At 58.4% G+C, this 54,634-nt stretch carries 62 protein-coding genes (2 of these 62 running past the window's edge); 26 read left to right on the top strand and 36 right to left on the bottom strand.

The window, feature by feature from the left end:
• Positions 1-1,212, top strand: partial view of an RNA degradosome polyphosphate kinase gene (locus ALP8811_RS03355; RefSeq protein ID WP_108855760.1) — the 3' portion only. 987 nt of this gene lie to the left of the window's left edge; 1,212 of the gene's 2,199 nt are visible here — the last part of the coding sequence; its start codon lies off the left edge, out of view; its stop codon occupies positions 1,210-1,212.
• A 50-nt stretch (positions 1,213-1,262) separates the two neighbouring features.
• On the top strand, positions 1,263-2,804 hold the full coding sequence (locus ALP8811_RS03350; RefSeq protein ID WP_108855759.1) for a Ppx/GppA family phosphatase: 1,542 nt from the start codon (positions 1,263-1,265) through the stop codon (positions 2,802-2,804).
• Positions 2,805-2,810: 6 nt separating this feature from the next.
• On the opposite strand, the gene ALP8811_RS03345 is transcribed toward ALP8811_RS03350, so the two are convergent.
• From ALP8811_RS03345 to ALP8811_RS03285, 13 genes are all read right to left on the bottom strand, one after another.
• Positions 2,811-3,134: a hypothetical protein gene (locus ALP8811_RS03345; protein ID WP_108855758.1), complete on the bottom strand. Its 324-nt coding sequence runs from the start codon at positions 3,132-3,134 to the stop codon at positions 2,811-2,813.
• Between the two features lie 36 nt (positions 3,135-3,170).
• The gene (locus ALP8811_RS03340; protein ID WP_108855757.1) at positions 3,171-4,196 is read right to left on the bottom strand and encodes an endonuclease/exonuclease/phosphatase family protein; all 1,026 of its coding nucleotides are present in this window, start codon (positions 4,194-4,196) and stop codon (positions 3,171-3,173) included.
• Positions 4,196-4,876 (bottom strand): molecular chaperone DjiA, encoded by a 681-nt coding sequence (locus tag ALP8811_RS03335; RefSeq protein ID WP_108855756.1) that lies wholly within the window; start codon positions 4,874-4,876, stop codon positions 4,196-4,198. Before ALP8811_RS03335 ends, ALP8811_RS03340 begins: the two co-directional genes overlap by 1 nt.
• A 30-nt stretch (positions 4,877-4,906) precedes the next feature.
• Positions 4,907-5,362, bottom strand: coding sequence for a GNAT family N-acetyltransferase (locus ALP8811_RS03330; protein ID WP_108855755.1), 456 nt, complete (start codon positions 5,360-5,362; stop codon positions 4,907-4,909).
• Positions 5,363-5,379: 17 nt separating this feature from the next.
• Entirely contained in the window at positions 5,380-5,994 is a 615-nt protein-coding gene (locus ALP8811_RS03325) for a VOC family protein (RefSeq protein WP_108855754.1), read from the bottom strand.
• Positions 5,995-6,061: 67 nt separating this feature from the next.
• Positions 6,062-8,188 (bottom strand): methylmalonyl-CoA mutase, encoded by a 2,127-nt coding sequence (gene scpA, locus ALP8811_RS03320; protein WP_108855753.1) that lies wholly within the window; start codon positions 8,186-8,188, stop codon positions 6,062-6,064.
• 58 nt (positions 8,189-8,246) lie between these two features.
• A complete protein-coding gene (locus ALP8811_RS03315) occupies positions 8,247-8,762 on the bottom strand; it encodes a hypothetical protein (protein ID WP_108855752.1) in 516 nt (171 codons plus the stop codon).
• Positions 8,759-10,309 carry a DUF8728 domain-containing protein gene (locus ALP8811_RS03310; protein ID WP_108855751.1) on the bottom strand — a complete coding sequence of 517 codons (1,551 nt, stop codon included), beginning with the start codon at positions 10,307-10,309 and terminating at the stop codon, positions 8,759-8,761. Before ALP8811_RS03310 ends, ALP8811_RS03315 begins: the two co-directional genes overlap by 4 nt.
• A gap of 1 nt (position 10,310) precedes the next feature.
• Positions 10,311-12,356, bottom strand: coding sequence for an acetyl-CoA carboxylase biotin carboxylase subunit (locus tag ALP8811_RS03305; RefSeq protein WP_108855750.1), 2,046 nt, complete (start codon positions 12,354-12,356; stop codon positions 10,311-10,313).
• Positions 12,357-12,499: 143 nt separating this feature from the next.
• Positions 12,500-12,706 (bottom strand): YMGG-like glycine zipper-containing protein, encoded by a 207-nt coding sequence (locus ALP8811_RS03300; RefSeq protein WP_108855749.1) that lies wholly within the window; start codon positions 12,704-12,706, stop codon positions 12,500-12,502.
• A 352-nt stretch (positions 12,707-13,058) separates the two neighbouring features.
• Positions 13,059-13,409 (bottom strand): hypothetical protein, encoded by a 351-nt coding sequence (locus ALP8811_RS03295; RefSeq protein ID WP_108857411.1) that lies wholly within the window; start codon positions 13,407-13,409, stop codon positions 13,059-13,061.
• Between the two features lie 14 nt (positions 13,410-13,423).
• On the bottom strand, positions 13,424-13,894 hold the full coding sequence (locus tag ALP8811_RS03290) for a DUF6497 family protein (protein WP_108855748.1): 471 nt from the start codon (positions 13,892-13,894) through the stop codon (positions 13,424-13,426).
• 2 nt (positions 13,895-13,896) lie between these two features.
• Complete coding sequence (locus ALP8811_RS03285; protein WP_108855747.1) at positions 13,897-15,429, bottom strand: acyl-CoA carboxylase subunit beta; 1,533 nt, start codon at positions 15,427-15,429, stop codon at positions 13,897-13,899.
• A gap of 132 nt (positions 15,430-15,561) precedes the next feature.
• Between ALP8811_RS03285 and ALP8811_RS03280 the strand changes: the two genes are divergently transcribed.
• Both ALP8811_RS03280 and ALP8811_RS03275 read left to right on the top strand, forming a co-directional pair.
• The gene (locus ALP8811_RS03280) at positions 15,562-16,965 is read left to right on the top strand and encodes a helix-turn-helix domain-containing protein (protein ID WP_108855746.1); all 1,404 of its coding nucleotides are present in this window, start codon (positions 15,562-15,564) and stop codon (positions 16,963-16,965) included.
• Positions 16,962-17,792, top strand: a complete 831-nt coding sequence (locus ALP8811_RS03275) for an alpha/beta hydrolase (protein WP_108855745.1) — start codon at positions 16,962-16,964, stop codon at positions 17,790-17,792. Before ALP8811_RS03280 ends, ALP8811_RS03275 begins: the two co-directional genes overlap by 4 nt.
• A 47-nt stretch (positions 17,793-17,839) precedes the next feature.
• Here ALP8811_RS03275 and ALP8811_RS03270 read toward each other — a convergent pair whose 3' ends face one another.
• The 4 genes from ALP8811_RS03270 to betI form a co-directional block, all read right to left on the bottom strand.
• Positions 17,840-18,079, bottom strand: a complete 240-nt coding sequence (locus ALP8811_RS03270) for an HP1242/YdcH family protein (protein ID WP_108855744.1) — start codon at positions 18,077-18,079, stop codon at positions 17,840-17,842.
• A gap of 82 nt (positions 18,080-18,161) precedes the next feature.
• Entirely contained in the window at positions 18,162-19,817 is a 1,656-nt protein-coding gene (betA, locus tag ALP8811_RS03265) for a choline dehydrogenase (protein ID WP_108855743.1), read from the bottom strand.
• A gap of 22 nt (positions 19,818-19,839) precedes the next feature.
• Positions 19,840-21,348: a choline-sulfatase gene (betC, locus tag ALP8811_RS03260; RefSeq protein WP_108855742.1), complete on the bottom strand. Its 1,509-nt coding sequence runs from the start codon at positions 21,346-21,348 to the stop codon at positions 19,840-19,842.
• Positions 21,345-21,926, bottom strand: a complete 582-nt coding sequence (gene betI / locus ALP8811_RS03255) for a choline-binding transcriptional repressor BetI (protein WP_108855741.1) — start codon at positions 21,924-21,926, stop codon at positions 21,345-21,347. Before betI ends, betC begins: the two co-directional genes overlap by 4 nt.
• A 185-nt stretch (positions 21,927-22,111) precedes the next feature.
• Here betI and choX point away from each other — a divergent pair, with 185 nt between their 5' ends.
• From choX to choV, 4 genes are all read left to right on the top strand, one after another.
• A complete protein-coding gene (choX, locus tag ALP8811_RS03250; RefSeq protein WP_108855740.1) occupies positions 22,112-23,044 on the top strand; it encodes a choline ABC transporter substrate-binding protein in 933 nt (310 codons plus the stop codon).
• A 72-nt stretch (positions 23,045-23,116) separates the two neighbouring features.
• A complete protein-coding gene (locus ALP8811_RS03245) occupies positions 23,117-23,731 on the top strand; it encodes a LysE family translocator (RefSeq protein ID WP_108857410.1) in 615 nt (204 codons plus the stop codon).
• Between the two features lie 3 nt (positions 23,732-23,734).
• Positions 23,735-24,571 carry a choline ABC transporter permease subunit gene (choW, locus tag ALP8811_RS03240; RefSeq protein ID WP_245924538.1) on the top strand — a complete coding sequence of 279 codons (837 nt, stop codon included), beginning with the start codon at positions 23,735-23,737 and terminating at the stop codon, positions 24,569-24,571.
• Positions 24,568-25,587 (top strand): choline ABC transporter ATP-binding protein, encoded by a 1,020-nt coding sequence (gene choV / locus ALP8811_RS03235; protein WP_108855739.1) that lies wholly within the window; start codon positions 24,568-24,570, stop codon positions 25,585-25,587. The genes choW and choV overlap by 4 nt, the downstream gene beginning before the upstream one ends.
• A gap of 12 nt (positions 25,588-25,599) precedes the next feature.
• Here the strand turns inward: choV and ALP8811_RS03230 are convergent, their stop codons facing one another.
• Complete coding sequence (locus ALP8811_RS03230) at positions 25,600-26,067, bottom strand: hypothetical protein (protein WP_108855738.1); 468 nt, start codon at positions 26,065-26,067, stop codon at positions 25,600-25,602.
• 106 nt (positions 26,068-26,173) lie between these two features.
• On the opposite strand from ALP8811_RS03230, the gene ALP8811_RS03225 reads away from it, so the two are divergent.
• The 3 genes from ALP8811_RS03225 (at position 26,174) to ALP8811_RS03215 (ending at position 28,081) form a co-directional block, all read left to right on the top strand.
• A complete protein-coding gene (locus ALP8811_RS03225; RefSeq protein WP_108855737.1) occupies positions 26,174-26,932 on the top strand; it encodes a hydroxypyruvate isomerase family protein in 759 nt (252 codons plus the stop codon).
• 75 nt (positions 26,933-27,007) lie between these two features.
• The gene (locus ALP8811_RS03220; protein ID WP_108855736.1) at positions 27,008-27,373 is read left to right on the top strand and encodes a VOC family protein; all 366 of its coding nucleotides are present in this window, start codon (positions 27,008-27,010) and stop codon (positions 27,371-27,373) included.
• Between the two features lie 3 nt (positions 27,374-27,376).
• Positions 27,377-28,081, top strand: a complete 705-nt coding sequence (locus tag ALP8811_RS03215; protein ID WP_108855735.1) for a helix-turn-helix transcriptional regulator — start codon at positions 27,377-27,379, stop codon at positions 28,079-28,081.
• Here ALP8811_RS03215 and ALP8811_RS03210 read toward each other — a convergent pair.
• Positions 28,078-29,028 (bottom strand): cation diffusion facilitator family transporter, encoded by a 951-nt coding sequence (locus ALP8811_RS03210; protein WP_108855734.1) that lies wholly within the window; start codon positions 29,026-29,028, stop codon positions 28,078-28,080. The genes ALP8811_RS03215 and ALP8811_RS03210 overlap by 4 nt on opposite strands.
• A gap of 83 nt (positions 29,029-29,111) precedes the next feature.
• On the opposite strand from ALP8811_RS03210, the gene ALP8811_RS03205 reads away from it, so the two are divergent.
• A complete protein-coding gene (locus ALP8811_RS03205) occupies positions 29,112-29,510 on the top strand; it encodes a MerR family transcriptional regulator (RefSeq protein ID WP_108855733.1) in 399 nt (132 codons plus the stop codon).
• A 12-nt stretch (positions 29,511-29,522) separates the two neighbouring features.
• On the opposite strand, the gene polA is transcribed toward ALP8811_RS03205, so the two are convergent.
• From polA to ALP8811_RS03185, 4 genes are all read right to left on the bottom strand, one after another.
• Positions 29,523-32,315: a DNA polymerase I gene (gene polA, locus ALP8811_RS03200; RefSeq protein WP_108855732.1), complete on the bottom strand. Its 2,793-nt coding sequence runs from the start codon at positions 32,313-32,315 to the stop codon at positions 29,523-29,525.
• Between the two features lie 95 nt (positions 32,316-32,410).
• Positions 32,411-32,599 (bottom strand): zinc-finger domain-containing protein, encoded by a 189-nt coding sequence (locus tag ALP8811_RS03195; RefSeq protein ID WP_108857408.1) that lies wholly within the window; start codon positions 32,597-32,599, stop codon positions 32,411-32,413.
• Positions 32,600-32,669: 70 nt separating this feature from the next.
• Positions 32,670-33,053 carry an HIT domain-containing protein gene (locus tag ALP8811_RS03190; RefSeq protein ID WP_108855731.1) on the bottom strand — a complete coding sequence of 128 codons (384 nt, stop codon included), beginning with the start codon at positions 33,051-33,053 and terminating at the stop codon, positions 32,670-32,672.
• A 14-nt stretch (positions 33,054-33,067) separates the two neighbouring features.
• Complete coding sequence (locus ALP8811_RS03185) at positions 33,068-34,645, bottom strand: DUF5928 domain-containing protein (RefSeq protein ID WP_108855730.1); 1,578 nt, start codon at positions 34,643-34,645, stop codon at positions 33,068-33,070.
• A 149-nt stretch (positions 34,646-34,794) separates the two neighbouring features.
• Between ALP8811_RS03185 and ALP8811_RS03180 the strand changes: the two genes are divergently transcribed.
• Entirely contained in the window at positions 34,795-35,613 is an 819-nt protein-coding gene (locus ALP8811_RS03180) for a sulfotransferase family protein (protein ID WP_108855729.1), read from the top strand.
• Positions 35,614-35,640: 27 nt separating this feature from the next.
• On the top strand, positions 35,641-36,057 hold the full coding sequence (locus tag ALP8811_RS03175; RefSeq protein WP_108855728.1) for an OsmC family protein: 417 nt from the start codon (positions 35,641-35,643) through the stop codon (positions 36,055-36,057).
• Positions 36,058-36,121: 64 nt separating this feature from the next.
• Here ALP8811_RS03175 and ALP8811_RS03170 read toward each other — a convergent pair whose 3' ends face one another.
• Together ALP8811_RS03170 and nth are read right to left on the bottom strand one after the other, a co-directional pair.
• Positions 36,122-37,114, bottom strand: a complete 993-nt coding sequence (locus ALP8811_RS03170) for an adenosine kinase (protein WP_108855727.1) — start codon at positions 37,112-37,114, stop codon at positions 36,122-36,124.
• On the bottom strand, positions 37,111-37,755 hold the full coding sequence (gene nth / locus ALP8811_RS03165) for an endonuclease III (RefSeq protein WP_108855726.1): 645 nt from the start codon (positions 37,753-37,755) through the stop codon (positions 37,111-37,113). Before nth ends, ALP8811_RS03170 begins: the two co-directional genes overlap by 4 nt.
• Before the next feature lie 115 nt (positions 37,756-37,870).
• Here nth and ALP8811_RS03160 point away from each other — a divergent pair, with 115 nt between their 5' ends.
• From ALP8811_RS03160 to ALP8811_RS03150, 3 genes are all read left to right on the top strand, one after another.
• Positions 37,871-38,731, top strand: coding sequence for a methylated-DNA--[protein]-cysteine S-methyltransferase (locus ALP8811_RS03160; RefSeq protein ID WP_108855725.1), 861 nt, complete (start codon positions 37,871-37,873; stop codon positions 38,729-38,731).
• A gap of 101 nt (positions 38,732-38,832) precedes the next feature.
• Positions 38,833-39,498, top strand: coding sequence for a YiaD family glycine zipper/OmpA-like lipoprotein (locus ALP8811_RS03155; RefSeq protein WP_108855724.1), 666 nt, complete (start codon positions 38,833-38,835; stop codon positions 39,496-39,498).
• Between the two features lie 118 nt (positions 39,499-39,616).
• On the top strand, positions 39,617-40,372 hold the full coding sequence (locus tag ALP8811_RS03150; RefSeq protein WP_108855723.1) for an FCD domain-containing protein: 756 nt from the start codon (positions 39,617-39,619) through the stop codon (positions 40,370-40,372).
• A 69-nt stretch (positions 40,373-40,441) separates the two neighbouring features.
• Here the strand turns inward: ALP8811_RS03150 and ALP8811_RS03145 are convergent, their stop codons facing one another.
• From ALP8811_RS03145 to ALP8811_RS03125, 5 genes are all read right to left on the bottom strand, one after another.
• Positions 40,442-41,002 (bottom strand): F0F1 ATP synthase subunit B, encoded by a 561-nt coding sequence (locus ALP8811_RS03145; protein ID WP_108855722.1) that lies wholly within the window; start codon positions 41,000-41,002, stop codon positions 40,442-40,444.
• Positions 41,003-41,006: 4 nt separating this feature from the next.
• Positions 41,007-41,546 carry a F0F1 ATP synthase subunit B' gene (locus ALP8811_RS03140; protein ID WP_108855721.1) on the bottom strand — a complete coding sequence of 180 codons (540 nt, stop codon included), beginning with the start codon at positions 41,544-41,546 and terminating at the stop codon, positions 41,007-41,009.
• A gap of 76 nt (positions 41,547-41,622) precedes the next feature.
• Positions 41,623-41,859 carry a F0F1 ATP synthase subunit C gene (locus tag ALP8811_RS03135; RefSeq protein WP_055188564.1) on the bottom strand — a complete coding sequence of 79 codons (237 nt, stop codon included), beginning with the start codon at positions 41,857-41,859 and terminating at the stop codon, positions 41,623-41,625.
• Positions 41,860-41,918: 59 nt separating this feature from the next.
• Entirely contained in the window at positions 41,919-42,728 is an 810-nt protein-coding gene (locus ALP8811_RS03130) for a F0F1 ATP synthase subunit A (protein ID WP_108857407.1), read from the bottom strand.
• 40 nt (positions 42,729-42,768) lie between these two features.
• Entirely contained in the window at positions 42,769-43,107 is a 339-nt protein-coding gene (locus ALP8811_RS03125) for an AtpZ/AtpI family protein (RefSeq protein WP_108855720.1), read from the bottom strand.
• A gap of 228 nt (positions 43,108-43,335) precedes the next feature.
• Between ALP8811_RS03125 and ALP8811_RS03120 the strand changes: the two genes are divergently transcribed.
• Entirely contained in the window at positions 43,336-43,668 is a 333-nt protein-coding gene (locus tag ALP8811_RS03120) for an ArsR/SmtB family transcription factor (RefSeq protein ID WP_108855719.1), read from the top strand.
• Here ALP8811_RS03120 and ALP8811_RS03115 read toward each other — a convergent pair.
• On the bottom strand, positions 43,665-44,558 hold the full coding sequence (locus ALP8811_RS03115) for a LysR family transcriptional regulator (RefSeq protein WP_108855718.1): 894 nt from the start codon (positions 44,556-44,558) through the stop codon (positions 43,665-43,667). The genes ALP8811_RS03120 and ALP8811_RS03115 overlap by 4 nt on opposite strands.
• Before the next feature lie 122 nt (positions 44,559-44,680).
• On the opposite strand from ALP8811_RS03115, the gene ALP8811_RS03110 reads away from it, so the two are divergent.
• Together ALP8811_RS03110 and ALP8811_RS03105 are read left to right on the top strand one after the other, a co-directional pair.
• Positions 44,681-45,241: an FMN-dependent NADH-azoreductase gene (locus ALP8811_RS03110; protein ID WP_219928717.1), complete on the top strand. Its 561-nt coding sequence runs from the start codon at positions 44,681-44,683 to the stop codon at positions 45,239-45,241.
• Between the two features lie 103 nt (positions 45,242-45,344).
• Entirely contained in the window at positions 45,345-46,058 is a 714-nt protein-coding gene (locus tag ALP8811_RS03105; RefSeq protein ID WP_181363678.1) for an SOS response-associated peptidase, read from the top strand.
• A 64-nt stretch (positions 46,059-46,122) separates the two neighbouring features.
• On the opposite strand, the gene ALP8811_RS03100 is transcribed toward ALP8811_RS03105, so the two are convergent.
• Complete coding sequence (locus ALP8811_RS03100) at positions 46,123-46,677, bottom strand: hypothetical protein (protein WP_108857406.1); 555 nt, start codon at positions 46,675-46,677, stop codon at positions 46,123-46,125.
• A gap of 212 nt (positions 46,678-46,889) precedes the next feature.
• Here ALP8811_RS03100 and infC point away from each other — a divergent pair, with 212 nt between their 5' ends.
• Positions 46,890-47,435 carry a translation initiation factor IF-3 gene (gene infC, locus ALP8811_RS03095; protein WP_108855715.1) on the top strand — a complete coding sequence of 182 codons (546 nt, stop codon included), beginning with the start codon at positions 46,890-46,892 and terminating at the stop codon, positions 47,433-47,435.
• Positions 47,436-47,525: 90 nt separating this feature from the next.
• On the opposite strand, the gene ALP8811_RS03090 is transcribed toward infC, so the two are convergent.
• The 4 genes from ALP8811_RS03090 to ALP8811_RS03075 form a co-directional block, all read right to left on the bottom strand.
• Entirely contained in the window at positions 47,526-47,942 is a 417-nt protein-coding gene (locus ALP8811_RS03090) for a c-type cytochrome (RefSeq protein WP_108855714.1), read from the bottom strand.
• Between the two features lie 128 nt (positions 47,943-48,070).
• Complete coding sequence (locus ALP8811_RS03085; protein ID WP_245924536.1) at positions 48,071-49,075, bottom strand: XdhC family protein; 1,005 nt, start codon at positions 49,073-49,075, stop codon at positions 48,071-48,073.
• Between the two features lie 87 nt (positions 49,076-49,162).
• Positions 49,163-49,747, bottom strand: a complete 585-nt coding sequence (locus ALP8811_RS03080; RefSeq protein WP_108855713.1) for a DUF6691 family protein — start codon at positions 49,745-49,747, stop codon at positions 49,163-49,165.
• A gap of 3 nt (positions 49,748-49,750) precedes the next feature.
• On the bottom strand, positions 49,751-50,299 hold the full coding sequence (locus ALP8811_RS03075; RefSeq protein WP_108855712.1) for a YeeE/YedE thiosulfate transporter family protein: 549 nt from the start codon (positions 50,297-50,299) through the stop codon (positions 49,751-49,753).
• Positions 50,300-50,420: 121 nt separating this feature from the next.
• Here ALP8811_RS03075 and ALP8811_RS03070 point away from each other — a divergent pair, with 121 nt between their 5' ends.
• The 5 genes from ALP8811_RS03070 to ALP8811_RS03050 form a co-directional block, all read left to right on the top strand.
• Positions 50,421-50,852 (top strand): hypothetical protein, encoded by a 432-nt coding sequence (locus ALP8811_RS03070; protein WP_146183982.1) that lies wholly within the window; start codon positions 50,421-50,423, stop codon positions 50,850-50,852.
• Positions 50,853-50,937: 85 nt separating this feature from the next.
• Entirely contained in the window at positions 50,938-51,978 is a 1,041-nt protein-coding gene (pyrC, locus tag ALP8811_RS03065; RefSeq protein WP_108855710.1) for a dihydroorotase, read from the top strand.
• Positions 51,979-52,016: 38 nt separating this feature from the next.
• Complete coding sequence (locus ALP8811_RS03060) at positions 52,017-52,697, top strand: orotate phosphoribosyltransferase (RefSeq protein WP_108855709.1); 681 nt, start codon at positions 52,017-52,019, stop codon at positions 52,695-52,697.
• 171 nt (positions 52,698-52,868) lie between these two features.
• A complete protein-coding gene (locus ALP8811_RS03055) occupies positions 52,869-54,365 on the top strand; it encodes a replicative DNA helicase (protein ID WP_181363677.1) in 1,497 nt (498 codons plus the stop codon).
• A protein-coding gene (locus ALP8811_RS03050) for a VOC family protein (RefSeq protein WP_108855707.1) crosses the window boundary here: on the top strand, positions 54,365-54,634 show its 5' portion. 135 nt of this gene lie beyond the right edge of the window; only the first 270 of its 405 coding nucleotides appear in the window; the start codon lies at positions 54,365-54,367; its stop codon lies off the right edge, out of view. The genes ALP8811_RS03055 and ALP8811_RS03050 overlap by 1 nt, the downstream gene beginning before the upstream one ends.

The raw sequence follows: 54,634 nt of genomic DNA, 5'->3' as shown, positions 1-54,634 counted from the left end.
AAAGAGCGTCCAGATCTGCTGTGGCCAAGTTTCACGCCGCGAGTTCCCGAACGCGTGCAGGACCACGAGGGCGATATGTTCGCAGCGATCCGGCAAAAGGACATGCTGCTGCACCACCCCTATGAAACCTTCGACATGGTGGTCCGCTTCCTGCATCAGGCCGCGCGTGACCCCAATGTTGTTGCGATTAAGCAGACGCTCTATCGCACGTCCCATGACAGCCCGATCGTGAAGGCGCTGTGTGAAGCCGCTGAAGATGGCAAGTCGGTTACCGCGCTGGTCGAGCTGAAGGCCCGTTTTGACGAAGCCGCCAACATCCGTCAGTCGCGACGGCTGGAACGTGCGGGTGCGCATGTGACCTATGGATTCATCAACTATAAAACCCACGCCAAGATCTCGACCGTGGTGCGGCGTGAAGGAGACGAGCTGGTCACGTATACGCACTATGGCACCGGGAACTATCACCCGATTACGGCGCGGATTTATACCGACCTGAGCCTCTTTACCTGTGACACCGCTCTGGGGCGCGACGCAACGCGGGTCTTCAACTATCTTTCCGGGTACGCCGAACCGCAAAGCCTTGAGAATCTGGCCATTTCTCCGCTGGACCTAAAGTCGTCCTTGATCAAGCGGATCCAGAACGAAGCCGCGTTCGCAAAAGAGGGCAAGCCAGCGCAAATCTGGGCTAAAATGAACTCTCTGGTCGAACCGGACGTCATCGACGCGCTTTACGAAGCCAGCCAAGCGGGTGTGAAAATCAGCCTCGTGGTGCGCGGCATCTGCGGGCTTCGGCCCGGCATCAAGGGGCTGTCAGAGAACATCCGGGTCAAGTCTATCGTGGGCCGGTTCCTTGAACACTCGCGCATTGTTTGCTTCGGCAATGGCCATGGCTTGCCGTCGAAAAAAGCGCGCGTCTTCATGTCCTCAGCCGATTGGATGGGCCGCAACCTGAACCGCCGCGTGGAAACGCTGGTCGAGATCAAGAACGCCACCGTGAAGGCCCAGATCGTCAGCCAGATCATGGCCGCAAATCTTGCAGATGTCGCGCAAAGCTGGGTGATGGGGCCGGACGGCAAGTTCAGCCGCGCAGATCTTGGCGTGATCGAGCGTCCGTTCAACTGCCACCGCTTCTTCATGGAAAACTCGTCCCTATCGGGCCGCGGATCCGCCGGTGCCTCGGATGTGCCCGAACTAACGCATTCACAAGATTGAGATATGTCTGACGCGCCGCTAGAGTACACTCACTGAGACGGGGGGATTCTATGGACGGACGTGGCGATACCGGGGACGATTGGGGCCCGTTTGGACGACCACTGTTTGACGACCCCTCGGCCCGCAGGCTTAGCCGCGTTGGCGTGGTGGATGTGGGGTCAAACTCGGTTCGTCTAGTGGTATTCGACGGGGCTGCCCGCTCGCCTGCCTATTTCTTCAACGAAAAAATCCTCTGCGGCTTGGGCCGTGGAATTGCTGAAACGGGTCATCTTCATCCAGAAGGTCGCGCCCGTGCTTTGTCGGCGATCAAACGCTTTCAACGGCTGGCCGACGGCATGAACCTTGGCCCGCTGTCAGCTGTCGCCACCGCTGCGGTACGCGACGCCGAAGATGGCCCGGACTTCCGCGAACAGGTTCTGCGCGAAACCGGGTTGGAGCTTTACGTCATCGACGGCGAGGAAGAAGCCCGCCTGTCCGCCCAAGGTGTCCTTCTGGGCTGGCCCGAAGCGCAGGGGCTTATGTGTGACATCGGCGGCTCGTCGCTGGAACTGGCCCATATTCGGACCGGAGAGGTCGGCAAACGAGTCACCTCGCCCCTTGGGCCCCTGAAACTTGCAGGTGTGCCCGGCGGCAAAAAAGGTCTGAAGGCCGAGATTGCCCGCGTCGTGGATGAGCTGGCCGCCGAGATGGGTACCGACCACAAACGGCTGTTCCTTGTGGGCGGATCGTGGCGTGCTATTGCGCGCCTGGACATGGAACGTCGCGGCTATCCTCTGACCGTGCTGCATGAATACCGGATGACGCCAAAGTCGCTGGCCAAGACCCTGAAATGGATCGAAGAGGTCGATCTGGACGAGGTTCGTCAACACACGGGCACATCCTCGGCCCGTATGGCGCTGGTCCCTATCGCAGCACAGGTTTTGAAACGCCTGATGCACGTCTTCCGCCCGAAAGAGATCGCCGTCAGTTCCTATGGCATCCGCGAGGGGCTGCTATATGAACAGATGCCCGACCGGCTGCGTAAACGCGATCCGTTGATCGAGGCGTGTTACCACGCGGAAAAGAAAGACGCGCGCAATCCAGGGTTTGGCAAGGCGCTGTTTCGGTTCCTGACGCCGCTCTACAAATCGCTAAAACCCGATGACCTGCGCATTATTCGCGCCGCCTGTCTGCTGCATGACGTCAGCTGGCGCGCGCACCCGGATTACCGGCACGAGGTTTGCTTCGACAACGCCACCCGCGCCAATCTGGGGGGGCTAACCCATGAACAACGTGTTTTCTTGGGGCTGGCTCTTCTGCATCGCTATAAAAACAGCCGCGATGGGTCGCATTTCGAGCCACTTTTCGAAATCCTGCCTGAAAAGATGCTGGCCCGGGCCGAAGTTTTGGGAAAAGCGATGCGGTTCGGAGCCATGTTTTCGGTTGAAGACCCGACGCGCATGGCTGAACTCCGCTGGTTCCCGAAGAAACGCGAACTCGTTCTGTATCTGAAGAAAGAAGCGGACGGATTGTTTGGCGAAGTGGCCGAAGCACGTTTCCAGACACTGGCCGACGCGCTGGATGCCACGCCCATCGTGAAGAAGAAACGCTAGTTCGGTTCAGATATCCGTCTCGCCGGGTTCCGATGGATCAAGCGGGGTGCGACGGCGGATGATGATATCCCCATTGGGCAGCACTTCAGGCGGATGATAGACCTGCATGTCGCCAAACTTCTCAACCAGATCGGCCCAGCCCTCGGACCATTCCTGCGCCATTGGTTCTATTTCGTTGGCAAGCCCTTCCAGAAGCAGTTGAAAGCCCCGGTTCAAAAGCTCGGCCCCTTCCGCAAGTTCGGGGTTGTCAGGCGGCGTATCGTCCTGCGCAACGGCGGGTCCGGTCGCTAGAAGCAAAGCAAGGGCAGTGGATGTCGCAAAATGTTTCATAATTTAAATGTAGGCAGCCACAGCCCAATGTGAAGGTCAGAGCTTCAAATCTATCGATACCGGGAAGTGATCCGAGGCCGTCAACAACGCCTCGCGCAGAGAAACATCCTGATAGCAGAGCGAGTCATCAAACGGATGCCAGATGCGCCAATTTGGCTTGGTCGCCAGCAGGTCCGGAGACACCATGATGTAGTCCAAAAGCGCCTGCAAATACCGCTTCTCCTTGGCGATATAAAACCGCGAGGTGGTTGGTCGGACGCCCGTGCGTTGCAACAGCGCCATGCGGGCATGTGGGTCATACATGCAGGTTGCCTTGCCCTCGCCCAACACAACCTCGACCCCGGACCGCCCGAATAGCTTTTCGTATTCGTCCAATCCCGGACCATCGTTAAAATCGCCCAGCACGATCAGCGGCTCGCCGACGTCCAGATGTTCATCCACGCGACGACGGATCCAAATACATTGCGCCATTTGCTTACGGCGATTTTCGATGGCGACGCGCATAACTTCAGCCGCTCCACGTGCGCCGTGGGGGGCTTTCGACTTGGCATGCACGCCAAGCAATCGCAGTTCTTTACCGCTTTCACGATGGGTCAACGCAACCTCAAGCGGCGGCTTGGAAAACACCACAATTTCAGGTGTAGCATCGGTGTCCAGATCAAGCTCGAAACTGCTGTCAAACCGTGGCGCGGCATAGGCATCATCCACGTTCTCGGCCCCCAGCGGGTCATGCCGCGCGCTGATCACGCGAGGATCATAAAGCAACGCAATTTCCTGCTGCGTGTCATTGGCAAACCCAATCATCGCCTTGCGCGCCCGAAGTCCAAAGATCTCAGCAAAGGTTTCCAGTGCAGGAATGGTGTCACGTTTGCGGCTCTGATCCGGTGCTTCGATGATCATGACTGCATCGGCATCCATCGCCTGAAACACCTTGCCCACCGCGTCCCATTGGGCGGCTCGGGTGACGTCCTGACGACCGGACCACCCATTGTCCACAATCGGGATTCCGTCGTCATCGAACAGGTTGTCGAACCATTCGACATTATAGGTCGCGATCCGCATCATCCCTGCCCTGCGTTGATTTCTTCCCAAGCCCTGTTGACGGCAATCAAACGTTTCTCAGCCAGTTTGATGGCCTCTTCCGGGACGCCACGCGCAATCATGCGATCAGGGTGGCTTTCGCGTACTTCGTTCCGCCAGACCTTGCGGATCTCGGCCATCGTTGCGTCACGGGGCACGCCAAGCACCCGATAGGGATCGGGGTGTTCATCCGGAACCATACGCGAGCGGAGGGCCGCAAAGCGCTCATCGGGCATACCGAAGATCCGCGCGACCTCTTCCAAATAGGCGTTCTCGCCGGGGTGGTATTCGCCATCGGCAAGCGCGATGTGAAATAGCCCCTCCATCAAGTCGCAAAGCGCGGGATCGTCGGGGCCAAACATCGCCGCGACCCGTTGAGCATACAGCTCGAACCCGGCGACGTCAGTGCGGGCCAGATTGAACAGGCGGGCTGCGTTCTTTTCTTCCGACTGGGGGATGGTGAACACCTCGCGGAAGGCTGACACCTCGTCGCGTGTGACTAGTCCGTCTGCTTTGGCCATCTTCGCACCCAGCGCAATAACAGCGATTGCAAAACCGGCGGATCTTTCAGGCGGTGTGCGCAGATGTGAGAACACATCTGACAGGGTTTCGCCTTTGGCAAGCGCGGACAGCGCGTCGGATATTCTAGACCAGATCGACATAGGGAAGTGTTAGCGGCTTTCTCCAGCGGGTCACAGGATTTTCTGCATCAGCACAAGATCATGCCACTGATCGTGCTTTCGCCCAGCCTGTGGGATAACCCCAACAGTCTGATACCCCATGGCCGCATGGAACGGTTCTCCCATCGGGTTTGACCGTGACACGCCGGCGATCATCGAATGAAACCCTTGGGTGCGGGCTTCGTCTTCGATCTGAGTCATCAAGAACCGTCCAGCCCCGCGCCCGCGCGCATCTGGGTCCATCATGATCGAATGCTCTGCAGTGTGGGCATACCCGACCCCGGCTCGAAACTGGTCAAAACTGGCATAGCCGATCACTTGCCCAGCCTCTTCAGCAACCAGCATGCACTTCGCAGATTCGATGGCCGTTTCGACCTCGAGTCGCGTTTTCGGAACAGAGTTGAACGTGATCAGCGTTTCAAGGATCGCAAGGTTCCACAGCTTCTGAATGGCAGGAGCATCCGTCATTCTTGCCGCGCGGACAATCACAACTGAACCAACCCTGCTGGCGTGTCGATCCACCCGGCCAATCCCGGAGCGCCCGAGTGAACCGAGATGCGCTTGTCCTCGACCAGCGGGTGCAGTGCGACGGCTAGCGCTTCGGCTTCAGGATGCGTGATTTCAAGCGCAGCGAGCCGCAGCCCATGATCGGGCAATCGCGGCGCAGGCATGTCGCCCTTCCAAGACAGAAGCCCCGGCGCACACCCCGCGAAAGGCAAACGCCCGTCGGCGGGTACGGCCATATCCCAGTGCAGATCACCACGCGACAGTTGCAATTCGTCGCCCGATCCCTCCGGCGCACGTTGAAGCGCTTGATGCAGGTCCGGCACACGCAAAGCCCAGTTCGTCAAACGGGCCGGGCCGGTGAAGTAATCCAGATCGAACCAACGCGCGTGATCCGGCGCATCGGCGGCTGGGTTCACCGCGATCACTTCCAAGTAGGATGATGGGCCAAGGGACAGAAGGGCATTGTGGGTGCCCATGAGCGGATGGTCTCCTCCCTCCGACATGGACACCCCAAGCAGGTCCTCGATATACGCGACGCCTTCTGACAGGGTCGCGGAGGACACCACAAGATGATCTACTTCTCCCAGAGCCATATCGTCCCCTTCGATGGTCTGGGATGAGGCTGGCGGGAAACGCCGCCAGCCGCAAGTGTTTTCAGCCTTAGCTGCGAGCTTCGCGCACCAGTTTCAGGATGTCCTGAGCGGCCTCGGGAATGTTGGTGCCCGGCCCGAAGATGGCTTTTACGCCGTTCTCATACAGGAAATCATAGTCCTGCTGCGGGATCACACCGCCACAGATCACGATGATATCCTCGGCACCCTGCTCTTTCAGAGCCTGCACCAACTGCGGAGCCAGCGTCTTGTGACCAGCCGCCTGCGAGGAAATCCCCACGATGTGAACGTCGTTGTCGATGGCGTCCTGAGCAGCTTCATCCGGGGTCTGGAACAGCGGGCCTACGTCCACGTCAAAACCGATATCGGCAAAGGCTGTGGCGATAACCTTGGCACCACGGTCGTGACCGTCCTGACCCATTTTCACCACCAGCATACGCGGGCGACGGCCTTCATCGTCTGCAAAATCTTCGACCGATTTCTGGATCGCTGCAAAGCCTTCATCGCCTTCGTAAGCCGCGCCATAGACACCAGCCAGCGTTTTCACTTCGGCGCGGTGACGGCCGAACTCTTCTTCCATAGCCATGGAGATCTCTCCTACGGATGCGCGGGCGCGGGCGGCTTCGACGGCGGCTTCCAGAAGGTTTCCACCTTCTTTGGACCGGCGGGTCAGCTCAGCCAAAGCGGCTTCACACGCAGCAGCGTCGCGGGTCGCGCGGATGTTTTCAAGACGGGCGATCTGGCTGTCACGCACGGCCATGTTGTCCACGTCAAGAATGTCGATCGGGTCTTCTTTTTCCAGCTTGTGCTTGTTCACGCCAACGATGACTTCGTCACCTTTGTCGATCATCGCCTGACGCTTGGCTGCCGATTCCTCGATCCGCAGTTTCGGCATACCCGAGGCCACAGCCTTGGTCATGCCGCCCATGCTTTCGACCTCTTCCATCAGCTCCCACGCTTTGTTGATCAGCTCGTCGGTCAGGCTTTCCACATAGTAAGAGCCCGCCAGCGGGTCGACCACGTTGGTCACGCCAGTTTCTTCCTGAAGAATGATCTGGGTGTTACGTGCGATACGCGCCGAGAAATCGGTGGGCAGCGCGATGGCTTCATCCAGCGCGTTGGTGTGCAGCGACTGGGTGCCACCAAGGGCTGCCGACATCGCTTCGTATGCGGTGCGGATCACGTTGTTATAGGGATCCTGTTCTTGCAGCGACACGCCCGAGGTCTGACAGTGGGTGCGCAGCATTTTCGACCGTTCCGACTTCGCGCCGAACTCGGTCATTACGCGGTGCCACAAGGTCCGGGCGGCGCGCAGTTTTGCGGCTTCCATGAAGAAGTTCATGCCGATGGCGAAGAAGAAGCTCAGGCGGCCTGCGAACTTGTCCACGTCCATGCCTGCCTCGATGGCGGCACGCACATATTCGCGACCATCAGCCAGCGTATAGGCAAGCTCTTGCACCAGGTTCGCGCCGGCTTCCTGCATGTGATAGCCGGAAATCGAGATCGAGTTGAATTTCGGCATCTCGTTCGAGGTATACTCGATGATGTCCGAGATGATCTTCATCGACGGCTCAGGCGGATAGATATAGGTGTTACGCACCATGAATTCTTTCAGAATGTCGTTCTGAATGGTGCCCGCCAGCAGCGCTTTGTCATGGCCTTGTTCTTCACCAGCGACGATGAAGCTGGCAAGGATCGGGACAACCGCGCCGTTCATGGTCATCGAGACCGAGACCTTATCCAGCGGAATGCCGTCGAACAGAATCTTCATGTCTTCGACGCTATCGATCGCCACACCTGCTTTACCCACATCACCCACAACGCGCGGGTGATCCGAGTCGTAACCACGGTGCGTGGCAAGGTCGAAGGCAACCGACACGCCCTGCTGACCAGCAGCAAGGTTGCGGCGGTAGAAGGCGTTGGATTCTTCGGCGGTCGAGAAGCCTGCGTATTGACGGATCGTCCACGGGCGCCCCGCATACATGGTCGCCTTCACACCGCGGGTAAACGGGCCAAAGCCGGGCAGCGTGCCCATATGGTCAAGATCAGCCGTGTCTTCCGCCGTATAAAGCGGCTTCACGTCGATCCCTTCCAGCGTGTTCCAAGTCAAATCATCAAGGGCACGGCCACGAAGTTCCTTCTCGGCCAGTTCCTTCCAGTTCTTTGTGTCGCTCATATTGTCGTCCTTTTCGTCTTGGCGCGCCCGTGGGCGCTGGCTGGTTCCGAGCCGCGGGTCACAGAGGATCTCCGGCGGCAAAAAAGAGTTTTCGTTCTACGGGATCGAGGATCATGACACCCCCTACCCCAGTGTCATAGGCAATCGTCGCACCGGGCCGCGTCAGGGCGCGGTGAAAGTCTTGGCTGTCCGTATCCGACAGGCATTTTCCAACCAGCGCGGCGGCGGCAAGCGCCTGACGGCCAAAGGCGCCATCCTCAGACGTCAGCATTTCGTCCGTCAGGGCATGTGGTGTCTGCCCCTCGGCGCGCACGGCAGCTTTGCCTGCGCTTCGGAAAAGCTTTTGTGTTTCGACGCTGGTCGCGGCCATCGGCATCTCGGGCTTCACATCGTTCAGCGCGGCGCGGAACACGGCGGCGGTGCAGGTCATTTTGCTTTCGAAAGACAGGGTGTCTCCAAGTGTGAAGTATTGACCAAGGGCCGCGCGCAAATCGGCCTCACCATGCAGGTTGCAGCCCGTCAAAAGCGTAATGCTGGTGGCAGCAGCAAGGGGGATATGGCGCAGAAAGCTCATCCCGCACCTTCGTCGATCACGGTCAGGACCGCGTCACCCTGCACACGCGGAGCATATTCGGTCAGTTGGCGGCGGATGCCGTCGGCGGCAGTCGGAACGGTCGCATAGAAGCTTACGTCATAGCCGCCAAGAAACGCTGGTCCGCCTGTGAAGGTCAGCGTTCCAACCTTGATCCAATCTGCTCCGATACCTTCGTCAATCCAGCGGTCATAAACGATCGCCAGCTCGACCCCAGCATCACTCACCAAATCCGCGGCCCAGCCGGGATAGGGATCATCCAACCGGATCTTCAGCGCCTCGTAGGACGCCAAGCCCCACAGGTCGAGCACCTGATTGTCATTGGCCCAAACCACATATCCCAGATCATTCACGGCGACGGGTTTCTGGTACACCTCTTTCACGAAGCGGCTCATATTGCCGTGCTGCGAATAGATCGCGTTCGGGCCGTTGGTGCCGTTGAACAGCAGCCAATGGCCATAGGCAGCCCCCAGAAATCCGAAACCCACAAGAAGAAGCAGGCGCATCGTGTGCAACGTCTCGTCCCGCAGGACGACCATCATCACAAGGCCAAGCACGAAGGTCATAGCGTACAGCTCGTAGCGTTCGAACCAGCCGAACTGGCCCAGAAGCAAATGGCCAAATCCGGTGAACGCGGCCCCGACCAACAGGGTACGCAAGCGGCGGTCGATACCGGGACGGGCCAACAGAGCAACCGCGCAGAGAACCGTGATCAGCAGCACAACGGCTTTGCTGGAAAACAGTTGGACCAGCAGTTTGATCGGCAGATCGGCTGGCGAGAACCTGTCATGTCCACTGCCGGACAGTTTTGCCATGACCGAGTTGGGCAAAGGCTCCAACCCCAGCGAGGTCAGGAAATACATGAACCCTGCAACAAGTGCAGAAGCCGCCGCGAACAAACCAATAGCGATCGCCGTGCGGCCCATCAGCAGTAGGACAAGCGCGCCCCCGCCAGTCACGGCCAAACCTTCGAAACGGATCATTGGGCCAAGCACCATCCCGGCAACCAGAAGCCAGCTAATGCGGCCCTCGTCCATCTGGATCTGAAGCCCGCGCAGAACGGCGAGGCTGGCCAGAACATGCAGGCTGTGCTCCATGCCGACCATAGCTGCACCGGCAAAGTTGAACGCCAAGGGGCCAAGGGCCGCAAAGGTTAGCATCCAGCCCCGCGACGCACCACTTTTCGACACGATCCGTGCCCAAAGTACAGCGCCCAGCAACATGGCGACGGTATTCCAGAACAGGGGAAGCCACGCTTGTGCGGCCGTACCTGCAAAGGCTGTCAGCAAAAAGGGATAAATCGGCGAGGACGCGGCCGAGGTGAACTCGCCCGGGTTCACGCCATAGCCACCAGCGGCGATCTGTTCGGCAACCGCAAGGTGGATGTAAACGTCATCGAGCGGGTATTCGAAAACACCCGCCCGCACCAGGGCAACGCCCTGATAAAGCGCGAAGGCCACCACGCTGATCAGCACTGACATCAGTGTCAGCTGTCCCGACGTGCGGGACAACGTGGTGGCCTTGGTCATGTTATTCGAACTCCATGATCACTTCGTCAACAGCAAGGCTGTCGCCAGCGCCCGCGTTGATCTTAGAGACGATGCCCTTCTTCTCGGCGCGCAGGATGTTTTCCATTTTCATGGCTTCGATCGTGCACAGTGCCTGACCTTCCTGCACTTCCTGACCGACTTCAACATCGACCTTCACCACCAGACCCGGCATCGGGCACAGCAGCATTTTCGAGGTATCCGGCGGCAGTTTTTCCGGCATCAAACGGGCCAGTTCGGCCTGACGCGGCGTACGCACATGCACTTTCAGGTCAGCACCGCGCGAGCGCATACGGAAGCCCGAGGTGATCTTGTCGACCTTCAGAACCAGTGGCGATCCGTCCACATCCAGCGTGGCAAGGCTGTCGCCCGGCGTCCAGTCCGAGGCGACGCGCATTTTCGTGCCGTCTTCGAACTTGATGGTCGAGCCCTTCTTGTCGGCCTTGATCTTGACCGGGAACTCTTCGCCTTGCAGCGTCACAACCCAGTGCTTGCCCACTTTACGCTCGTGGTTGTCCATGCGGCCCGAGATACGGGTGCGACGGATTTCCGCAACGCGGTACATAGCCGCCGCCGAGGCTGCGATGCGCTTCAGGGCGTCTTTGCCCAGCTCCACACCTTCGAACCCGTCGGGGTACTGTTCCTCGATAAAGGCGGTGGTCATCTCGCCCTTGATGAAGATCGGGTGATCCATCACGGCGCTGACAAACGGCAGGTTATGACCAATGCCTTCCAGCTCGAAGCTGTCCAGCGCGTTGCGCATGGCTTCAATCGCCTCGTCACGGGTCGGCGCCCATGTGCAAAGCTTGGCAATCATCGGGTCGTAGTACATCGAGATCTCGCCGCCGTCATAAACGCCGGTGTCGTTACGTACAGCTGTCGAACCTTCGGTCGCTTCGTCTGCCCATTTACCGTTGTCCAGCATCGGGCCAGCGGCCACTTCTGCTGGCGGACGGTAACGGCTCAGACGACCGATCGAGGGCAGGAAGTTGCGATAGGGATCTTCCGCGTAAACGCGGTTTTCGATGGCCCAACCGTTCAGCTTCACGTCATCTTGTGTGATCGTCAGCTTCTCGCCTGCGGCCACGCGGATCATCTGCTCCACAAGGTCAACGCCGGTGATCAGCTCGGTCACGGGGTGTTCCACCTGCAAACGTGTGTTCATCTCAAGGAAATAGAAGTTCCGGTCACCATCGACGATGAATTCCACCGTGCCGGCGCTGGCGTAGTCTACTGCCTGCGCCAGAGCGACAGCCTGTTCGCCCATGGCTTTGCGGGTTGCCTCGTCAAGGAAAGGCGACGGGGCTTCTTCGACCACTTTCTGGTTACGACGCTGGATCGAGCACTCGCGCTCGCCCAGATAAATACCATTGCCATGGCTGTCGCACAGAACCTGAATTTCAATGTGACGCGGCTGGGTCACGAACTTTTCGATGAAGATACGATCATCACCGAAGCTGTTGGCCGCTTCGTTTTTGGACGACTGGAAACCTTCGCGGGCCTCTTCGTCGTTCCACGCGATGCGCATGCCTTTACCGCCGCCACCGGCCGAGGCTTTGATCATCACCGGATACCCGACCTGGTTCGAAATCTTAACCGCGTCATCCGCGTCTTCGATCAGGCCCATATAACCGGGAACCGTCGAAACATCGGCTTCCTGTGCAATCTTCTTCGAGGTGATCTTGTCACCCATCGCCTCGATCGCGCCTTTGGGCGGGCCGACGAAGGCGACGCCTTCAGCTTCCAGCGCTTCGGCAAATTTCGAGTTTTCCGACAGGAAGCCATAACCAGGGTGAACCGCTTCGGCGCCGGTTTCCTTGACCGCCTTCATCACGTTGTCGATGACGATGTAGGACTGGTTGGCCGGTGGGGGGCCGATATGAACGGCCTCGTCCGCCATCTTCACATGAAGCGCATCACGGTCGGCATCCGAATAGATCGCCACCGTCTGAATACCCATTTTGCGGGCGGTCTTGATCACGCGGCAAGCAATCTCGCCTCGGTTCGCAATCAGGATCTTGTTGAACATGTCCTGTCCTTTCGATTCATGTGAGGGCGCGACACTGCACAGTGTCACGCTGATTGACATAGAAAAGCCCGCCGGACCGGATGGTCTCGGCAGGCCGATTGTGTGTGTTGGGTCCGCGTTGGGCGGAACCAGAAGAATTCAGATCAGTTGCAGATACCGACGCCCACGTCATCGCAAAGCGCACCTGCGCCTGCACCGATGACTGCACCGGTAAGAAGGTTGCCGCTGGTTGCTTTTGCGACCACTGCGCCCGTGGCTGCGCCCACGCCGGCGCGCTGCAGGTCGTTCCACTGGCATCCCGCCAGAACGGCAAGGGCAAACGCCCCCACGAAAAGCTTTCTGTACTGCATGTGTGACTGCCTCTTTCAGAGTTGATTTTGGCAGTCATTGTGCCCTGATAGCGGGTGGTGCCCAAGGCATATTTTCTTGACCCGTTGCGCAAAGCGTGGCGCGAGCGCTGAACACGGCGCGAACGCCTATCAATGGGCGAAAAAAGACCCGATCCAGATGCCGAAGCACTGAACCGGGTAGAAGAAGGGGAAGGGTAATGGTTTCGACAAACCATTGCAGAGAACGGGGATTTGCTCTCTGCGTGTGTTACATGTTGGCATGAACCATGGCATGCGCAAGCCCCGTCCAGACGCGTCATGTCCGGTTGGGCTGTTTTTTGCCAATTGGTGTTCAATGCGGGCGAATTCATGCCTATTGTTCCTCGAATGCGTCCGGAAACGAGGCCCGCGCACGGGCTTCATCGATCACAAGAAGGGCTTCATAGTCTTCTGGGTCAAACGGATCCTGTGCTGGCAGTACCTCGCGATTGAATAGCCACGACAGACGCCCAGCATCCAGGTTGCCCCGCTCGAACGGCTGGTCCCCGAAATTGTCCCAGAGCGCTTTCATAAAGCCGTTGTCCGCACGTCGATCCGCCGGCTTGCGGTCGGCGTAGCGTTCGCGCGCAGCAAGCTTCGTCGCGCCCGTCTTGCTGGGCCGACGGATGACAAACTGAAAGTCCGTACCCGCAAGACGCCCGGGGAAGCCCTTGTGCTTCAACATGTAAGGCAGTGCCATTAGAACCCGTCCCAAACACACACCCCGTCTTCGGGGCGGAAAGCTTCGAAAAACTGGGTCGCATCCATGTCCGAGACACCGAACTCGACCCAACGATCTGCCAGAACGATCACGATCTGCTCTGGCTCTGTATCCGTGATCTTGGACAAATGCGGCAGCACATAGTCCTGACAGATCACAGCCATATCTTCTTCCGCCTGCGAGAATGCTATGCGTCCCGTGTTGCGGGAAATCTCGGGCGCCAGAAACCGGACATGTAGTGCCGATCCCTCTTGGTTGCCATCCTGCTGCCTAACTTCAAGCAGGGTGACCGTTTGGCCTGACGGAACCTCAAGTGGCGTACCGTCAAACCAGTCTTCTTGCGACGCTGCACATGTCGTGGGCACGGTTAGGGATAGGGCCAGGGTGGCAGCGGCAGCCGCCACCCCGGTCAGGCCACGCGGGCCCAGATATCCCGCCGTGCGACCCATGATCACAGCGGAATATTGTCGTGCTTCTTCCAGGGGTTCTCCAGCTTCTTGCCACGCAGCGAGGCGAAGGCACGGCTGATCCGGCGACGCGACGAACGCGGCTGGATGACCTCGTCGATGAAGCCACGCTCGGCCGCCACAAACGGGTTGGCAAAGCGGTCTTCATAGTCCTGCGTACGCTGAGCGATCTTCTCGGCATCGTCCAGTTCCGAACGGTACAGGATCTCGGTCGCGCCTTTCGCACCCATAACTGCGATCTCGGCAGTCGGCCAAGCGTAGTTGAAGTCACCGCGCAGGTGCTTGGACGCCATAACGTCATAGGCACCACCGTATGCTTTACGGGTGATCAGCGTAACTTTCGGCACAGTGGCTTCACCATAGGCAAACAGCAGCTTCGCACCGTGCTTGATCACGCCGCCATATTCTTGGCTGGTGCCCGGCAGGAAGCCCGGCACGTCGACCAATGTCAGGATCGGAATTTCAAATGCGTCACAGAAGCGTACAAAGCGGGCTGCCTTGCGCGAGCTGTCGATGTCCAGGCAGCCAGCCAGAACCATCGGCTGGTTGGCCACAACACCCACGGTCTGCCCTTCCAGGCGAATGTAACCGGTGATGATGTTCTTAGCGTAGTCTTCTTGGATCTCGAAGAAGTCACCCTCGTCCGCGAGCTTGGCGATCAGCTCTTTCATGTCATAGGGCGAGTTCGGGTTGTCCGGGATCAGCGTATCAAGGCTGGCATCCACGCGGGCTGGATCGTCAAAGAACGGACGTACCGGCGCTTTGTCGCGGTTGTTCAGCGGCAGGAAGTCGACCAGACGGCGAACTTCCGACAGGGCTTCCACGTCGTTCTCAAACGCGCCATCGGCGACCGAGGACTTCTTGGTGTGAGTCGAGGCGCCGCCAAGCTCCTCTGCTGTAACCACTTCGTTGGTCACGGTTTTTACAACGTCGGGACCGGTCACGAACATGTACGAGCTGTCTTTCACCATGAAGATGAAGTCAGTCATGGCGGGCGAATAAACGGCACCACCTGCGCACGGGCCCATGATTACCGAAATCTGCGGAACCACACCCGAAGCCATGATGTTGCGCTGGAACACTTCGGCGTACCCGGCAAGCGACGCCACACCTTCTTGAATACGCGCACCACCCGAATCGTTGATGCCGATCACAGGCGCGCCATTTTGCATCGCCATGTCCATGATCTTGCAGATCTTTTCAGCATGGGTTTCCGACAGCGACCCACCGAACACGGTGAAGTCCTGCGAGAACACATAGACCAAGCGGCCATTGATCGTGCCCCAACCGGTGATGACACCGTCGCCCGCAGGCCTATCGGCTTCCATACCGAATTCGGTGCAGCGGTGGGCTTTGAACATGTCGAACTCTTCGAACGAGTCCTCGTCCAACAGCAGTTCCACACGTTCGCGGGCAGTCAACTTGCCCTTCTTGTGCTGGCTATCAATCCGACGCTGACCGCCCCCAAGGCGGGCTTTCTCGCGGCGGCTTTCAAGTTCTTGGAGAATATCTTTCATTTGGCGGCACTCCTTGATTTCGCCGCAAACTAGCCTGACCAAGCGGCAGCGGGAAGCAAAAAGGGGCGAATTTGCAAATTAAATGCAAGTATGCTAGTGCAAATTGCAAATATGCGAACTCAGGAGACCGCGATGGCCACCCAAAAGCTCTATGCAGGCGTCAAACTGCGCGAGATCCGGTCCCGCTTGAACCTGACCCAAAAAGCTTTCGCAGAAAAGCTGGGCGTCAGCCTTCCTTATCTCAATCAAATGGAAAACAACAACCGCCCTGTTTCAACAGGGGTGGTGTTGGCGCTGGCGCAGGAATTTGGCTTCGATGTGGCCGAGCTGTCTACCGGCGACGCGGAACGGCTGGTCACGGACATGCGCGAGGCGTTCGCCGACCCTGTCTTCTCTGACATTCCCCCTTTGGCGGATTTGCGACTTGCTGCGTCGAATGCCCCTGCCCTCGCCCATGCTCTGCTCGAGCTGCACCGCGCCTACAGACTTGGACACGAGCGGCTTGCGTCGATGGATCAAAGCATTGGCGCCGAGGACACCCCCAACCAAGCCAGCCCTTGGGAAGAAGTCCGCGACTTCTTTCACTATTGCGACAACTATATTGATGCCGTGGATCGCGCGGCCGAACATTTTGCGCAGACCGGCAAGGCGCGCGGTCTGAATCAGGCGGCGATGGCCGAGTCCGTACTGAACGACCGCGGCATCTCTTTGAACCGCAAGGATGTCGACAAAGTGCGCAGCTATGACGTCGAGCGCCGAGAGCTGACCCTGTCGACCCGCCCCCCGCGTGCGACACAGGAATTCCAATTGCTGATGCAGGTGGCGCTTCTGACGCAGGACGCCCTGCTGGAAGCCACGCTGGATTTCGCACGCTTCCAGACCGAGGAAGCCCGCGCCATCGCCAAACTGGGGCTTGCAAACTACTTTGCGGGGGCCACCCTTCTGCCCTATGAGCAGTTTCTTGCTGCCGCCCACGAGACGCGCCATGACCTTGAACGGCTGGCAGATCGGTTCGGGGCGTCGATCGAACAGATCGCCCATCGTCTGTCTACGTTGCAGCGTCCCGGATCAAAGGGCATCCCGTTCTTTTTCGTGCGCGTAGATCAAGCCGGTACGATCACCAAACGCCACTCGGCCACACGTCTGCAATTCGCCCGTTTCGGCGGCGCCTGCCCCCTATGGAATGTCCACCAAGCCTTTGAAACCCCAGGACGTTTTCTGCGTCAGCTGGCGCAGACACCTGACGGGGTACGTTACTTCTGTTTGGCCCGGAATGTCACCAAATCCGGCGGCAGTTTTGATGCGCCTGTGCGCCGCTATGCAATCGGGCTGGGGTGCGAGGTGAAACATGCGGGCGCCTTGGTCTATGCGGATGATCTAGATGTCTCGAACGATGCTGCATTTGAACCAATCGGCATCTCATGTCGGATCTGCGAACGCCAGTTGTGTCACCAGCGCTCGGTTCCTCCCCTTGAACGTAAGTTGCAAGTCGACCCATATTCTCGCGGAACGCTTCCTTACGAGATTTCGAGATGAACAAGTTCTTCCTTCCGGTCCTTCTGGCCCTGACCGTTCTGATCACTTCAGCTCCGAAGCCGGTGCATGCCGAAAGCTTCGCGACGAAGCATGAACGCCGCATTTTCTACCAGTTCAACGAGAAGCGACGCGATCCGGCCAAAACCGATGAACGCCTGAAAGAGGTGATCTATGAAGGACTGGTGCTTTGGGTCGGGAAACCCAGAAAGGGCAAACCAACAGTGATGTATCTGCCCGGCTCTGGCGGGAACCTCTATACACGCGGCCACAAGTTTCGTTGGTTCCTGAACAAAGGATACGGTGTGGTTGCCATGGCCTATCCCGGCATGGCAGGCAGCAAAGGTCAGCCCAGCCGTCAGAAGATCCAAAACCTCGCAAACCAATTGTACCGGGACATTCCCAAGCTGACAGGCAGCAAGCAGATCATCCTTATGGGCGAAAGTCTTGGCACAGGAGTAGCTGTTGCGATTGCAGCTGGCAAACCGGGGCGCGCCAACCCGCCTTCGGCGCTAATCTTGCAAGCCCCCTATACGTCTTTGGTGGATTTGACGGCCTCCAAGAACCCCGCCCTTCTGCCCTTCGTTGCGGGTCGGACCGATTTGTGGCCATCGAAACGCGCGATCCAAAGCGTGAAGGTGCCAACTTTCATTATGCACGGGCAAAAAGACGGAACGGTTCCCTATCGAATGGGCGAGCGATTGTATCAGCTGTCTCCGGCCAAGAACAAAGTTCTGGCGACACGAAAGCGGGCCGGCCACACGTCGATCTGGCAAAAGAACGTCCTATCGCCCTTGAACGAATGGCTGCAAGCCATCCACCGCAAATGAAAAAGGCCGGGCAATGCCCGGCCTTCTGTCCCTCGTAATGGCGGCGTTTAGGCAGCCGACAGCATCCGATAGATTTCGTCTTTCAGGGCTGCGCGTTTTTTGCGCATGTCTTCTTCGTTGAACTGGTCGGTCGGCTCAACATTGGTTTCGGCGCGGTGAATCGCACGATTCACGTCGTGGTAATCGTCCGCCAGTTTCGAGAAATGCGCATCTGACTGCTTCATTTCGCTCATTTTCTCGACGAATTCGGGGAATTCCTCGTTCAGCTCATGCGGGGTATGTGACATTCGCGTGTCTCCTCTGTCAAAAGTCAGGGGGAGTTTGCGTCCACCAAACACCCCCCGCTTTGACAGGGATCAAGTCACGCACTTATCGCTGTGAATTTTGCCAATCTGGGTGGATCCACGGTTCGTCATTTGCAGATGGAAGACGACGGCCCAGAATATGGTCAGACGCCTTTTCCCCAACCATGATCGACGGACCGTTCAAGTTGCCGTTGGTAATGCGCGGGAAGACCGAGCTGTCGGCAACACGCAGTCCATCAACTCCGATCACCCGCAGTTCCGGGTCGACCACCGCCATCGGATCATCGGCACGGCCCATGCGGCACGTCCCGCAAGGGTGATAGGCGCTTTCGGCGTGTTCGCGGATGAAGCTATCGATCTCGTCATCCGTTTGCAGCGCGTTGCCCGGCTGGATCTCGAATTTCACAAAGGGCTCGAACGCGGGTTGCGAGAAGATTTCGCGGGTCAGGCGGATACAGGTGCGGAAGTCCTCCCAATCCTGATCGGTCGACATGTAGTTAAAGAAGATGCGCGGGGCATCTTTCGGGTCCGCCGATTTCAGCGTGATTTCCCCACGCGATGGCGACCGCATTGGCCCGGTATGCGCCTGGAACCCGTGGCCTTCCGCTGCTGCCTGACCGTCATAACGCACGGCGATCGGCAAGAAGTGGTACTGGATGTCCGGATACTCGACCCCTTTACGCGAGCGGATGAAGGCCGCGCTTTCGAACTGGTTCGACGCGCCCAGACCGGTCTTGGTAAACAGCCACTGCGCACCAAGAATACCCTTCCAGACGAGGTTCCAATAGCGATAGAGCGTAATCGGCTTCTTCGAGGCATACTGCATATAGACCTCAAGATGGTCTTGCAGGTTCTGGCCAACACCAGCGCGGTCGGCGACAACCTCGATCCCGTGTTCGTTCAGATGCGCCGCCGGACCGATCCCCGAAAGCATCAGCAGTTTGGGTGAGTTGATCGAACTTGCCGCGATGATCACCTCGGCCTCGGCGCGGATCACTTCGATCTTGCCGCCGCGTTCCACTTCCACACCCACCGCGCGTCCATCTTCGATGACAATCTTGCGGGCGAAGGCGCGGATCAGTTCGCAGTTTTCCCGTTCCAACGCGGGACGAATATAGGCGTTGGCCGCTGACCATCGACGACCTTTCCAAACGGTCTGCTCCATCGGGCCGAAGCCTTCCTGTTTCTGCCCGTTATAGTCGTCGGTGACCTGATAGCCCGCTTGCTTCCCGGCCTCGACAAAGGCGTGAAACAGCGGGTTCTTGCGCGGACCACGGGTTACGTGCAACGGGCCATCGGTGCCGCGCCAATCTGCGTCGCCGCCATGCCCACTGTCATGCCAGCTTTCCTGCCGTTTGAAGTATGGCAGCACGTCGGCATAGGACCAGCCATCTGCGCCCTGCTCGGCCCAGTGATCAAAGTCCTTCGCATGGCCGCGCACATAGACCATCCCGTTGATCGAGCTAGACCCACCAACGACTTTGCCGCGCGGCGTCACCAGCGTGCGGTTACCCAGATGCGGCTCGGGTTCGGTCTGGAAGCCCCAGTCATAGGTCTTCATGTTCATGGGATAGCTCAGCGCCGCGGGCATCTGAATGAACGGCCCGGCATCGGTGCCGCCATGTTCAATCACCAGAACTCGTTTACCTGCTTCCGCCAGCCGATAGGCCATTGCACAGCCTGCGCTGCCGGCGCCAACGATGATGTATTCTGCTTGCATTGTATTTCCGTCAGTTCAGGGGTTACTCGCCACGGGGGAAGCGAGCATTCTCTTCAACATTGTCGAGGTTCATGTGGTTGCGCATGTAGCGTTCGGACGCTTTGCGCAGCGGCTGATAGTCCCATGGGAAGTATGCGCCGTTGCGCAGGGCTTCATAGACCACCCAGCGGCGGGCCTGGCTTTCACGCACTTCATTGTCATACGCGTCCAGATCCCAGCGGGCTTCCGACTTCGCGCGCAGCGAAGTCAGCGTGCCCTGATGTTCAGGATCTTCGGCCAGATTCACCAACTCATGTGGGTCGGCTTCCAGATCAAACAGTTGATCCGGGTCCAGCGCGCAGCGATTGTATTTCCACTTGCCATAGCGCAGTGACACAAGCGGCGCATAGGACGCCTCGGCGGCGTACTCCATCGCCACAGGGCTGGTGCGTTCTTCGCCCCCCGCCAGCGGCACAAGGCTTTCGCCATCCACCCACGGCTTCACTTCGTCCAGCGAAATCCCGGCCAGATCGGCCATGGTGGGGGTGACGTCCAGCGTCGAAACGGGCGTCTCGACCAGCCCAGGCTCAAGCCCCGGTGCCGAGATCATCAACGGCACGCGCGCCGAGCCTTCATAGAAGTTCATTTTGAACCACAACCCACGCTCGCCCAGCATGTCGCCATGGTCCGAGACGAACAGAATGGTCGCCTCTTGGCGGGTGCTTTCCAGAATATCCAGCATCTCGCCGACCTTGTCGTCCAGATACGAGATATTGGCGAAATACGCGCGGCGCGAGCGGCGGATATCTTCTTCGGTGATGTCGAAATTGCGCCAGTCGTTGGCATCGAAAATGCGCTGTGCGTGCGGGTCGTGATCTTCATAATCCATCGCGGGCACTTCGGGCAGCAGGTGGTCGCAATCCTCGTAGAGATCCCAATATTTGCGACGCGCAACATAGGGATCATGCGGGTGAGTAAAGCTGACGGTCAGGCACCACGGGCGATCGTCATGACCGCGCGCCAGATCATAAAGTTTGGCGCAAGCGTTGTACGCCACCTCGTCATCATACTCCATCTGGTTCGAGATCTCGGCGACCCCGGCCCCCGTGACGGATCCCATGTTGTGATACCACCATTCGATCCGCTCGCCTGGTTTGCGATAGTCGGGCGTCCAGCCGAAATCGGCGGGGTAAATATCGGTAGTTAGACGTTCCTCGAAGCCGTGCATCTGGTCGGGGCCAACGAAGTGCATCTTGCCAGACAGCGCGGTCTGATAGCCCGCGCGGCGTAGGTGGTGCGCATAGGTCGGAATGTCAGACGCGAATTCTGCCGCGTTGTCATAGACCTTGGTCCGGCGCGGCAGCAGGCCCGACATGAAACTGGCCCGCCCCGGCGCGCAAAGCGGGCTGGCGGTATAGGCGTTCTTAAATCGGACCGAACGTTCGGCCAGTTTTTTCAGATTAGGAGCATGCAGCCAATCCGCTGGTCCATCCGGGAAAAGCGTCCCGTTCAACTGATCCACCATAATGATCAGGATATTCGGCGAGGTCATGCGTGGGTCTCCAAAATGATATCAAGGCAAGCCAGAACTCGATCACAGGCGCGTTTGCCGCTTGGGGTTTCTTCGCGAAGGGCGTGGCGGATATAGAGCCCGTCAATCATCGAGGCCAGCGTATCCGCCACCTCGTGCGCGTCATCGCTCACCAAGGGGCGCAGATCATGCACAAGGTTCGAATGCAGCCGGTGCTGATAGACGCGCAGAAGTCGCCGCGCACCGTCATTGCTTTGAGACATCACATAAAAATTCAGCCACGCACTGATTACCTCGGGGCGGAAGTTACCCGCTTCAAAGTTGGCGCGAATGATGGCCTCGACCCGCTCGCGTGGGGTTTTTGCCCCCAACACGGCAGCACGCACCTGCGCGCCATAGACCGACAGAATGTGACGCATCGCGGCTAGAAAGATCTGATCCTTCCCACCGAAATAGTGATGCGCCAAGGCGCTGGATACTCCAGCGCGCTTGGCGATTTGCGTCACGGTCACGTCAAGGCTTCCAGCGCGGCCGATCTCGTCGATCGTGGCCTGCACCAGCGCGCCTTTCCGAATGGGTTCCATCCCCAGCTTTGGCATATGCCTCTCCGATTTGCGGTAAGACAGGGTTGCTTTTTTTAATTGACTCGTCAATCAATAAAAAGCACCGTCTGCGCCAATGAAGCCGGTTCCACCTTTGCGCAGCCTGCGTTAGGGTCACGCCGAGAGGTCTGTGTAAGCAGGCCCCGGCCAAGCAAAACCGCACCAAAACAGGGAGCGAACACATGAAACTTAGAACCACTCTTTCCGCTATTGCACTTACAGCTGCAGCCAGCACTGCTTTTGCAGATGGCCACTGTGATGAAGTGACCTTCTCGGATGTGGGTTGGACCGACATCACCGCCACGACCGCAGCAACCACCGTTGTTCTGGAAGCACTGGGTTACGAGACCGACATCAAGGTCCTGTCCGTGCCTGTGACCTACACCTCGATGGCCGAGGGTGACATTGACGTATTCCTGGGCAACTGGATGCCCACCATGGAAGCCGACATTGCCCCTTACCGTGAAGCTGGCACCGTCGACACCGTGCGCACCAACCTTGAAGGCGCCAAGTACACGCTGGCCGTAAACAAGGCCGCAGCCGATATGGGCATCAAGGATTTCGCTGACATCGCCGCCAAAGCAGATGCGCTGGAAGGCAAGATCTATGGCATCGAGCCGGGCAATGACGGCAACCGCCTGATCCAGTCGATGATCGACGGCAACTCGTTTGGCCTTGAGGGCTTTGAAGTGGCTGAAAGCTCGGAACAGGGTATGCTGGCACAGGTTGCCCGCGCCGACAAAAAAGGCGAGCCGATCGTCTTCCTTGGCTGGGAACCCCACCCGATGAACGCCAACTTCGAGATGTCCTATCTGACCGGCGGCGACGATTTCTTCGGCCCCAATCTGGGTGGTGCCGTGGTCGACACCAACACCCGTGCAGGTTACGTCGCTGAATGCGCCAACACCGGTAAGCTGCTGCAAAACCTCAGCTTCTCGCTGGCAATGGAAAACGAGATCATGGGCGCCATCCTGAATGACGGCCAAGATCCCGCCGACGCTGCAAAAGCATGGCTGGCCGCCAACCCCGATGCTTACATGGCATGGCTGGACGGCGTGACCACCAAAGACGGTGGCGATGCCGTGGCTGCAGTCAAAGCTTCGCTGGGCATGTAAACCCAACACGATTTGGAACGCGCCGGGGTTATCCCCGGCGCGTTTCTTTTCGAACATCCTGAAGAACCAGATATGACACTTGCCACGCTTGCCTTGTTCATTCCGGCCTGCTTCGCGCTTAACATTGCGCCGGGGCCCAATAATGTGTTGGCATTCTCGAACGCCGCGCGGCGTGGGCTTTTGGTAGGACTCGCTGGTGGAATGGGCCGTATGCTGCCCTTCGCAGCAATGATCCTTTTGGTCGGCATTGGTCTGGGAGCTGTTCTGGCCGCCTCGGAAACCGCATTCAACGCGGTGAAATATGCGGGCGCGGCCTATCTAGTCTATGTTGGGTGGCGCATGTGGCGCGCGAAACCGCAGGCCGAGATCTATGCCCGATCGGACGAACCGGTCACAACGCTTATCCGCCGCGACTTCCTGATCGCCATTGGCAACCCAAAAGCCATCGCGATCTTCACCGCTTTCTTCCCGCAATTCACTGATCTTACCCAACCGCTCGCCCCGCAATACGCGCTTCTGGGCGGGTTGTTCTTGGTGCTCGAGTGTCTTGCCGTTGCGCTATACGCGGGGTTTGGCGCAGGCTTCCAAGGCCTTCTGACCCCGAACCGCCTGCACAACCTGAACAAGGGCGTTGGCGGTTTCCTGATCTTCTCTGGCCTTGCCCTGGCCCTAAATGAAAGGCACTGACACGTGGACTGGATGACAGATACCAAAATTCCGGTCGGCAAAACCATCTCGGATGGATTTGACTGGCTGACCGATGCATTTGGCCCCTTCTTTGACTTCGTCGACGACGTGCTCAGCGACGGGATCGACGGGTTCCTTTGGCTGCTGCAATACCCGCCTGCCCTGCTGATCGTGGCGATGCTGGGGGCGCTGACCTTCTACATCCAACGCAGCTGGGGTCGCGTTATCGTCGTCGTGCTGTGCTTCCTTTACGTGCTGAACCAAGGGTACTGGGAAGAGACCACCGAAAGCCTGACGCTGATCGTCTTCTCGGTCCTGTTCTGTATGGGCGTTGGTGTGCCGATCGGCATTTATGCCGCCCATCGTCCGCGCTTCTTCCAAGGGATCCTGCCTATTCTGGATATGATGCAGACGATCCCGACCTTTGTGTACCTGATCCCGATGATCGTGCTGTTTGGCATCGGCATGGTGCCGGGTCTTGTGGCCACATTCATCTTCGTCATTCCCGCACCGATCCGTCTGACCCAACTGGGCGTCAGCCAAGTGCCAACGGCGCTGACCGAAGCAGGACAGGCGTTCGGTGCGACTCGGATGCAAACCCTGTGGAAGATCGAGCTTCCCTCGGCTTTCCCGCAAATCATGACGGGCCTGAACCAGACCATCATGTTGTCACTGTCGATGGTCGTTATCGCGGCTCTTGTTGGCGCGGACGGCCTTGGTGTGCCGGTGGTGCGTGCCCTGAATACAGTGAACGCCTCGCTGGGCTTTGAAAGCGGATTGGTCATCGTGGCGGTTGCCATCGCCCTTGACCGAATGCTGCGTGTGGAGAGCAAATCATGACCGCTGTAGAATTTGACAATGTCTCGATCGTTTTCGGCGACAAGCCGAAAAGTGCTCTGCCAGCAATGGACGCGGGCAAAGATCGTTCGATCGTAAAAACGGAAACCGGTCAGGTGCTGGGCGTCCACGATTGTTCGCTCTCGGTAGCCGAAGGCGAAATCCTTGTGCTTATGGGCCTGTCCGGCTCGGGCAAGTCCACCCTTCTGCGCGGCGTGAATGCGTTGAACCCTGTTGTACGCGGCTGCGTGCGCGTGAATGACGGCAACGGACTGGTGGACGTCACCAATGCCGACGCCGGTACATTGCGCCGCATCCGGCAAAACCACGTGGCGATGGTATTCCAGCAATTCGGCCTTCTGCCGTGGCGCACCGTCCGCGAAAACGTCGGGCTGGGGCTGGAACTTGCCGGCATGGGAAAGGCCGAACATAAAGCTCGGGTGGACGAACAGCTTGAGCTGGTAAATCTCAGCGAGTGGGCCAATCGCAAAGTGGGCGAGCTGTCAGGCGGGATGCAACAGCGTGTGGGTCTGGCACGTGCCTTCGCGACCCAAGCTCCAATCCTGTTGATGGACGAACCTTTCTCAGCCCTCGACCCTCTGATCCGCGCCCGTCTGCAGGACGAGCTGATCGAACTTCAGCAACGTCTGAAGCGCACCATCATCTTCGTCAGCCACGATCTGGACGAGGCGTTCAAACTGGGCGACCGCATCGCGATCATGGAAGGCGGACGTATCGTGCAATGCGGCACGCCCCGTGACATCTTCACAAATCCCGTGAACGAATACGTGGCGGACTTCGTGGCGCACATGAACCCACTGGGCGTGCTGACAGCGCGTGATGTGATGGCGGACGGAGCCTCGGCGGCGTCGGTCAGCGTTGACGTGGCAGACCACGTGGATGTGGTGATGAAAGCGTTAGCTGGCCAAGACGAGATCAGCGTGACCGAAGCGGGGCAACCCGTCGGGCGGATCACCTCAGACGCTGTCATGGCCCGTCTACTGGACCCCCGCAGTTAACCGCGCGCGGGCTCAGTTCGTCAGACAATACCGCTTTCCGCCTTTAACCCCTTCCAATCCGACCGCCTTACGAGGGCAATCATTTTGGGCAATGGCGGGTTGAAGGCGGGCGCCGTCTTTGCGCACCAAAAAGAACTCGTGCGCATAACTGAATGGGCGCACCTGAAGATCCCAGCCCGTGATTGCATTCTGGCTGATATGCGGATCATTGGGCGGCACCAGAAGCCAGTATTCGCGCCCTTTCAGCTGCCCACTGACTTGCTTGGAGCGAAACCACAGGGCGCCTGGTTGGCTCAGCGCGCAAATCTCGGGCCGTGTGACAGCGCGTTTGGTGCCTTCCTTGCCCTCAACCTTCTGCCATTCAATCAGACGATCACAGAAACTGGCCCCGCCACGGGCATTGACGTTTCCCTGATCGGATTGGCAGGCTGACAAAGCAACGACGGCGACGACTGCTAAATGGGCGGGAATAAATCGCATGGAAAACCCCTTTAAATTGCCGGAATCCTACATCACCTAGGCCTTGCGTCAAGCGCCGCCATCGGCAAGCTTGTCTCTGCTACCCGCAAAATACTGAAAGCCCGCCATGCCCCGTTTCGCCGCCAACCTGACCCTTCTGTTCACTGAACTGCCGTATCTCGACCGGTTCGAGGCCGCTGCCGAGGCCGGATTTACGGCAGTAGAGGTGCTGTTCCCCTATGACGACGCGGCGCAGGAAATTCAGCGACGGTTGACTGCAAATGGGCTTCACATGGTGTTGATCAACACACCTCCGCCCAACTGGACGGGTGGCCCTCGCGGCTTTGCAGCCGTACCGGGCGGGCAGGATCGGTTTCGCTATGACTTCAAGCGCGCACTACGCTTTGCGCAGGCCTTTGGCGCAACGCATCTGCATATCATGGCGGGCGCGGCGGACGGGCATACGGCCCGTGCGGCATTTGTCGAAAACCTGAAATGGGCCAGCGCCCAAGCCCCAAAGCAAAGCCTGACCATCGAGCCGATCAACCGTGACGACATGCCGGGCTATTTCCTGTCGGACTATGATTTGGCAGCAGACATTCTGGCCGAGGTCGCTGCTCCCAATCTGGGTCTGCAATTTGATGCTTATCACGCCCACAAGATCACCGGCGACATGCCCGCCACGTGGAAGAAGGTGAAACATTTGACCCGACATATTCAGGTAGGCGGCCTGCCTGACCGACACGAACCCGTGGCTGGTGTGATCGACTATCCCGCGTGGTTCCGGCAACTGGATGACGAAGGCTATGACGGCTGGGTTAGTGGCGAATATCACCCCGCCGGGCCTACGGAAGACGGGCTGTCATGGATAAAGGGGTTCGACTGACAGGCTCCTGACACTACGCTGTCAGGAGGGGTATGTCACAACCGCCTCATCAACATTGATGGAAGGAAAGACCCGATGACACCCACGATTGTATGCTGGAGCGAGATCCCCGTCTCGAACCTGGAAAAAGCTGTTGATTTTTATGGCACTGTCTTCAAATGGACGATGAAGATCGACACGACCGGCCCCATTCCGATGGCAGATTTTGGCGGCACCGATGCGCCGGGCGGCGGACATCTTTATGTCGGGAAGCCTTCGATTGAAGGCAGCGGCCCGACGGTGCATATGGTGGTGCCGGACGCGCTGGAAGACGCGATTGCGCGGTGCGAAGGCGCAGGTGGAAAAGTGACCAGCGACCCGATCCCGCTGCCCATGGGGCGCTTCGTCTATGCCTCTGACCCCGATGGCAATGCGATCGGTATGTTTGAACCGAAAGCCTGATCCATGCGCCGTGCCGACCGCCTTTTCCAGATTGTTCAGCTGCTTCGAGGCGGTCGGCTGACCACGGCGCGCGATTTGGCCGAAACACTCGAGGTCAGCGAGCGCACGATTTATCGCGACATCGCTGACCTGATTGGATCGGGCGTGCCCGTCGAAGGTGAAGCGGGCGTCGGGTACGTGATGCGGGCGGGCTATGACATGCCGCCGCTCATGTTCACCCGCGACGAGATCATGGCCGTAATCGCAGGCACCCACCTGCTAGAGCGGATGGGTGGGGCCGCGATGGCAACCGCCGCCCGCGAAGCCCTGATCAAAATTCGCGCCGTACTGCCGGAAGCGCTGGAAGCACAAGCCAAGCGGGTCGAGATCCACGCCGGCCCCACCCTGCGCCCCTCGGATCGTGACCGTCATTTCATCGACCAAATCGAAAGCGCCATCGATGCGCGGTTGAGGTTGATTATGACCTATGCGGACGAGGCAGGTGCAAAATCCACCCGCACCATCCGCCCCTTGGCCCTGTGGCTGTGGCGCAATGGGTGGACGGTGGTAAGCTGGTGCGAGCTACGCGAAGACTTCCGCATGTTCCGCGTCGACCGGATCGAAGGTTTCACCACCGGCGAGCGTTTCCGGGAAGAGCGCGACAAGGGCCTGAATGCGCTTTACGCCCAGATGGAAGACCGCGGCTTCGACCCCAAGCTGATCATCTAGCCAAGCGACGGCTTGGCTCCCCCGATCCGCTGTGGTGTATCACAGGCCGCGTCCGCGCTTTCCATGTCCAACGTGACGTGAGCAATCCCCCAACGCTCGACCAGATGTGCCTTCACAGCAGCTTTCACCGGAAGGACGTCGGACCAGCTATCCCCTTTCACCACAACATGCGCCTCAAGCGAGATCACATCCTCGCTGATCTGCCACAGATGAAGGTGATGCACGTTCTCGACGCCCGGCACGGCCTCCATCCCCGACAAAACCTCCTCCACATCAATGCCCTGCGGCGCGCCCAGCATCAGGATATGTGCCACGCCTTTCAGCTCGGACAGGCCCATCCAGATCACGTAAGCCGCAATGCCCAGCGTCGCAATCGGGTCTGCCAGATGCCAGTCGAACGCCACAATCAACACGCCCACAATGATCACCGCAACCGACCCCAGTGCGTCTGCCACATTGTGCAAAAAGGCGGCCCGAATGTTGGCGCTTTCCTTCGCCATGCGCCATGTCAGCAATGCTGTCACTGCGTCCACTACCAACGCGATGCCCGCCACGAAGATGACCAACCACCCGGTCACCTCGGGCGGGTTGAAGAAGCGCATCACGCCCTCATAGGCCAGATAAATCCCGATCACGATCAGCGTGGTCAGGTTGATCAGTGCGGCCACCAGCTCGACCCGTTTATAGCCGAAGGTCATCGTCCCGTCGGTGGGTCGGCGCGCAATTTTGCGGGCAAAGAAGGCAATCGCCAAAGATGCGGCGTCCGATAGGTTGTGAATGGCATCCGCAATCAGTGCGACCGATCCTGACAGCAGCCCGCCGACAATCTGCGCCAACGTCAGAAAGACGTTTACCGCGACGGCCAGCCCGACGCGCATATCTCCTGCTTCTGGGTCAATGTGATGATGGTGATGGTGGCCATGCGAGTGGCTGTGATCATGGGGCATGAAAGCGCTCCGGTTCCGGGTGTTGTTCCTATCACAACTGGATATAATTCCTCTAGTCCCTAGAGGTTCAAGAGGAAAAGCACATGTTTTCCATCGGTCAGATTTCCACCCGCACCGGGGTAAAGGTGCCAACCATCCGCTATTACGAGCAGATGGGACTGATCACAGCGGAAGAGCGCACCGAGGGAAACCAGCGGCGGTTTTCGCAAGAGGGGTTGGACCGGCTGCACTTCATCCGGCACGCCCGGGATCTTGGGCTCTCGATTGATATGATCCGCCACCTTCTGACCATCGCGCCCAGCAACCACGCGGAAAGCCACCGGATTGCGGCTGAGCATCTGGACGAGGTGCGTGACCGGATCGCCCGGTTAAAACGGCTTGAGGCCGAACTGGTGCGGATCAAAGATAGCTGCGATGGCACAGACGAGTGCTCGGTCTTGTCGGCCTTTGGCGATCACCGCCAATGTGCAGGAGGGCACTAGGCCCGAAGGCGCTTAGTGCGCTTCCGCCCAGTTCATGCCAATACCTGCGTCCACAACCAAAGGCACATCCAGTTTGATCGCGGGTTCTGCCGCACCTTCCATAACGTGGCGGACGGTCTCGATCACCTCGTCCACGGCGTTTTCCTCGACTTCGAAGATCAGTTCGTCATGGACTTGCAGGAGCATCTTGGCGGGCAGCTTTGCGATGGCATCCGGCATGCGGATCATGGCGCGACGGATGATGTCGGCGGCCGTGCCCTGAATGGGCGCATTGATCGCTGCGCGTTTAGCAAAGCCTGCCTGCGGGCCTTTCGCACCAATCTCGGGCGTGTGGATGCGGCGGCCAAACAGGGTCTCAACCCGTTTGTGTTCCTTGGCGAACTCGACCGTGGTGTCCATGTATGTGCGGATGCCCGGGAAGCGTTCGAAATAACGGTCGATGAAGCCCTGCGCCTCGGAGCGTGGAATGCGCAGGTTGCGGGCCAGACCGAACCCCGAGATGCCATAGATCACACCGAAGTTGATCGCCTTGGCCTGACGACGGATGTCCGGCGTCATCTCGTCCAGCGGCACATCGAACATCTCGGACGCCGTCATGGCGTGGATGTCGTGGCCATCGCGGAAGGCCTGTTTCAGCGCGTCGATATCGGCCATATGGGCCAGAATGCGCAGCTCGATCTGGCTGTAGTCGAGGCTGATCAGCTTGGTGCCTTCGGGCGCAATGAACGCCTCGCGGATGCGGCGGCCTTCTTCCGAGCGCACAGGGATGTTTTGCAGGTTCGGATCACTGGACGCCATGCGGCCTGTGTTCGCCCCGGACTGCAGATATGACGTATGAACACGACCCGTTTCCGGGTGAATGTGATCTTGAAGAGCGTCCGTATAGGTCGATTTCAGCTTTTGCAGCTGGCGATAGTCCAGAACACGCGCGGCGAAAGGGTGTTCGGCGGCGAGGTCCTCTAGCACATCTGCGGGGGTCGACCACTGGCCGGTCTTGGTTTTCTTGCCGCCCGGAAGCTCCATCTCGCCAAACAGGATTTCACCCACCTGCGCAGGGGATTGCACATTGAAGTCGCGGCCCGCGATTTCATGCAGCTCGGCCTCGTAGCCCACCATTTTCTGGGCGAAGGCGTTGGACATGCGCGACAGCACCTCGCGGTCGACCTTGATGCCCGTCATTTCCATCTGAGCCAACACGGGCACGAGCGGACGTTCCAAACGCTCATAGACGCGGGTGACGTGATTGCTGTGCAGGCGTGGCTTCAGAATCTGCCATAGACGCAGCGTGATGTCCGCATCCTCGGCCGCATATTTCACCGCGTCATCAAGCGGCACGCGATCAAATGTGATGGCAGACTTGCCCGTCCCAAGCAGAGACTTGATCGAGATGGGGGTGTGCGACAGGTACACTTCTGACAGCTTGTCCATGCCGTGATTGTGCAGGCCCGCATTCTGGGCGTAGGACATCAACATCGTGTCGTCGATCGGAGCGACATTCACCCCGTAGCGCGCCAAAATCTTCGCGTCGTATTTCATGTTCTGGCCGATTTTCAGGATCGCAGGATCCTCGAGCATCGGTTTCAGTGAGGCAATGACCTGATCCAGTGGCAATTGCCCCTCGGCCAGTTCCGAGCCGCCAAAAAGGTCATCCGCCTGGCTGCTTTTGTGAGTCAGCGGGATATAGCAAGCCTCGCCTGGATCGACGGCCAGCGAGATCCCGACCAGATCGACCAGCATTTCGTTCAGACCGGTGGTTTCGGTATCGAAGGCCACATAACCGCGGGCATAGACGCGGTCGATCCACGCGCCAAGCGCGTCCATGTCTTTGACCCATTCGTATTTCTCGGGGTCGATGGCAGGCATTTCCACGGTCGCAGGCGCGTCGCCGCCTTCAGGCTGCGCGATCTCGGGCGCGTCCATCCCCAGCTTGCCTGCGACGCGGTTGGTCAGCGTGCGGAACTCCATCTCGGCAAGGAAGCTCAAAAGCGTTTCGGGTTCAGGGTCTTTCAGTTCGAAATCTTCGAACGTCATGTCCAGATCCATCTGATCATCCAGCTTGACCAGCTCGCGGCTGGTGCGGATTTGATCGGCATTCTCGATCAGCGTCTGTCGGCGCTTGGGCTGCTTGATTTCGCCGGCGCGTTCCAGAAGTGTGTCGAGGTCTCCGTATTCGTTGATCAGAAGTGCTGCGGTCTTGATGCCAATGCCGGGCGCTCCGGGCACGTTGTCCACGCTGTCGCCAGCCAGTGCCTGCACGTCGACCACTCGGTTGGGGCCAACACCAAATTTTTCCTCGACCCCTTCAACACCGATGCGTTTGTTCTTCATCGGATCGAGCATTTCGACCCCACCGCCCACAAGCTGCATCAGGTCTTTGTCCGAGGACAGGATGGTCACGCGCCCGCCCGCCTCGTTCGCTTGACGCGCGAGGGTGGCAATGATGTCATCCGCCTCGAATCCTTCGACCTCAAGACAGGCGATGTTGAAGGCACGCGTGGCGTCGCGGGTCAGTGGGAACTGAGGACGCAGATCTTCAGGTGCCGGGGGGCGGTTGGCTTTGTACTCGGGGTAGATGTCACTGCGGAAGGTCTTGCCGGAATGGTCAAAGATCACCGCGACATGAGTGGGCGCGTCGGCACCGGCGTTGTCCTCGACAAACTTGAACAGCATGTTGCAGAACCCGGCCACCGCCCCGATGGGCAGCCCGTCGGATTTTCGCGTCAGCGGAGGAAGCGCGTGATAGGCCCGAAAAATAAAGGCCGACCCGTCGACCAAATGCAGATGACAGCCTTTTCCAAAGCTCATTGGAATTCCCCCTGATACGCGTGTGACCAGTTAAGACGCAAAAGGCCGCGAGGCACCAGCCCGCGGCCCGGATTTTCAGTACAGCCCGGCTAAGATCAGGCGGCTTTGTCGTCGTCGGCGTGATCTTTGTGCACGAACTTGCAATCACAATAGGGGCATTCCACCCAGCCATGTTCGGTCGGGATCTGTAGATAGACGCGCGGATGGCCCAGCGCGCCCTCGCCGCCGTCACAAGAGACCTTGTAGCTGTCTACGATCTTGGTTTCAGGAGCCGGTTGGGTCATGTGAGACACCTCTGTCATTTTTCGTCATTCTATTTACGCCCCGCGCGGCAGGTGCCGCAAGAGCGAACCGTTAGTCTGCGCGCGATACCATGCGTCCAATGGGGCGTCCTGCCAGAATATGGATGTGCAGATGCGGCACCTCTTGCACACCATGCACGCCTGCGTTCGAGATCATGCGATACCCGTCGCCATCTCCGCCCGGGTCAACGCCTAGAAGCGCGCAGACCTTTCCCACGGCGCGGGTGAAGCCCACGATCTCGGCGTCCGAACCTTCGGTGGCCAGATGATCGAAGGTCACATACGGCCCTTTGGGAATCACCAACACATGGTGCGGGGCTTGTGGCTGGATGTCGCGAAAGGCCAGCGCGTGGTCATCTTCGTACACGGTGTCATTCGGGATTTCGCCACGCAGGATCTTTGCGAAGATGTTCTGGTCGTCATAGCTGTAGGGCATTGTGGCCTCCGGTGTCAGTCCTCAAACAGGTGATTGGTCTGGGCGATCTCAAGCGCTTGCTCGGGCGAGATCGACAGGAATTGTGACAGAGCCATCGCGTTCTCTTGCGCGTCCCGCCCTTCACTGATGCGATAGTAGTTTTCGAACCCGGCATCCCGGATCCGGTCACTTTCATGCATCACGTCAGCGCGAATCGTGGGCAATAGACGTTCCATCGACTGCTTGGGCGTATTTTTACCCGCAAGCCCAACCCGCATTGCGTGTCCAGCCAGATAGTCGTCCGAGAAGATACTTTCGACTTCCAACAGACGCGCGGTGGATCGGTCCGAGAAGAAATCCTGAAACATCTCCATATTTTTGGGGTCCATGCAGATCACCATGCGGTCTGTCCCGTAATACTCGTAGAGCATCCGCATCAAAGCGCGACGGTGTCGGGCGCGTTTGCCCATCTGTGTCTGGATACCACCCAGATCAGGCATCGGACAGCTGGCCTCGTCGAACAGATATTCGATGGTCTCGATGCCGGTGACTTCTTTGATTTTGTGGATCAGGCGTTTAGCCACGTGCCACTTCTTGGCCACGACAATCAGAAGCTCACGTTCGCGCCCCAGACTTGATTCCGCCTCCCAGAACCGCGGCGCGAACCGTAAACCGTTCCGTCCTCGGCTGGTCAGAAACCGAAACAGGCTACGCCCTTCGTTCGAAATCTGAAATTCGACCCCTTTGGCAGCATAAAGATCGCCCAGCCGCTGCTTAAGATCCGCGGCTTCGGGGCTGATCTTGCGGGCAAACAGGAAATCCTGACTGAGAAGCAAGTCATAGTGGTCGTTATAGAATGTTACCGGCATCCCATAGTCAGTGAACATCAGGAAGGTCAGCGTGCTGGTTCGAATCTCTTCGTCCGGCACCAGATGGCGCACGATGGTCTGAAAGAACGTCTCGTCCGGGATCCAAGTGGTGCGGAAGAACCGCATCACGTCTTTGCGCTCTTGGCAGAACTTCATCACCCATTCGACGGTGCGGCGGCGCAGACACCACCATTGGCTGCCGATCATAACCTGAAGATCCACAGGGATTTCGCGCGTCAGGCCCAGCTTCTTTTGCAGCTGGAAAGAGGCATCAAACAGATTCTTGTGTTTGCGTTCGTTCAGGAAGTGGCGATAGATCAGCCGCTCTTCCTTCATGCCCGTCTTGATCCAGTCGCTTTCGAAAAAGTCGAAGCTCTCGATATAGTCCACATCTTCGCGGTCCAGCAGGTCATGGGCGAATTCGGCAGATTTGATAGCCATGCAATCACCAGACAGCATGTAGAAATGCGTGGCGCGCGGAAACGCTTCCAATGCCGCCTCAACGGCATTCAGAGACGCCTGTACCAAGGACCATTCCCCCCAGCCGCACTTGATGCGTTTCTTGGCGAAGGTCACGTTTTGATTATCTCTGAGCGCGTCCTGAATGCGCTGGAAATCAGTGGGGTTTGCGCGCGCGTCGAAATGGATTGCCATATAGTCGCCAGCCGCCGTCAATTGCCGTGCTTGCGAAATGATGGCCTCAGGGTCTTTGTGGCACAGCAAAATGAAGGCGATTTGGGCCATGAAACGTTATTTGCCTTTAGAACTGACGATGACCCGACTTAAATAGCGTGAACATCTATCAGAAAAACAGAGATTCTTTACTTTTTTCATCAATCTGTTCACAAACAGAGCAATGGCGCGAACCAAGTATTTAGAAGACGAGGTATTTTATGGGGTTTCCCGGCACCTGGATGACCGAAAGCGAAAGCGTTGTGTATCGCGTGGTCCCAAAATGCGCCTGTTCGACCATCGGGCAAATCATGTTCTACTCGGATCATGGCGAGTTCTTTGATGGCGACATTCACGACAGCAAAGACCGGATGCACAAGTGGGCGCAAGACCAATCGCAGGCACAGATCGAAGCCAATGTGCGCGACCACAAAAGCTATGCGTTTACCTGCGTGCGCAACCCCTACACCCGCATCCTGTCCAGCTTCTTTGACAAGATCTGTGGCATTCAGCGCAATGGCCGTCGTTATCGCGGCAATCTGGTGCCGCTTCTGATTCAGAAATACGGGATCGAGGTGGGTGACCCCGACAATGGGTTTGAATTCGACCAGATCGAAAGCTTCCGACGTTTCCTTCTGTTCGCCCGCGACACGATCCGCTGGCGTAAACCGATGGATCCGGACATTCATTGGTCGTCCATGTCAGGCCACGTCTCGACTTTCATTGTAAATGGCGGTCGCTATGACAACATCGTCTGGACCGAGAAGTTCAACGATGGGATGCAATCTGTTCTGGACGCGATTGAGACCCCACACCCTGTGGATCTGGCTGAAATCCCGCGCTTTAACGAAAGCGAAGGCCACGGTCCCAAGCGTGCACATCCGGTCGAGGACTATTTCGACGATCTGTCGATGCATCTTGTCTATGAGATCTTCAAGAAGGACTTCGAGTTGTTTAAGTACGACTTCGAAAATCCCGGGAACAAGATGCCCATTGGCGAGATCGATCTGGACGAGATCCACGCCAAACTAGGCGACTGATCCGCTTTTGACTGCGAAGGACACCACATGAAAGCGCGCGTAAAATGGGCCGAGGCCCGTACCTTTATTGGCACCTCTGGCACAGGCCACAACATTGTTCTGGGTACCGGCCATGACGGCGCAGGAACGCCCGGTCCCAGCCCGATGGAACTGTTGCTGATCGGAACTGCGGGCTGTTCGGCCTATGACGTTGTGTCGATCCTGCAAAAACAGCGCCAGCGCATCGAAGATGTCGACGTAGAGGTTGATGCAGAACGCGCCGAAACCGACCCCAAAGTCTTCACTAAGATCCATCTGCACTTCATCGTCAAAGGCCGCGGGGTCAGCGCAGACAAGGTTGAGCGTGCGATTTCGCTGTCGGTGGACAAATACTGTTCTGCTTCGGCGATGATGGCGGCCTTGGCCAACGTCACCCATGACTACGAGGTTGTGGACACCGAATAAGCTCCGCTTCACCCAAATAAAGAAAGCCCGGATCCTGCGATCCGGGCTTTTTCGTTTGCGTGGCTTAGATTAGTCCCTTTTCGCGGAACAGCGCTGGCAGGTTGCGATCTGCGCGCGGCCCGATATGGCGGATCACTTCGCCTGCGACGGTGCAGCCCATCTCGCCGCAGGTGCGCAGATCAGCACCGGTGGCCAGACCGTACAGGAAGCCTGCGGCAAAGCCGTCACCTGCCCCAGTGGCGTCCACCGGGACGATGCGCTCAACCGGCACGTCCACACGTTCGCCCCCCGCAAGGATCGTCACCCCGTCGCCCGAGCGCGTGCAGGCCACCAGCGGGCAGATCGCGGCGGTTTTCGCCATTGCCTCTTCCAGATCATCGGTTTGGAACAGTGCTTTCAGCTCTTCCTCGTTGCCGATCACATAGTCCAGTTCGTGCTCGATCAGCATCAGGAAGTCGGTACGGTGACGTTCGACGCAGAACGGATCGGAAATCGCGATCCCCGCCTTGCCACCACCCGCGCGACAGGCACGAGCCATGGCGATGAACGCCTCTTTCCCTTTGTCCTTGTCAAAGAGGTAGCCTTCCAGAAACACGATCTCGGCGTCCGCAGCGACCTCGGGATCCACATCTTCCGGCCCAAGCTCGGCCGAGATGCCCAGATAGGTGTTCATCGACCGCTCGCCATCCGGCGACACAAAGATCATCGACCGCGAAGTCGGCAGCTCGCCGCCCGGCACGGGTGGGTTCACAAAGCGGGTGCCGTCCATCTCCATCGCATCGGCATAGAAATGACCTAGGGCATCCTCGTGCACGCGGCCGACAAACCCTGTGGTCAGACCGAGATTACCAATCCCGGCGATCGTGTTCGCAACCGATCCACCAGCCGCCTGCTTGCGGTCTTGCATCGCGGCATACAGCACCTCGGCGCGGTCCTTTTCGACCAGTTGCATGATGCCTTTTTCAATGCCCATCAGTTCCAGAAAGCTGTCATCTGCGGTGGTAATAACATCCACAACCGCGTTGCCGATCCCGACAACCTTGTACTTTTTCGTCATAAGTTCTTTTCCTCGAAGGGACAGAGGTCCCGAATGATGCAGTTTCCGCACATTGGCTTGCGCGCCTTGCAGGTATAGCGCCCATGTAGGATCAGCCAGTGATGGGCGTGGTGTTGAAAGTCTGCGGGGATGTTGTCTTCGATGGCGCGTTCGACCGCATCGACGTTCTTGCCGACAGCGATGCCCGTGCGATTGCCGACGCGGAAGATATGCGTATCGACCGCCTGCGCCGGCACGCCCCACCACATGTTCAAAACGACATTAGCTGTCTTGCGCCCCACACCCGGCAGCGACTGAAGCGCGGCACGAGAATTGGGCACCTCGCCGCCATACTCGTCGACAAGGATCTGGCTTAACTTCATCACGTTCTTCGCCTTTTGGCGAAACAACCCGATGGTCTTGATATGTTCAGTCAGCCCCTCAAGGCCCAAATCCAGCATCTTCTGCGGCGTGTCCGCCACTTTGAACAACGCCCGCGTGGCTTTGTTCACGCCCACGTCCGTCGCCTGTGCCGACAGGGCCACCGCTACGACCAGCGTGTAGACATTTACATGCTCCAGCTCGCCCTTGGGTTCGGCTTCCTGTTCTTTGAAGCGCTCAAAGATCTCGCGGATCTGGTGATATCCGAGTTGTTTTGCCATCGCGTCCATCCGTTTCCGCAGATCGTCTTACGCGAGCCACGTTCAATGCGCAATTTCCGGGTCGCCTTGTAGAAGCAGAAAAGGCAAGCTCGTTGTATTGACGCATGAGGCCAAGATGACACCGACTGAAGACAGCTACCACTACAACGTGATCCGGCGTGCGATCGAAGAAATCGACGCAGCAGGAGGAAAGACCCTCGCGCTTGACGCCTTGGCCGCGAAGATGGACATGTCGCCCTCGCATTTTCAGCGCGTGTTCTCGCGCTGGGTTGGAGTATCGCCAAAACGCTATCAACAGTTCCTGACATTGGGCCATGCCAAGACACTGTTGGCCGAGCGGTTTTCAACGCTGGAAACAGCACAGTCGGTTGGTCTGTCGGGTCAGGGCCGTCTGCATGACCTCTTTTTGCGGTGGGAAGCGATGAGCCCCGGCGAATATGCCAATAGGGGTAAAGGTCTGACGATCTATTGGGGTTGGTTTGACAGCCCGTTCGGGGCGTCGCTGGTAATGGGGACCGAGCGGGGCATCTGCGGCATCGGTTTTGCGGGTGAGACAGGCGTCGAGGAAACCTTCGAGGACCTGATATCGCGCTGGCCCAACGCCACGTTCATCGAAGACCCGATGTTCCTGCGACCGTGGGTTCTGGCCGCGTATGACACGGAATTGGGCAAGGACGGAAAGACACCGCTGCACCTGATCGGTTCGCCCTTGCAGATCAAGGTATGGGAGGCACTTCTGTCGATCCCCTCGGGCCATGTAACCACCTATGGACAAATCGCTGAGAAGATCGGCCAACCCCGCGCCGTGCGTGCCGTGGGCACCGCTGTCGGGCGCAACCCGGTAAGCTGGCTGATCCCGTGCCACCGTGCCCTGCGCAAATCCGGTGCACTGGGGGGATACCATTGGGGCCTGCCAGTAAAGCGCGCATTACTGGCGTGGGAAAGCGCCGAACTGGAACAAGAGCGTACTGGGTAAGCGTCTGTTTTTCGCCGAGTTTCCCCATAACAGGGCCTTGTTATTCGATAACACGGCCCTTTTCTGTATGGAGAACAAGAATTCAAACCGAGGACCGCAGTATGCAACCAAGACATATGATTCTCTCGTTCGGCCTGATCGCCGGACTGGCGACCAGCGCTTGCACGTCACCGACGCAAAGCCCAACTTCTAACATGGGTCCACGTACCCAAAACGGGGCCGCCATTGGCGCCATCGCGGGCGGGCTTCTAGGTGCCACCCGCAAAGGCGACGGAAAGCTGGGCAAGGCTGCCGTAGGCGCGGTCATTGGCGGCGTGATTGGTGGGGCCATTGGCCAACAACTTGATAAACAAGCTGGCGATCTGCGCCAGGCCATCGACAACGACGACGTGAAGATCGTCAATACCGGCAACGAACTGATTGTGACGATGCCGCAGGACATCCTGTTCGCAACCGGCAGCACCCAGATCAGCCCTGCTCTGCGTGGTGATCTATCCGCCCTCGCGCGCAATCTGATGCAGTATCCGAACTCGATCGCTGAAGTTCGGGGCCACACCGACAACGTGGGTAGGGCAGATTACAACCTGTCTCTGTCGCGCAATCGTGCGGCTGCAGTGGCTGCAGTGCTGTCTGCCAATGGCGTGCCCGGCTGGCGTATTCAGACCATCGGCTATGGTGAAGACCAACCGGTTGCGTCGAACTTGGATGCCTATGGACGCCAACAAAACCGTCGGGTCGAGATCGTCATCCGCCCAACATCAACGTAAGTTCCGTAGCAGTAACTTAAATGCTATGCCAAAAGCCGGGCCGAGTGCCCGGCTTTTTTTGTTTGAGACGCGCGCCTGAATGTGGTCATATAATCTGACCAATTTAAGTGAGACGTTTATGCCTTTCCAGAAAATCTCAGCCAATAAACTTTCTAAGTCAGTGGTTGAACAGATCGAGCTTCTGATTCTGCGCGGCATACTTCGCCCGGGCGAACGCCTTCCCTCTGAACGGGATTTGGCGGATCGTCTTGGGGTGTCGCGCCCTTCCTTGCGTGACGCATTGGCCGACCTCGAGGGAACTGGGCTTTTGGCGCGACGGGCCGGTGCTGGGATCTTTATCTCGGAAGATCTGGACAGCTCATTCCCCCCTGCCCTCACCAACCTTTTCGCGCGCCATGACGAAGCGGTCTATGACTACATCACCTTCCGCCGCGATATGGAGGGACTGGCCGCCGAACGCGCAGCGCAATTCGGATCAGACACGGATCTGGCCGTCATCAACGAGATCTTCCTGAAGATGGTAAAAGCGCCGGAAGGTCAGGGCGGCGATCTGGACAGTGATTTCCATATGGCGATCATAGAAGCCAGTCATAATGCGCTGATGGTCCATATGATGCGCGCCATGTATGACCTGTTGAAACAGGGCATCCTTTATAACCGGCAGGTGGTCGTCCAGATTACCAACACGCGGATGGATCTGCTTGAACAACACCGCGCCATCAATGACGCCCTGCAAACCCGTGATCCCAAGGCAGCACGCGCTGCAATTGAGGCGCATATGGACTATGTCGTTCAAGCCTATACCGACCTGCGTCGCACCGAGCGGAATGAAGAGGTGGCGCGCCAACGGTTGGACTATGAGATGCAGCGCTAAGCTGCCTTTTCAAAATGAAAAACCCGGCACAATGGCCGGGTCTCTCGAAAGTCGTTAGAGCAAATCTGCTTAGTGCAGCTTGGCTTCCACGTCCTTGATGGCCTCGTCGATCAGCTTGTTGCCGTCGGTTGCGGTCATCTGTTTGGCGATCATGTCGCGAGCAGCGCCCACGGCGACCTGAACGGCGCTGTCACGCACCTCTTTCACGGCAGCCGCTTCAGCCGATGCGATCTGGTCTTCAGCAGCAGCCAGACGGCGTGCAATCGAAGCTTTCAGATCTTCTTTGGCCTGAGCCGCAGCATTAGCGGCCTCTTCCTTGGCGTGCGCAACGATGCGCTCCGCTTGATCGGCTACTTCCTTTTGCTTGCGCTCATAAGACGCCAGAATGGTCTGGGCTTCTTCGCGCAGGGCACGGGCGTCGTCGAGTTCCGACTTGATGCCCTCGGCACGTTTGTCGAGCTGACCGCCCAACATTTTGTGCACGCCCATGTAACCAAGGAAGGTCACGAACAACAGGAATGCCAGGGTGACAACCATGTTGGTGTTGGACAGATCGGTCCAGCCAGCGTCACCAGCGGCAAACGCCGGGTATGCAGCCAGAGCGAATGGGAGAACTGCGAATTTTTTCATCAGTTTACCCTTTCATCCGTGCGGTCACAGCCGCAGTTACCGACTTGGCATCCGCCTTGTAGCCCATCGAACCCAGGATTTCCTTGACGGCATCCTTGGAGACGGCCTTGACGCTGTCGACGGCTCCGGCGCGGATCTCGTTGATCGCGGCTTCGCTTTCGGCAGCCTTGGCGGAGATCTCGGCATCTGCCTTAGCGGCAGCTGCATCCAGATCAGCCTGAATATCGGCACGGGCTTCAGCAACAATTTTGTTTGCTTCTGCACGGGCGTCAGCCAGGGCCTTGTTGTAAGCTTCCTCGGCTTCGACAGCCTTCTGCTTCAGCTCTTCGGCAGCAGCCAGATCATTTGTGATCGTGCCCTGACGTTCAGACAGCACAGCCTCAATACGGGGCAGAGCAATCTTGGTCAGAACAAAGTAGATCACGACCAGCGTCACCACGAGCCAGAAAATCTGGTTCCCGAAGGTCGAGAAGTCCAGTTGCGGCATGCCAGCGGCTTCTGCGCCACCGTGTGCTGCTTCTGTGCTATGTGTGTTACTTGCCATGTCTTAAGTCCTCTGGAACCGAGTTACTTGGGGCGAAACGCTGACGCCTCGCCCCGGCGTAAGGATGGTTCAGGTCTTAGACAGCAAACATCAGCAGCAGAGCGACCAGGAACGAGAAGATGCCCAGGGCTTCTGCAAATGCGATACCGATGAACAGGGTCGCGGTCTGAGCGGCAGCTGCCGACGGGTTGCGCAGAGCACCGGCCAGGAAGTTACCAGCAACGTGGCCTACACCGATAGCGGCGGCACCCGAACCGATAGCTGCCAGACCTGCACCGATGAATTGACCCATTTGAGCGATATTGCCTTCCATTGTGATTTCTCCTTACGTTGGAATGCTTGAATTAGTTGGATGAGCGGGCTGCAACCGTCTTAGTGCGACGGATGCAGAGCGTCTTTCAGATATACGCAGGTCAGGATGGTGAACACGTAAGCCTGGATGAAGGCTACGAGCACTTCCAGTGCGTAGACGGCCGAGATGGCCAGGATCGGCAGGAAGCTGAACATGCCCAGGGCAGCAGCGAAGCCGGCGAATACTTTGATAACTGCGTGGCCAGCCATCACGTTACCAGCCAAACGAATGGAGTGGCTGACGGGGCGCACGAAGTACGAGATCAGTTCGATGACGGCCAGGATCGGGCGCAGCGCCAGCGGTGCGGACGAGACCCAGAAGAGACCCAGGAAGCCAGCACCGTTTTTGACGAAGCCCAGCACAGTCACGAAGACGAACACGATCATGGCCAGTACAGCGGTCACAGCAATGTGGCTGGTGGCGGTGAACGAGGTCGGGATCAGACCAAGGAAGTTGGCGAACAGGATGAACATGAACAGGGTCATGATGCCGGGGAAGTATTTCACGGCGTCTTTGCCGGCCACGTCTTCGACCATCTTATAGACAAAGCCGTAAGCCATTTCAGCAACCGACTGGCTGCGGGTCGGTACGATTGCGCGACCGCGCGAGCCAACTACCAGCATCAGCACGACGCCGATGATGGCCAGAACCATCCACAAGGTCTGGTTGGTGACTGTAAACAGGCCAAGTCCGCCATGACCATCACCGAAAAGCGGTTTGATCTCGAACTGATCCATCGGGTGGATGGCCAGACCGGGGTGCGCAGGCGAGAACAGTACGCCGGACAGCAGAACCACTGCCAGAACGGCAAAGAATGCAATCTTGATGATGGGGCCTGCACCCTGTTTTGCGCCTTGTTCAGCCACGTTCCTATCCCTCTTTCTTGTCAGAGACCTGCGTGTCGGACGCATCCTCTGCTTTCTTCTGCATCTGGGCCGCAGTTCCCAGCATGACCTTCATGCCTGCCGCGAAGCCCAACAATATGAACAGCACCATGAATATCGGCTTAGTCCCAAAGAGACTGTCCAGCCCAAATCCGATGCCAAAGCCGATCACCAGACCGACTGTAAGCTCTATGACCATCTGCCAAGCGAACGATGCCTGGTTATAGGCCTCATCACCGGTTTTCGCCTCGTCCTCTTCCCCTTTCGCCGCTTTGATGCGGGCTTCGAGCTCTTTTAGGCGCTCGGGGTCGGGGCTGTCGGACACGAAAATTCCTCCGGTGACGGTTAGGCATGTGCTAAGGGCTGGGGGGCAATGAGTCAACGGCGTTTAGCGCCAACATGAAATACTTTAAGCTGTTGATATAATGTTATTTTATTCTCATCCCAGATTCACACCCCACCTATCGACACCCCTAACCCCCGGATTCAGGCCAAAAGCGCTTATTTAACCGATTGGTTGACGATTACGCCGGCGCGTCCTAGGCCAATAGACATGGAAACCCGCCTTGACCTTGTCTTTGCCGCCCTGTCCGACCCGACACGCCGCGCCATCCTGACCATGCTTCTGGAAGATGACATGGCGGTCACCGATGTGGCCGAACCGTTCGAGATGTCGCTGCCGGCGATCTCGAAACACCTGACCATCCTGTCGCGTGCGGGTTTGATCGCGCAGGAAAAGCGGGGCCGGGTGAAATGGTGCAAGCTGGACCCCAGCGCCCTGCGCGAAGCGTCAGTCTGGATGCAGGGGTTCGGGCAGTTCGAGCCCGTCAATCTAGATGCGTTCGAACGGTTTTTGGAAGTAGAACTGCGCGACGACAGCGTTTAGTCAGGCAAGCTGACTGCTGGATCCGTGTCAGCCCACGTTTTCGCGGCGTCTTTAAGCCAAGACAATACGGCCTGCACTTTGGCGGTGCGATGAAGATCAACATGCGTCACAAGCCAGAAATCCGACCGCCATTCCGGCTGAGGGGGCATGATCTCGATCAGATCCGGATGCTCTCCACGCACTGCAAACCCAACGCCCGCACCCGATAGCAGCGCCTGCTGCATCGACATGTCATCCGTTACGCGGAAGGTGACATTATCGTCCGGGATGCTCTTGGCCATCCATCGCGCAAACGGCGCGCGCGAATGGATATCATCGCCCCCGATAAACCTGTGTTGGTCCAAAGTGCCCTCGGTCGGCAGACCATATCGCGCGACATAGTCCGGTGACACATGAAGCGAGAGGTCCATGCTCAGAAAACGCTGCGCCACATTGTCGGGTTCTTGCGGAGCTTGGCCTGCGCGGATCGCTACATGGGCTTCGCCATATTCCAGACGGAACAGGCGCAACCCGGTGCGAAGACGGATCAGCGTATTGGGGTGTGCGTGCTGGAAAGCTGCCAGAACCGGCGTCAGTCGCGGGGAAAAGGATGCAAGCGCAGTGATCACGACCTCGCCCGAGACGTCCTCGCCCTGCCCCTTCAGTCGAGTACCCAATTGCGCAAACTGCTCTTCCGTCGTCGAGGCGATACGCGCCAGATCCGCCCCGGCCTCGGTCGGGGTATAACCACGCGCATGGCGTTGGAACAGTTTCACGCCCATCCGGGCCTCGAGCGAATCCACATGGCGGATCACTGTCGCGTGGTGAATGCCCAAACTGTCCGCCGCCCCACTGACGGTACCAGCGCGTGCCACATGATAAGCGGTGCGGATTTCGTCCCAATGGTCCATGTGATCCCCTTTCGTTAAGGTATGTGCATTTTCACACACATCCTGTTGATTAACTCAGATTGCGTTCGGAAATGCAAGAGCACACATTCTCCTCAACAGACACACAACCCCGGAGACATCCAATGCATATCCTTCGTATCGACAGCTCGACCCGCACCGACACCTCGCTTTCGCGCAAACTGGCAGATGACGTTGTGGCCCGTTACGCGGACGCCACGGTCACCACCCGCAATTTGGGCGCTGGCATCCCTCACATTGACGCAGATTTCACTCGCGCCACCTTCACCCCGCCCGAAGCCCGTAGCGATGCAGACAAAGCCGCACTTGCCCTGTCGGACGACATCGTCGCCGAGGTTCAAGCCGCCGACCTGATCGTGATCTCGATGCCGGTCTACAACTTCTCGGTCCCCTCGACCCTGAAAGCCTGGATCGACCAGCTGGCCCGTGTTGGCGTGACCTTCCATTATACTGAGAACGGCCCGGTTGGCCTGCTGGATGGCAAACGCGTGATCGTGGTAAGCGCTTCGGGTGGTACCCCGGTGGGTGCGCCCTTTGAATTCGCCTCGCCCTATCTGACCCATGTTTTGGGCTTCATGGGCCTGACCGACGTGTCCTTTGTGGGCGCAGCTGGCGAAGCAGGTCTGGCAGATGCCGAGCAAGCCATTCAGGCGCTCGCAGCCTAAGACCTCACCAACAGCTAGAAACGAAACGGGGCCGTTTGCGGTCCCGTTTCTGTTTAGGCCAAGCGTCATGGACAGCCCGCGCAAATGCGGGCAAGCTTTCCTTATGTGTGGAAGACTGATCGCAGGCGAGATGACGCAGGCCCAGATGGCGGCCATTATCGAAGGGTTCATCTACCCCAGTCGTTCGGTCGTGATTGCCAGCGACGCACCGCCCGCAGCGACCGGATATAATGTGAAGCCCACACAACAGGTAAACATCCTGTTCCCGCAGGGAGAAAACCTGATTGCCTCGACCGCGCGCTGGTGGCTGGTTCCACATTGGTTCAAGGGCCCTGCGGAAGAGTGGAAGGCCACCACCTTCAACGCCAAGATCGAAACTGCGCATGAAAAACCCACCTTTCGCGAGGCATGGCGCCATGCGCGCTGTGTAATCCCCGCGCTGGGATACTATGAATGGAGCGGCCCGAAGTCGGATCGGCAGCCCAATTATATTTCACTGCAGCAGAATGACCCAGTGACGCTATTTGCTGGACTGCGCAGCACATTGGCCGATGGGCGCGAGACCTGCACCATCCTAACCCGCCCCGCCCTGCCCGAGATCCACGATCTGCACCCCCGCATGCCGGTGCTGCTCTCGGCCGAGGAGGCGGCGCAATGGATGGATCACACTGCCCCGGATGATGAGATCCGCGCAGCGTTCGGCACCCATTGGACAGGGCGCTTCCAAACCCACCAGGTTGCTAAATTCGGCATGAAAGATGATGGCCCGCAATTGATCGAGCCTGTCGGCACTGGCGGCTTCGACTTCGGGGAGTGACGGCATAAAAAAAGCCGCGCAGATTGCTCTGCACGGCTTTGTGTTCGTGGAAGAAAGCCTAAGCTTACATACCCAGAGCAGTCTTGATCTGGTCCAGCGCGACCTGAAGAAGCGCGGGGTTGCTTGCAGCCGCATCGGCAGCCGTTTTCAGGGCTACCTTGGTGGCGTCATCCAGCGACGAGCCGTCAATCAACTCACCTACTTTGGCAGCATCAAATCCTTCTGGGGTCAGCAGGGTCTTGGCCATATCCATGGCACCGCCTTCTTCAGCGGCCGTGCCCAGTGCTTCGGTCACAGCGTCGCCAACAGCTTCGACGGCACCTTCGACAGCATCGCCAGCCGCTTCAACGGCAGCCTGAGCGGCAGCCTCGACGGCTTCTGCCGCAGCAGCAGCTTCAGCGGCAGCGGCTTCGGCGGCTGCTTGGGCAGCGGCTTCTGCAGCGGCGGCTTCTTCAGCTGCCTTGGCGGCAGCAGCGGCTTCTTCAGCGGCTTTGGCTTCGGCAGCGGCAACGACAGCAGCCTCTTCGGCGGCGATCTTGGCCTGATTGCCTTCATACCACTTGTATCCGCCAAAGGCAGCAGCAGCCACAACCAGAAGCGCGATAATGGATTTGTTCATGTCGACATCCTCAATTAGTTTTTCGTACAAGGTCACTGGATTGACCCTGTCTTCGCCACGGATGTGCGTGCATAATCACTTAGGTGCAAGGGGAGTTTCCCCATTTCGGCGTCAAAACGCTTAGAAAACCCAAACTATCGGGTTGAAAGCGGGGCGGTGCGCCTTTACCTTTCGCTTCCATAGTTTAGCGAAACGACAGAAGGAATGGCACAATAGCCCGCAGACCTCATAACGCGCCCCCGACGCGCGACACCGGCCCCCGCATCAACGATCGCATTCGCGGCCCGGAAATCCGCCTGATTGGCGCTGAAGGCGAAAACGTTGGGGTTGTTGCCCCTGCGCGTGGCCTAGCAATGGCGCAAGAGGCAGGTCTGGATCTGGTCGAGATTTCGCCCAATGCCAATCCCCCTGTCTGTAAAATCATGGATTTCGGCAAGTTCAAATACGAACAGCAAAAGCGCGAATCCGAGGCCCGCAAGAAGCAAAAGACGATCGAGGTCAAAGAGGTCAAGTTCCGTCCGAACACCGACACCCACGACTATGACGTCAAGATGCGCAATGTGGTGAAATTCCTGGAAAAGGGTGACAAGGTCAAAGTGACCCTGCGCTTCCGTGGTCGCGAAATGGCCCACCAGAACCTTGGCCGTGAACTGTTGCTGCGCGTGGCAGAAGACATCAAGGAACTGGGCAAGGTGGAAAACATGCCCAAGATGGAAGGCCGCCAGATGGTCATGATGATCGGCCCACTCCCGAAATAACTCCATCTGATACCGTTTTAAGAACGCCCTGCATTCGCAGGGCGTTTTTTGTTGCGCCCAGCCCTCCTCCGGCCGGGACCACCGCAAGGGTTACTTCTGGACGCTCTCCAGATAGTAGACAAGCGACAGAATACGTCCACGCACCTCGTAGACAGCGCTTAAATCACGCGCCATTGCATTCTCGGCATCCAACTGATCAGAGAATTGATCGCCCCAAACAGGCATGTCCGATCCATGTGCCATCACTCCGGAACGGCCATCAACCATATGGACCACCTTCAAAAACGGAAACTGCCCGTCGTTTCGTTGGGCAATAGTGGTCAGGTCGGGAACACTCATATTCAGCACGTCGCCCAAGGGTCCATTCCCATCGGCCAGTGCCCCGTGACACGAGGCGCAGGAATTCAGGAACTGCTCCTCACCTGGCGTGTCAGCGAAAGCTGTGTGTGCCATCAATCCGCTTGCGAAAACGATCGTAGCGGTGAGTTTTGGTAAATATTTCAACATGATCCGTCCTCCTCATCGTTCGCGCGACGCTGGATTCAGCGGTTCATGGGCTTTAAACACCCGCATACACTTTAGCACAGTTCAACATGAACACTTTGATTCAGAACAACTCGGTCAGTGCCCGCGTTTCAGGCAAGCCTGCTGCGATGCCGCGCCACAAGCTCGGCCATAATCGAGACAGCGATTTCCGCTGGCCCCAACGCACCGATATCCAGCCCAACCGGCCCATGAATGCGCCGCAGATCTTCGGGGCCATATCCGCGCGCCGAAAGACGTTCAAGCCGCTGTCCCTGCGTGCGCCGTGATCCCAGCGCCCCAATATAGAACGCGTCCGAGGTGAACCCGGCCTCAAGCGCCGGGTCGTCGATCTTGGGGTCATGGGCAAGCGTCACGATAGCCGTGCGATGATCGATGCCGATCTGAGGTAAAACCTCGTCAGGGTAGTCCTTATGAATGGTCACGCCGGGAAAGCGGTCCTCTGTGGCAAATGCCCCGCGCGGGTCGATCAGCACCACGTCGAACCCGACGACCTGCGCCATGGGGATTAACGCCTGAGCAACATGCACGGCTCCGGCGATGATCAGGCGGAGTGGCGGTTCGTGCGGATGGACATAAGTGCCATCTGTGATCCCGATCTGGGCTTCATCCTGACAAGGCTCTCTCAAACTGCGAACCCAGCGGTCCAGCGTCACCTCATAGACGATGCGCGAGCGTGTCGAACGGGCAGCAACCAGATCTTCCAACATCGCAATCGGCATTCCACGCCCTGCTCCGATGTCTTCGCCGACTGGCTCGACAACCACCTTGATCTCGCCTCCACACGCCAACCCGGCCGAAAACGCGTCCTCGCCCGACACGCCGAACTCGAGCAATACAGGCAGGCCTGTGCGCAGCGTCTCTTGCGCCTCGATCACCACAGCGCCCTCGACGCACCCGCCCGACACCGAGCCTTCGATTTCGCCGCTGTCTGCGATCAGCATCTGACTACCGATAGGGCGCGGTGCGCTGCCCCATGTGGACACGACCGTGGCGATGGCCACCTGTCGACCCTGCGCAATCCAGTCCAGAGCCAGTTCCGGAATGCGGTCGAATGATGAAGAGGGGGATTGGGTCACGGCAACCTCGAGTTTCACTTCGAGCTATGTGGGCATTTTACCCGCGCCGTGCAAGAGAAAGGGCCGCACAAGGCGGCCCGTTTCAATCGCTATATGTTTGTCTGTTTACTCGGCAGGTGCCGGCACCGCATCTCCGCGCGGAGCTTCGGGCACTGCAAAGGCCACTGCAACAAAGACCAGACCCAGCACAACCCCAAGCACGTCACCCGGCATCGCCATCAGGCCTTCGTATTTCGCGCCTGGAACGGTTCCCAAAGTCACCTTGCCGCCAGCGATCGCATCCAGCATCCCAGTGGCTTTTACCGATGGGTAGGTGATCATATAGGCCGCTGCACCCAGCAAACCGCCAAGAATAAAGAACAGCGCATCTTTGCGGCCAGTAGCCGCGGCGCAAACTCCGGTACCGGGGCAAAAACCCGACAGTGCCCAGCCTGCACCCAGCAGAAGGCCACCAACGAATACACCGGCGTAGGCGGTTTTGACTGACATGTGACCCACATCGACAAGACCAGCCATCTGGCCGCCAAACATCAGGATCGAACCGACGCCAATGGCAAGCAAAATGGCTTTCATCAGACCCAGAGACCGCAGGCTCAGCATACGGATCAATACAGTCGGGTTGGTGGCACCAATACGATCAAGGACGAAGCCGAAGAGCGCACCGATTACGAGAGCGAGAACAATCTGCATAGCTTATCCTTTCTTATACATCATCATGGCGACAGGCACGGCCGCAGCAAAGGCGCCAGCAGCGAAGATATAGCCCGACAGAGCGGTCTGCATCATACCCGACATCATGTGACCCGAGGTGCAGCCCCCGGCCAGACGTGCGCCATAAAGCACGATGAAACCGCCGATAAACGCGATTGCATAGCGCTTCATCGGGCTGTCTCCGAAATTGTCATAGTGGATCGCGGGCAGCTTGTTTTCATCTACACCGTTGCCACCGCGCATCATGGCGGACAGGTACGCCCCAACCATCATCGCGATCACGAAGATGAAGCTATAGTTCAGCGGGTCGGCAACCGATTTGGCATACTTGCCACCGGACTTTGCCAGATAGGCGTTGGTGGACGTATAGCCATCGTCGGTTTTCGTCACCAGTTCCGGGTTCACGACATCCGCGATGATCCCGTCCAGGATCACGAATTGCGTCGAGACCCCGATGGGTTTGACCAAGAGGACAGCAAGGAAGAACACAAGGCCCAGCGCCACCCCTCCGATTTTCCAGTTCAGTGTCATGGGACACCCCTTTCACATTCATTTGTTCGAATATGTTATCGTTGCAAATGATACGATGTCAACACCCTGCGCCTCAGAGGCAATTAAACCCGCTTTAACCAAACCGCGCACATTGTGGCTTATGGAACAGATTCGCACCCCACTGACCGGAACACCCCTTGTCCTGCCACAAGCCAGCCACCCCTGTGGTGCTGCACAGGACATGCCCCTTCACCCCGCCGATGAGCTGGCCCAGATCCGGGCAGAGCTGAAGCGTCTGCACCAGCGCGAAAATGAATTGCGTTCTTTCTTTCGCGATGGTGCGCAGAAGCAGGATTTCAAAGGTGCCGCGCATGATGTCACCGTAATCGCGCACAAAAAGCGGGTTTTCGACCCGTCAAAGCTGCCACAATCGATTCTGGCCAATCCCAGATTTTATCGAGACGAGCTTCGGACGCTGATTTCGGCGGTCGAAAGGCCACTTGCCCTTCCCTGTCAGGCGATCTTGCCGGGGGTGGGTGACCTTGGAGACGATCCGGTGGACGAACAGATGAGGGACGCCCTGCCAATCTAGCGCAGCACCTCTCTGAGGTTTTCCTACCCCCTGTGACACGCTTTCCACTGGATTGGCGGGCGGGGCTGCGCTATGCCATGCCCCGATGACCCAGACACTTACGATCCGCCGCCCCGATGACTGGCACCTGCACCTGCGCGATGGCGCAATGCTGAAAGCCGTCCTGCCCGAAACCGCGCGCCATTTTGCCCGCGCCATCATCATGCCGAACCTTGTTCCGCCGGTGGTGACCGAGGCCGATGCCAAAGCCTATCGTGATCGCATCATGGCAGCCCTGCCTAACGGCATGTCGTTCGAGCCTTTGATGACGCTATACCTGACCGAAGAGACGGACCCAGAAGATCTGGCAGCGGCTCATGCGTCAGGCCTGATCACCTCGGTAAAGCTCTATCCAGCAGGGGCCACGACGAATTCCTCCAGTGGGGTGCAAAACTTCGACAAGGTGCGCCCGGTGCTGGAAAAGATGGCCGAGATCGGCTGCCCCCTGTGTGTCCACGGCGAGGTCACCGACCGTGACATCGATATTTTCGACCGAGAGGCCGTGTTCATCGATCGCGTACTCGACCCGATCCGCCGCGCAACGCCTGACCTGCGCGTGGTGATGGAGCACATCACCACCAAGGACGGCGCCGACTACGTCAAAGCCAATGAGGCCAAACTTGGCGCCACCATCACGGTGCAGCACCTGATCCTTGACCGCAACGACATGCTGGTTGGTGGTATGCGTCCGCACTATTATTGCTTGCCAATCCTGAAGCGCCGCGAACACCGCGAGGCGCTGATTGCAGCGGCCACATCGGGCGATCCGCGCTATTTCCTTGGCACAGACAGCGCCCCGCACCCGACCCACGCCAAGGAAAGCGAATGCTGCTCGGCCGGCTGCTTTACCGCGCCTAACGCCTTGTCGATCCTTGCCGAAACATTCGAATCCGAAGGCGCGCTGGACAAGCTCGAGGGTTTCACATCGCTTCACGGTCCGGCCTTCTATGGCTTACCCGTGAACGAGGACACCATCACTCTGACCAAGGGCGAGCCCGTGACCTATCCGGCGTCACTGCAAGCCGGCGACCACACCGTCACCACCTTCGACCCCGGCTTCCCGCTGCACTGGCGCGTAACCGCCTGATCCCGCCGCCTGACCCACATTAACGAGGACCGCTGCCCATGATCCCCTCCACCTTCCCCGCGAAAGAAGAAATCGCCCGCCTGACCGCCCGGATGCTTCTGGAAATCGGCGCTGTGAACTTCAACACGGATGAACCCTTTACGCTGGCTTCGGGCCTGCCCAGCCCCAGCTATATCGACTGTCGCAAGCTGATCAGCTTCCCGCGCATCCGTTCGACACTGATGGATTTCATGGCCGCAACGATCATGCGCGAAGCCGGGTTCGAGGCGTTTGACAACATCGCAGGCGGCGAAACCGCAGGCATCCCGTTTGGCGCATGGGTCGCTGAACGTCTGGCATTGCCGATGACCTACGTACGCAAGAAGCCCAAAGGCTATGGCAAGAACGCTCGCATCGAAGGCGCGATGGATGACAGCCAGCGAGTGCTGTTGGTCGAGGACCTGACCACCGATGGCGGTTCGAAACTGTCTTTCGTGGACGCGATTCGTGACACCGGCGCCTCATGTGGGGCCACCGCCGTGATTTTCTATTACGACATCTTCCCCGAGACGGAAAAAACCCTTTCTGATCATGGCGTTCAACTTATCCACCTGTGCACCTGGTGGGATGTTCTGGCTGAAGCCAAGGCACAAGGCGCGTTCTCGGACGAGACATTGGATGAGGTGGAGCGCTTCTTGAAAGATCCTCGTGGCTGGCAGGCCGAACGGATGAAATCCTGACAACCAACACCAAATACTAGTAAATTTACGCGCGACCCCACCAGATGTGGTAGGGTCGCGTTTCTTTCCTGGGGACATACCTTATCCACAGGTTTCCCACAGGAACATACATTTTGCGTTAGAGCGCCCCTTTGCGTAGAACTCTAGCCCATGGATTCAGAGGCGGCAGGCATGAACGAAATCAGCACCATTCCCCAAAACGGTCAGCCCGACGCCCAATCCGATATTCAGGACAGCCTGCCCCACCACATTGAAGCTGAACAGCAGCTTCTGGGAGCGATCCTGACCAACAACGACGTGTTTGACCGCGTTGCCTCGATCATCAATGCGGGTCACTTCTATGAACCTGTCCACGCCCGCATCTGGGAAATCGCCTCAAGCCGGATTTCCAAGAACGCACTGGCCAGCCCGGTCACGCTGAAGGCATTCATGGAAGATGACGAGGGCCTGAAAGAGTTGGGCGGTCCCGCTTATCTCGCACGTCTGGCCGGTGCCGCGATTTCCAGCTTTGCCGCGCGCGACTATGCGCAGATGATCTATGACCTCGCCATTCGGCGCGAGCTGATCCAGCTGGGTCAGGACATCGCCGCCAAAGCGCAGAAGGTCGACATTTCTTCGGAACCAAAAGAGCAGATCATCGAGGCCGAACAGGCGCTTTATAAACTTGGCGAAGCGGGCCAGACCGAAAGCGGTTTTCAAAGTTTCCTGAAAGCCGTGACCGAAGCCGTTCAGGTCGCCAACGCCGCCTATCAACGCGAAGGCGGGATGGCGGGTATTTCCACCGGCCTTTCCGATATGGACACAAAACTGGGTGGCCTTCACCCGTCCGACCTTCTGATCCTCGCCGGTCGTCCGTCGATGGGGAAAACCTCGCTTGCGACCAACATCGCCTTCAACGTGGCCAAGGCCTATAAGAAAGGCACCAAGCCTGACGGGACCGAAGGAGCGATTTCCGGAGGCGTCGTCGGCTTCTTCTCGCTCGAGATGTCAGCTGAACAGTTGGCCGGCCGTATTCTGGCAGAAGCGTCCGAGATCTCGTCCCACAAGATCCGCCAAGGCGATATGGACGAAAACGAATTCCGCCGTTTCGTCCAAGCCGCCAAGGATTTGGAAAGCTGCCCGCTGTTCATCGACGACACGCCCGCCCTGCCGATCAGCCAGTTGGCCGCCCGTGCCCGCCGCCTGAAACGGACCCACGGGCTGGATCTGCTGATCATCGACTACCTGCAGCTGTGCCGCGGCATGGCCGAAAACCGCGTGAACGAGATCGCTGAAATCTCGATGGGCATGAAAGCCATCGCGAAAGAACTGAACATCCCAGTGATCGCGCTGTCCCAGCTTTCGCGTCAGGTGGAAAGCCGCGATGATAAGCGACCGCAGCTGTCGGACCTACGTGAATCGGGCTCGATCGAGCAGGATGCCGACGTAGTCATGTTCGTGTTCCGCGAGGAATACTACAAGGAACGCGAAAAACCCGGCGATCACGAGCTGGATCGCATGGCCGCATGGCAGGACGAAATGTCCAGCCTGCACGGCAAGGCCGAGGTCATCATTGGCAAGCAACGTCACGGCCCCATCGGCACCGTGGAACTGTCCTTCGAGGCCCAGTTCACCCGTTTCGGCAATCTGGTTAAAGCGTGGCAACAGGGTCCGAACGACGGGTTCTGATGATCACCGGGGTGAACCACATCACTCTTGCGGTGTCCGATCTCCGCAGATCCGTTGTGTTTTACAGGGATGTTTTGGGCGCAACCCTGCGCTCAATTGGGGCGCGCGGCGCCTATTTGGAATTCGGCGATCTCTGGCTCTGCCTTGCCCTCTCAGACGCTCCAATCCAACCGCGCAATGACTATACCCACTTCGCCCTCGCCAGTTCCGACGAAGACTTCCCGCGCCTTGCCGACCGGATATCAAGTCACGCCGAGCTTTGGCAGGAC

This window comes from Aliiroseovarius pelagivivens, assembly GCF_900302485.1.
Lineage (GTDB): Bacteria > Pseudomonadota > Alphaproteobacteria > Rhodobacterales > Rhodobacteraceae > Aliiroseovarius > Aliiroseovarius pelagivivens.
This window is presented reverse-complemented; position numbering and strand designations above follow the sequence as displayed.

What these genes read in the sequence shown, in the direction of transcription:
- ALP8811_RS03350 (WP_108855759.1), top strand. Translation starts at nt 1,263, where the DNA reads ATGGACGGACGTGGCGATACCGGGGACGATTGGGGCCCGTTTGGACGA.
- ALP8811_RS03345 (WP_108855758.1), bottom strand. Translation starts at nt 3,134, where the DNA reads ATGAAACATTTTGCGACATCCACTGCCCTTGCTTTGCTTCTAGCGACC.
- ALP8811_RS03340 (WP_108855757.1), bottom strand. Translation starts at nt 4,196, where the DNA reads ATGCGGATCGCGACCTATAATGTCGAATGGTTCGACAACCTGTTCGAT.
- ALP8811_RS03335 (WP_108855756.1), bottom strand. Translation starts at nt 4,876, where the DNA reads ATGTCGATCTGGTCTAGAATATCCGACGCGCTGTCCGCGCTTGCCAAA.
- ALP8811_RS03330 (WP_108855755.1), bottom strand. Translation starts at nt 5,362, where the DNA reads ATGACGGATGCTCCTGCCATTCAGAAGCTGTGGAACCTTGCGATCCTT.
- ALP8811_RS03325 (WP_108855754.1), bottom strand. Translation starts at nt 5,994, where the DNA reads ATGGCTCTGGGAGAAGTAGATCATCTTGTGGTGTCCTCCGCGACCCTG.
- scpA (WP_108855753.1), bottom strand. Translation starts at nt 8,188, where the DNA reads ATGAGCGACACAAAGAACTGGAAGGAACTGGCCGAGAAGGAACTTCGT.
- ALP8811_RS03315 (WP_108855752.1), bottom strand. Translation starts at nt 8,762, where the DNA reads ATGAGCTTTCTGCGCCATATCCCCCTTGCTGCTGCCACCAGCATTACG.
- ALP8811_RS03310 (WP_108855751.1), bottom strand. Translation starts at nt 10,309, where the DNA reads ATGACCAAGGCCACCACGTTGTCCCGCACGTCGGGACAGCTGACACTG.
- ALP8811_RS03305 (WP_108855750.1), bottom strand. Translation starts at nt 12,356, where the DNA reads ATGTTCAACAAGATCCTGATTGCGAACCGAGGCGAGATTGCTTGCCGC.
- ALP8811_RS03300 (WP_108855749.1), bottom strand. Translation starts at nt 12,706, where the DNA reads ATGCAGTACAGAAAGCTTTTCGTGGGGGCGTTTGCCCTTGCCGTTCTG.
- ALP8811_RS03295 (WP_108857411.1), bottom strand. Translation starts at nt 13,409, where the DNA reads ATGTTGAAGCACAAGGGCTTCCCCGGGCGTCTTGCGGGTACGGACTTT.
- ALP8811_RS03290 (WP_108855748.1), bottom strand. Translation starts at nt 13,894, where the DNA reads ATGGGTCGCACGGCGGGATATCTGGGCCCGCGTGGCCTGACCGGGGTG.
- ALP8811_RS03285 (WP_108855747.1), bottom strand. Translation starts at nt 15,429, where the DNA reads ATGAAAGATATTCTCCAAGAACTTGAAAGCCGCCGCGAGAAAGCCCGC.
- ALP8811_RS03280 (WP_108855746.1), top strand. Translation starts at nt 15,562, where the DNA reads ATGGCCACCCAAAAGCTCTATGCAGGCGTCAAACTGCGCGAGATCCGG.
- ALP8811_RS03275 (WP_108855745.1), top strand. Translation starts at nt 16,962, where the DNA reads ATGAACAAGTTCTTCCTTCCGGTCCTTCTGGCCCTGACCGTTCTGATC.
- ALP8811_RS03270 (WP_108855744.1), bottom strand. Translation starts at nt 18,079, where the DNA reads ATGTCACATACCCCGCATGAGCTGAACGAGGAATTCCCCGAATTCGTC.
- betA (WP_108855743.1), bottom strand. Translation starts at nt 19,817, where the DNA reads ATGCAAGCAGAATACATCATCGTTGGCGCCGGCAGCGCAGGCTGTGCA.
- betC (WP_108855742.1), bottom strand. Translation starts at nt 21,348, where the DNA reads ATGACCTCGCCGAATATCCTGATCATTATGGTGGATCAGTTGAACGGG.
- betI (WP_108855741.1), bottom strand. Translation starts at nt 21,926, where the DNA reads ATGCCAAAGCTGGGGATGGAACCCATTCGGAAAGGCGCGCTGGTGCAG.
- choX (WP_108855740.1), top strand. Translation starts at nt 22,112, where the DNA reads ATGAAACTTAGAACCACTCTTTCCGCTATTGCACTTACAGCTGCAGCC.
- ALP8811_RS03245 (WP_108857410.1), top strand. Translation starts at nt 23,117, where the DNA reads ATGACACTTGCCACGCTTGCCTTGTTCATTCCGGCCTGCTTCGCGCTT.
- choV (WP_108855739.1), top strand. Translation starts at nt 24,568, where the DNA reads ATGACCGCTGTAGAATTTGACAATGTCTCGATCGTTTTCGGCGACAAG.
- ALP8811_RS03230 (WP_108855738.1), bottom strand. Translation starts at nt 26,067, where the DNA reads ATGCGATTTATTCCCGCCCATTTAGCAGTCGTCGCCGTCGTTGCTTTG.
- ALP8811_RS03225 (WP_108855737.1), top strand. Translation starts at nt 26,174, where the DNA reads ATGCCCCGTTTCGCCGCCAACCTGACCCTTCTGTTCACTGAACTGCCG.
- ALP8811_RS03220 (WP_108855736.1), top strand. Translation starts at nt 27,008, where the DNA reads ATGACACCCACGATTGTATGCTGGAGCGAGATCCCCGTCTCGAACCTG.
- ALP8811_RS03215 (WP_108855735.1), top strand. Translation starts at nt 27,377, where the DNA reads ATGCGCCGTGCCGACCGCCTTTTCCAGATTGTTCAGCTGCTTCGAGGC.
- ALP8811_RS03210 (WP_108855734.1), bottom strand. Translation starts at nt 29,028, where the DNA reads ATGCCCCATGATCACAGCCACTCGCATGGCCACCATCACCATCATCAC.
- ALP8811_RS03205 (WP_108855733.1), top strand. Translation starts at nt 29,112, where the DNA reads ATGTTTTCCATCGGTCAGATTTCCACCCGCACCGGGGTAAAGGTGCCA.
- polA (WP_108855732.1), bottom strand. Translation starts at nt 32,315, where the DNA reads ATGAGCTTTGGAAAAGGCTGTCATCTGCATTTGGTCGACGGGTCGGCC.
- ALP8811_RS03195 (WP_108857408.1), bottom strand. Translation starts at nt 32,599, where the DNA reads ATGACCCAACCGGCTCCTGAAACCAAGATCGTAGACAGCTACAAGGTC.
- ALP8811_RS03190 (WP_108855731.1), bottom strand. Translation starts at nt 33,053, where the DNA reads ATGCCCTACAGCTATGACGACCAGAACATCTTCGCAAAGATCCTGCGT.
- ALP8811_RS03185 (WP_108855730.1), bottom strand. Translation starts at nt 34,645, where the DNA reads ATGGCCCAAATCGCCTTCATTTTGCTGTGCCACAAAGACCCTGAGGCC.
- ALP8811_RS03180 (WP_108855729.1), top strand. Translation starts at nt 34,795, where the DNA reads ATGGGGTTTCCCGGCACCTGGATGACCGAAAGCGAAAGCGTTGTGTAT.
- ALP8811_RS03175 (WP_108855728.1), top strand. Translation starts at nt 35,641, where the DNA reads ATGAAAGCGCGCGTAAAATGGGCCGAGGCCCGTACCTTTATTGGCACC.
- ALP8811_RS03170 (WP_108855727.1), bottom strand. Translation starts at nt 37,114, where the DNA reads ATGACGAAAAAGTACAAGGTTGTCGGGATCGGCAACGCGGTTGTGGAT.
- nth (WP_108855726.1), bottom strand. Translation starts at nt 37,755, where the DNA reads ATGGCAAAACAACTCGGATATCACCAGATCCGCGAGATCTTTGAGCGC.
- ALP8811_RS03160 (WP_108855725.1), top strand. Translation starts at nt 37,871, where the DNA reads ATGACACCGACTGAAGACAGCTACCACTACAACGTGATCCGGCGTGCG.
- ALP8811_RS03155 (WP_108855724.1), top strand. Translation starts at nt 38,833, where the DNA reads ATGCAACCAAGACATATGATTCTCTCGTTCGGCCTGATCGCCGGACTG.
- ALP8811_RS03150 (WP_108855723.1), top strand. Translation starts at nt 39,617, where the DNA reads ATGCCTTTCCAGAAAATCTCAGCCAATAAACTTTCTAAGTCAGTGGTT.
- ALP8811_RS03145 (WP_108855722.1), bottom strand. Translation starts at nt 41,002, where the DNA reads ATGAAAAAATTCGCAGTTCTCCCATTCGCTCTGGCTGCATACCCGGCG.
- ALP8811_RS03140 (WP_108855721.1), bottom strand. Translation starts at nt 41,546, where the DNA reads ATGGCAAGTAACACACATAGCACAGAAGCAGCACACGGTGGCGCAGAA.
- ALP8811_RS03135 (WP_055188564.1), bottom strand. Translation starts at nt 41,859, where the DNA reads ATGGAAGGCAATATCGCTCAAATGGGTCAATTCATCGGTGCAGGTCTG.
- ALP8811_RS03120 (WP_108855719.1), top strand. Translation starts at nt 43,336, where the DNA reads ATGGAAACCCGCCTTGACCTTGTCTTTGCCGCCCTGTCCGACCCGACA.
- ALP8811_RS03115 (WP_108855718.1), bottom strand. Translation starts at nt 44,558, where the DNA reads ATGGACCATTGGGACGAAATCCGCACCGCTTATCATGTGGCACGCGCT.
- ALP8811_RS03110 (WP_219928717.1), top strand. Translation starts at nt 44,681, where the DNA reads ATGCATATCCTTCGTATCGACAGCTCGACCCGCACCGACACCTCGCTT.
- ALP8811_RS03105 (WP_181363678.1), top strand. Translation starts at nt 45,345, where the DNA reads ATGTGTGGAAGACTGATCGCAGGCGAGATGACGCAGGCCCAGATGGCG.
- ALP8811_RS03100 (WP_108857406.1), bottom strand. Translation starts at nt 46,677, where the DNA reads ATGAACAAATCCATTATCGCGCTTCTGGTTGTGGCTGCTGCTGCCTTT.
- ALP8811_RS03090 (WP_108855714.1), bottom strand. Translation starts at nt 47,942, where the DNA reads ATGTTGAAATATTTACCAAAACTCACCGCTACGATCGTTTTCGCAAGC.
- ALP8811_RS03080 (WP_108855713.1), bottom strand. Translation starts at nt 49,747, where the DNA reads ATGCAGATTGTTCTCGCTCTCGTAATCGGTGCGCTCTTCGGCTTCGTC.
- ALP8811_RS03075 (WP_108855712.1), bottom strand. Translation starts at nt 50,299, where the DNA reads ATGACACTGAACTGGAAAATCGGAGGGGTGGCGCTGGGCCTTGTGTTC.
- ALP8811_RS03070 (WP_146183982.1), top strand. Translation starts at nt 50,421, where the DNA reads ATGGAACAGATTCGCACCCCACTGACCGGAACACCCCTTGTCCTGCCA.
- pyrC (WP_108855710.1), top strand. Translation starts at nt 50,938, where the DNA reads ATGACCCAGACACTTACGATCCGCCGCCCCGATGACTGGCACCTGCAC.
- ALP8811_RS03060 (WP_108855709.1), top strand. Translation starts at nt 52,017, where the DNA reads ATGATCCCCTCCACCTTCCCCGCGAAAGAAGAAATCGCCCGCCTGACC.
- ALP8811_RS03055 (WP_181363677.1), top strand. Translation starts at nt 52,869, where the DNA reads ATGAACGAAATCAGCACCATTCCCCAAAACGGTCAGCCCGACGCCCAA.